Source organism: Pseudomonas fluorescens (genome assembly GCF_019212185.1).
Classification (GTDB): domain Bacteria; phylum Pseudomonadota; class Gammaproteobacteria; order Pseudomonadales; family Pseudomonadaceae; genus Aquipseudomonas.
Map to the genome: position 1 here is coordinate 3,601,611 of NZ_CP078138.1, position 57,671 is coordinate 3,659,281.

The 57,671-nt window shown below is 62.7% G+C and carries 48 protein-coding genes (2 of these 48 cut by a window edge); 18 read left to right on the plus strand and 30 right to left on the minus strand.

The window, feature by feature from the left end; genetic code table 11:
- The 3 genes from tolQ to KW062_RS16160 all read right to left on the minus strand — a co-directional run.
- Positions 1-210 carry the 5' end (the start) of a protein TolQ gene (tolQ, locus tag KW062_RS16150; protein ID WP_105755467.1) on the minus strand. It extends 501 nt beyond the left edge of the window, so 210 of the gene's 711 nt are visible here — the first part of the coding sequence; its start codon is at positions 208-210; its stop codon lies beyond the left edge, outside the window.
- Positions 211-307: 97 nt separating this feature from the next.
- Positions 308-2,224 (minus strand): phytase, encoded by a 1,917-nt coding sequence (locus tag KW062_RS16155; protein WP_256350790.1) that lies wholly within the window; start codon positions 2,222-2,224, stop codon positions 308-310.
- 54 nt (positions 2,225-2,278) lie between these two features.
- Positions 2,279-4,813, minus strand: a complete 2,535-nt coding sequence (locus KW062_RS16160; protein WP_105755465.1) for a TonB-dependent receptor — start codon at positions 4,811-4,813, stop codon at positions 2,279-2,281.
- A 346-nt stretch (positions 4,814-5,159) separates the two neighbouring features.
- Between KW062_RS16160 and KW062_RS16165 the strand changes: the two genes are divergently transcribed.
- Positions 5,160-6,074: a GGDEF domain-containing protein gene (locus KW062_RS16165; protein ID WP_105755464.1), complete on the plus strand. Its 915-nt coding sequence runs from the start codon at positions 5,160-5,162 to the stop codon at positions 6,072-6,074.
- 9 nt (positions 6,075-6,083) lie between these two features.
- Positions 6,084-7,121: an AraC family transcriptional regulator gene (locus KW062_RS16170; RefSeq protein ID WP_027618283.1), complete on the plus strand. Its 1,038-nt coding sequence runs from the start codon at positions 6,084-6,086 to the stop codon at positions 7,119-7,121.
- On the opposite strand, the gene KW062_RS16175 is transcribed toward KW062_RS16170, so the two are convergent.
- Both KW062_RS16175 and KW062_RS16180 read right to left on the minus strand, forming a co-directional pair.
- The gene (locus KW062_RS16175) at positions 7,108-8,160 is read right to left on the minus strand and encodes an NAD-dependent epimerase/dehydratase family protein (protein WP_051550503.1); all 1,053 of its coding nucleotides are present in this window, start codon (positions 8,158-8,160) and stop codon (positions 7,108-7,110) included. The two genes, KW062_RS16170 and KW062_RS16175, sit on opposite strands and share 14 nt — an antisense overlap.
- A 197-nt stretch (positions 8,161-8,357) precedes the next feature.
- Positions 8,358-9,803, minus strand: a complete 1,446-nt coding sequence (locus tag KW062_RS16180) for a SulP family inorganic anion transporter (protein ID WP_105755463.1) — start codon at positions 9,801-9,803, stop codon at positions 8,358-8,360.
- A gap of 317 nt (positions 9,804-10,120) precedes the next feature.
- Between KW062_RS16180 and KW062_RS16185 the strand changes: the two genes are divergently transcribed.
- Entirely contained in the window at positions 10,121-11,020 is a 900-nt protein-coding gene (locus KW062_RS16185) for a bile acid:sodium symporter family protein (RefSeq protein ID WP_027618281.1), read from the plus strand.
- Positions 11,021-11,028: 8 nt separating this feature from the next.
- Here the strand turns inward: KW062_RS16185 and KW062_RS16190 are convergent, their stop codons facing one another.
- Positions 11,029-12,597, minus strand: a complete 1,569-nt coding sequence (locus KW062_RS16190; protein WP_105755462.1) for a GGDEF domain-containing protein — start codon at positions 12,595-12,597, stop codon at positions 11,029-11,031.
- Positions 12,598-12,828: 231 nt separating this feature from the next.
- On the opposite strand from KW062_RS16190, the gene KW062_RS16195 reads away from it, so the two are divergent.
- The 4 genes from KW062_RS16195 (at position 12,829) to KW062_RS16210 (ending at position 17,460) form a co-directional block, all read left to right on the plus strand.
- Entirely contained in the window at positions 12,829-13,350 is a 522-nt protein-coding gene (locus KW062_RS16195; RefSeq protein WP_105755461.1) for a sigma-70 family RNA polymerase sigma factor, read from the plus strand.
- Positions 13,326-14,315 (plus strand): FecR domain-containing protein, encoded by a 990-nt coding sequence (locus KW062_RS16200; protein WP_256350792.1) that lies wholly within the window; start codon positions 13,326-13,328, stop codon positions 14,313-14,315. Before KW062_RS16195 ends, KW062_RS16200 begins: the two co-directional genes overlap by 25 nt.
- Positions 14,316-14,415: 100 nt before the next feature.
- Entirely contained in the window at positions 14,416-16,827 is a 2,412-nt protein-coding gene (locus KW062_RS16205) for a TonB-dependent siderophore receptor (RefSeq protein ID WP_105755459.1), read from the plus strand.
- 186 nt (positions 16,828-17,013) lie between these two features.
- Positions 17,014-17,460 (plus strand): NUDIX hydrolase, encoded by a 447-nt coding sequence (locus tag KW062_RS16210; protein WP_105755458.1) that lies wholly within the window; start codon positions 17,014-17,016, stop codon positions 17,458-17,460.
- 8 nt (positions 17,461-17,468) lie between these two features.
- On the opposite strand, the gene KW062_RS16215 is transcribed toward KW062_RS16210, so the two are convergent.
- The 5 genes from KW062_RS16215 to KW062_RS16235 form a co-directional block, all read right to left on the minus strand.
- Positions 17,469-19,076: a GMC family oxidoreductase gene (locus KW062_RS16215; RefSeq protein ID WP_105755457.1), complete on the minus strand. Its 1,608-nt coding sequence runs from the start codon at positions 19,074-19,076 to the stop codon at positions 17,469-17,471.
- Between the two features lie 155 nt (positions 19,077-19,231).
- On the minus strand, positions 19,232-20,449 hold the full coding sequence (locus KW062_RS16220; protein ID WP_105755456.1) for a mandelate racemase/muconate lactonizing enzyme family protein: 1,218 nt from the start codon (positions 20,447-20,449) through the stop codon (positions 19,232-19,234).
- Between the two features lies 1 nt (position 20,450).
- Positions 20,451-21,767 (minus strand): MFS transporter, encoded by a 1,317-nt coding sequence (locus KW062_RS16225; RefSeq protein ID WP_105755455.1) that lies wholly within the window; start codon positions 21,765-21,767, stop codon positions 20,451-20,453.
- Positions 21,768-21,850: 83 nt separating this feature from the next.
- A complete protein-coding gene (aldA, locus tag KW062_RS16230; RefSeq protein WP_105755454.1) occupies positions 21,851-23,275 on the minus strand; it encodes an aldehyde dehydrogenase in 1,425 nt (474 codons plus the stop codon).
- Between the two features lie 161 nt (positions 23,276-23,436).
- Positions 23,437-24,366, minus strand: a complete 930-nt coding sequence (locus KW062_RS16235; RefSeq protein WP_105755453.1) for a LysR substrate-binding domain-containing protein — start codon at positions 24,364-24,366, stop codon at positions 23,437-23,439.
- Positions 24,367-24,550: 184 nt separating this feature from the next.
- On the opposite strand from KW062_RS16235, the gene KW062_RS16240 reads away from it, so the two are divergent.
- Entirely contained in the window at positions 24,551-25,729 is a 1,179-nt protein-coding gene (locus KW062_RS16240) for a hypothetical protein (RefSeq protein WP_105755452.1), read from the plus strand.
- Between the two features lie 221 nt (positions 25,730-25,950).
- The gene (locus KW062_RS16245) at positions 25,951-26,826 is read left to right on the plus strand and encodes a LysR substrate-binding domain-containing protein (protein ID WP_105755451.1); all 876 of its coding nucleotides are present in this window, start codon (positions 25,951-25,953) and stop codon (positions 26,824-26,826) included.
- A 103-nt stretch (positions 26,827-26,929) separates the two neighbouring features.
- On the opposite strand, the gene KW062_RS16250 is transcribed toward KW062_RS16245, so the two are convergent.
- The 5 genes from KW062_RS16250 to KW062_RS16270 form a co-directional block, all read right to left on the minus strand.
- A complete protein-coding gene (locus KW062_RS16250; RefSeq protein ID WP_105755450.1) occupies positions 26,930-28,294 on the minus strand; it encodes an MFS transporter in 1,365 nt (454 codons plus the stop codon).
- A 97-nt stretch (positions 28,295-28,391) separates the two neighbouring features.
- Positions 28,392-29,840: an NAD-dependent succinate-semialdehyde dehydrogenase gene (locus KW062_RS16255; protein ID WP_105755449.1), complete on the minus strand. Its 1,449-nt coding sequence runs from the start codon at positions 29,838-29,840 to the stop codon at positions 28,392-28,394.
- Entirely contained in the window at positions 29,837-30,871 is a 1,035-nt protein-coding gene (locus tag KW062_RS16260; RefSeq protein WP_105755448.1) for an aldo/keto reductase, read from the minus strand. Before KW062_RS16260 ends, KW062_RS16255 begins: the two co-directional genes overlap by 4 nt.
- Before the next feature lie 10 nt (positions 30,872-30,881).
- Positions 30,882-31,394, minus strand: a complete 513-nt coding sequence (gene fae / locus KW062_RS16265; protein ID WP_105755447.1) for a formaldehyde-activating enzyme — start codon at positions 31,392-31,394, stop codon at positions 30,882-30,884.
- 274 nt (positions 31,395-31,668) lie between these two features.
- Positions 31,669-33,897 (minus strand): LTA synthase family protein, encoded by a 2,229-nt coding sequence (locus KW062_RS16270; RefSeq protein ID WP_105755446.1) that lies wholly within the window; start codon positions 33,895-33,897, stop codon positions 31,669-31,671.
- Positions 33,898-34,223: 326 nt separating this feature from the next.
- Between KW062_RS16270 and KW062_RS16275 the strand changes: the two genes are divergently transcribed.
- The 5 genes from KW062_RS16275 (at position 34,224) to KW062_RS16295 (ending at position 38,069) form a co-directional block, all read left to right on the plus strand.
- Entirely contained in the window at positions 34,224-34,652 is a 429-nt protein-coding gene (locus tag KW062_RS16275) for a hypothetical protein (protein ID WP_027618274.1), read from the plus strand.
- A gap of 150 nt (positions 34,653-34,802) precedes the next feature.
- Complete coding sequence (locus KW062_RS16280; protein WP_105755445.1) at positions 34,803-36,080, plus strand: OmpP1/FadL family transporter; 1,278 nt, start codon at positions 34,803-34,805, stop codon at positions 36,078-36,080.
- 55 nt (positions 36,081-36,135) lie between these two features.
- Complete coding sequence (locus tag KW062_RS16285) at positions 36,136-36,810, plus strand: DUF3313 domain-containing protein (RefSeq protein ID WP_105755444.1); 675 nt, start codon at positions 36,136-36,138, stop codon at positions 36,808-36,810.
- A 261-nt stretch (positions 36,811-37,071) separates the two neighbouring features.
- Positions 37,072-37,608 carry a cysteine hydrolase family protein gene (locus tag KW062_RS16290; RefSeq protein ID WP_105755443.1) on the plus strand — a complete coding sequence of 179 codons (537 nt, stop codon included), beginning with the start codon at positions 37,072-37,074 and terminating at the stop codon, positions 37,606-37,608.
- Positions 37,605-38,069: a GNAT family N-acetyltransferase gene (locus KW062_RS16295; protein ID WP_105755442.1), complete on the plus strand. Its 465-nt coding sequence runs from the start codon at positions 37,605-37,607 to the stop codon at positions 38,067-38,069. Before KW062_RS16290 ends, KW062_RS16295 begins: the two co-directional genes overlap by 4 nt.
- Here KW062_RS16295 and KW062_RS16300 read toward each other — a convergent pair.
- Entirely contained in the window at positions 38,035-38,649 is a 615-nt protein-coding gene (locus KW062_RS16300) for a DJ-1/PfpI family protein (RefSeq protein WP_027618269.1), read from the minus strand. The two genes, KW062_RS16295 and KW062_RS16300, sit on opposite strands and share 35 nt — an antisense overlap.
- Before the next feature lie 88 nt (positions 38,650-38,737).
- On the opposite strand from KW062_RS16300, the gene KW062_RS16305 reads away from it, so the two are divergent.
- Positions 38,738-40,072: an aminotransferase-like domain-containing protein gene (locus KW062_RS16305; protein WP_105755441.1), complete on the plus strand. Its 1,335-nt coding sequence runs from the start codon at positions 38,738-38,740 to the stop codon at positions 40,070-40,072.
- Here KW062_RS16305 and ptrR read toward each other — a convergent pair.
- Positions 40,066-40,947, minus strand: coding sequence for a putrescine utilization regulator PtrR (ptrR, locus tag KW062_RS16310; RefSeq protein WP_105755440.1), 882 nt, complete (start codon positions 40,945-40,947; stop codon positions 40,066-40,068). The two genes, KW062_RS16305 and ptrR, sit on opposite strands and share 7 nt — an antisense overlap.
- A 100-nt stretch (positions 40,948-41,047) precedes the next feature.
- Here ptrR and KW062_RS16315 point away from each other — a divergent pair, with 100 nt between their 5' ends.
- Positions 41,048-42,439 carry an aldehyde dehydrogenase family protein gene (locus KW062_RS16315; protein ID WP_105755439.1) on the plus strand — a complete coding sequence of 464 codons (1,392 nt, stop codon included), beginning with the start codon at positions 41,048-41,050 and terminating at the stop codon, positions 42,437-42,439.
- A 91-nt stretch (positions 42,440-42,530) separates the two neighbouring features.
- Here the strand turns inward: KW062_RS16315 and KW062_RS16320 are convergent, their stop codons facing one another.
- From KW062_RS16320 to KW062_RS16375, 12 genes are all read right to left on the minus strand, one after another.
- Positions 42,531-43,259: an amino acid ABC transporter ATP-binding protein gene (locus KW062_RS16320; RefSeq protein WP_027618265.1), complete on the minus strand. Its 729-nt coding sequence runs from the start codon at positions 43,257-43,259 to the stop codon at positions 42,531-42,533.
- Entirely contained in the window at positions 43,256-43,942 is a 687-nt protein-coding gene (locus tag KW062_RS16325) for an amino acid ABC transporter permease (protein WP_027618264.1), read from the minus strand. The genes KW062_RS16320 and KW062_RS16325 overlap by 4 nt, the downstream gene beginning before the upstream one ends.
- A 2-nt stretch (positions 43,943-43,944) precedes the next feature.
- Positions 43,945-44,673: an amino acid ABC transporter permease gene (locus tag KW062_RS16330; protein WP_105755438.1), complete on the minus strand. Its 729-nt coding sequence runs from the start codon at positions 44,671-44,673 to the stop codon at positions 43,945-43,947.
- A gap of 207 nt (positions 44,674-44,880) precedes the next feature.
- A complete protein-coding gene (locus tag KW062_RS16335; protein ID WP_105755437.1) occupies positions 44,881-45,780 on the minus strand; it encodes a transporter substrate-binding domain-containing protein in 900 nt (299 codons plus the stop codon).
- Between the two features lie 53 nt (positions 45,781-45,833).
- Positions 45,834-47,036, minus strand: coding sequence for a pyridoxal phosphate-dependent aminotransferase (locus KW062_RS16340; RefSeq protein WP_105755436.1), 1,203 nt, complete (start codon positions 47,034-47,036; stop codon positions 45,834-45,836).
- Between the two features lie 299 nt (positions 47,037-47,335).
- Positions 47,336-48,748 (minus strand): aldehyde dehydrogenase family protein, encoded by a 1,413-nt coding sequence (locus KW062_RS16345; protein ID WP_105755435.1) that lies wholly within the window; start codon positions 48,746-48,748, stop codon positions 47,336-47,338.
- Between the two features lie 4 nt (positions 48,749-48,752).
- Positions 48,753-49,802, minus strand: a complete 1,050-nt coding sequence (locus KW062_RS16350; RefSeq protein ID WP_105755434.1) for a homoserine dehydrogenase — start codon at positions 49,800-49,802, stop codon at positions 48,753-48,755.
- A gap of 300 nt (positions 49,803-50,102) precedes the next feature.
- Positions 50,103-50,540, minus strand: coding sequence for an Lrp/AsnC family transcriptional regulator (locus tag KW062_RS16355; protein ID WP_027618258.1), 438 nt, complete (start codon positions 50,538-50,540; stop codon positions 50,103-50,105).
- Positions 50,537-51,931: a threonine synthase gene (gene thrC / locus KW062_RS16360; RefSeq protein ID WP_105755433.1), complete on the minus strand. Its 1,395-nt coding sequence runs from the start codon at positions 51,929-51,931 to the stop codon at positions 50,537-50,539. Before thrC ends, KW062_RS16355 begins: the two co-directional genes overlap by 4 nt.
- Positions 51,932-51,947: 16 nt before the next feature.
- Positions 51,948-52,838, minus strand: coding sequence for a LysR substrate-binding domain-containing protein (locus KW062_RS16365; protein WP_027618256.1), 891 nt, complete (start codon positions 52,836-52,838; stop codon positions 51,948-51,950).
- A gap of 107 nt (positions 52,839-52,945) precedes the next feature.
- Positions 52,946-54,358 (minus strand): amino acid permease, encoded by a 1,413-nt coding sequence (locus tag KW062_RS16370; protein WP_027618255.1) that lies wholly within the window; start codon positions 54,356-54,358, stop codon positions 52,946-52,948.
- Positions 54,359-54,500: 142 nt separating this feature from the next.
- Positions 54,501-55,778, minus strand: a complete 1,278-nt coding sequence (locus KW062_RS16375; protein ID WP_105755432.1) for a cystathionine gamma-synthase family protein — start codon at positions 55,776-55,778, stop codon at positions 54,501-54,503.
- Positions 55,779-56,213: 435 nt separating this feature from the next.
- On the opposite strand from KW062_RS16375, the gene KW062_RS16380 reads away from it, so the two are divergent.
- A complete protein-coding gene (locus KW062_RS16380) occupies positions 56,214-56,729 on the plus strand; it encodes a sigma-70 family RNA polymerase sigma factor (protein WP_027618253.1) in 516 nt (171 codons plus the stop codon).
- Positions 56,716-57,671, plus strand: partial view of a FecR domain-containing protein gene (locus KW062_RS16385; RefSeq protein ID WP_105755430.1) — the 5' portion only. Its footprint extends 13 nt past the window's final position; 956 of the gene's 969 nt are visible here — the first part of the coding sequence; the start codon lies at positions 56,716-56,718; the stop codon falls past the right edge of the window. The genes KW062_RS16380 and KW062_RS16385 overlap by 14 nt, the downstream gene beginning before the upstream one ends.

The following is a 57,671-nucleotide window of genomic DNA, read 5'->3' on the forward strand; positions in this document are numbered from 1 at the left end:
GTACAGCGGTGCGAGGTCCGCAGCGCCGCGAAAGCGCTGGAGGAAGCCGTCGAGGCGACGCTCGCGGCGCTTCAACACGCCGCTGCGCACCAGGATCAGGTACCAACTGAGCAACGAGGCCAGCAGCAAGGTGAGCATGACGGCTTTGACCAGCAGACTGGCGTCGCTGATCAAGCCCCAGACGGTCATGTGTTCGAGTGTGGCCTGCATGGTGAAACTCCTTGTTGGGCGTCCCTCGCGCCGCTGCTGTGCAACGGCCGAAGGGCTATTCGATGAAATACAAATGACAGGATGATGACGGCCGCGATCAGGGCAGCTTCAGCGCCCGGGTGACCTCGGCCCAGGGCACGAACTTGAAGTTCTGGGTTTGCTCGGGCATGCGCTTGCGACCGTCCTGGACCACCAGCATGCCGTGGCTCCAGGCACCGCCGAGGTTGACCGAGGTGACTTCCAGGCCGTCGGTCTCCGAGGCACCATCGATCCCGGCGGCGGCATTCAGGCCGACCCGGAACGCACCGCGAGCGGCGAACGGCGGTTCGGCATCCAGCACCAGATAGCTGTCGTTGCCCTGGCTGGAGATCACCAGGTAGTCCTGGCCGCTGCTCTGGTACAACGCCAGGCCCTCGACATCGGCATGCAACTGCAGCCCGACCTTGATCACGCTGCTCAACTGCGCCGGCTGATCGGCGCGGGCGTCCACTGCCCACACGCCGACATCCTCCTCGCCGATAAACAGGCGTTGGCGCTGATCGTCGGCGACGCAACCTTCCGGCTGGCTGTCGACCTTGAACTGGCGCACCAACTCGCCCTGCACCGCACCGTTTGGCGCACTCAGGCGGTACTGCAGGAAGCTGCCGTCCTTGCCGTTGGCAATTGCGTAGATCTCGCCGCTGGCCGGCTGGAACAGACAGATGCCGTAGATTTCCTTGAGCGGGGTCGGAATCTCTCCGGCCTCGCGCAGCTCGCCACTGCTGCGGTCGATGCTGAACAGGCTGAGGCTGTTGTGATCGCGATTGCTCGCCACCGCGAGGTCTACCGTCTGCGCGCCGAGCTTGAAGTTGGGCCGCACATCGACGTTATTCAGACGACCCACTGGCAGCTCCTGGAGCAGCTTGCCTTGCAGGTCGTAAGCCAGCAGGCCTTGTTTCTTGTTGGTCCCAAGCACCCGGCTGAGGTCCGGTTGCTGCGGATGAATCCAGATCGCCGGATCGTCCGCGGCATCGCCCTGACGCCCTACCGGTTCGCTCTGTACCAGGGCCGCGACATTCGGCAGCACCGGGGCCAGGGGCACCGGCTGGGGTTGCCAGTTCAGTTCGCCCTGATACAGGCGCCCGTCCTCATCGTCGCGCACCAGCAACTGCAAGCCGTTGGCAGTGGCACGGACGGCGAGGTTTTCCGGTTCCTTCAAACCGCTGAGGGCGATGGCAGGCTGCGCTTTCCAGGCGTCGTCCTGTTGCTGATACAGGTGCAGTTGCGCGGCCTTGGGGTCGAGGCCCAGCACCCCACCGGGCACCAGCGCCATGGCACCGGCTTGCTCGGCCAGGTCACCAAAGGGTTGGCTCAGCGCAACTGGCAGGCGCAGCACATCGGCTTCAGCCTGGGCTGGATAAGCCCACCACCCGACATTTTCTTCATTGACCAGCAGTTGCCCGGCGCCGTCGTCGACCTGACAGAACTGCGCCGACGGCGGCAACGGCAGGCCGCGCACCCGTTGCGCCTGCGGGTTCAACTGCGCGCCATTGCCCAGCAGCCACTGCTCGCCCTTGCCCTCCTCGCCCACCAGGAACAGGAACACGTTACTCGCCTCGTCGCGGTACAGGCACACGCCGTTGACCGGGAAATCCCGCTGCGGCAGGTACAGCGGCTTGCCCCAACTGCGCGCCTGCGGATCGAGGCTGACCAGCACCGCCTGCTGGCGCTGGCTGTCGAGGCTGGCCACCAACACTTGCTGGCCGGCGGCGCGACTGTCCAGGGTACTGAAGTTGCCGGGCAATTTGGCCAGCGTCTGGCCCTGGCCGTCGAGCAACAGCAAGCCGTCGCCGGCGCTGATCGCAAGGCGCTCCGCACCGGCCAGGCCCGGCACAAAGCTCGCGGCCTCGAGCTTGAGGTTCGGCGCCCAGGGTTTCAGGCTCAGGCTCGGGGCGGCGGCCAGCGCCTGACCCACAGTGAGGCCGATCAATGCGGCGAGCAGGCCGCGCTTGGGTATTAACGAAAGAGTCTTCAACGGGGCAAATCCTTTGTCGTGCAGGCATCGGGGCAACGCGCGGCGGCCCATGGCTTAGAAGTGGGTAAAGGTCAGGCCGAGCTTGAAGGTCGGGCCGTATTCTTCGTACTGGGCGTTGTAGGGGCGGTGGCCGGTGTAGACGAAGTACGACTCGTCAGTGAGGTTCTGCGCCTCGAAATTCAGCTGCAGGTTCTTGGTCAGGGCGTAGTTGGCGCTGAAGTCGACAAAGGTCTGCGAGTCGACGTGCAGGTCGTGGGCGGCGTCGTTGATCGCCGCCAGCTCATACAAATAGTCGGACTTGTAGTTGGCCGACAAACGCAGGCTGAGCTTGTCGTTCTCCCAGCCGAGCATCAGGTTGCCGACGGTGTCGGACTGGCTCGGCAAGTCGATGCTGCGTTTGAGGTTGCGTCCGCTGGCAGCGTCAAAGCCTTCGATCTCGGCGTCAGAGCGGCTGAAGGTGGCGTTGGCCCCCAGCAGCAGGCCATTCCACGGTGCCGGCAGCCAGTCGAATTTCTGCGAGTAAGCCAATTCCAGGCCGTATAACTTGGCGCTGTCGCCATTGGTGAAGGTGTGGGCCTCGGAGAAATTGACCCAGGCCCCGGTGCCGGCGAGGTCGGTGTTGTAGACGAAGTTCTGGATGTCCTTGTAGAACACGAACGCCGACACCGTGCCCGCACGCCCCATGTAGTGCTCGATGCCAAGGTCGAGGTTGCTCGACTCCAACGGCTTCAGATTGGGGTTGCCGAAGGTCGCCTCGTCATCCTCGATGACAAAGCCCGGCGCCAGTTGGCCGAAGGTCGGGCGCACCACCGACTTGGTCCACGCCGCGCGCACCTGGGTGTTCTTGTCCAGTTGATAGCGCGCATGCAGCCCCGGCAACCAGTGGTGATAATCACGTTGGGTGTCAGTGGCGCTGAACTCGCCATCGTCGACCCCGGTGCCCTTGGCCTCGAACTCGGTGCCCTCGTAGCGCATGCCGACGATAAAGCGCCAGTCGTCGAGGTCGAGGGTGTTCATCAGGTAGCCGGCGTTGATGTCCTCGCTCATTTTGAAGTCGTTGACCCGCGATTCGGTCTCGTCGTAAAAGTCCGCACGGTCGAGGCTGCCAATCAACTGCTCGATGCCACTGCCGCTGATGCCCGGGCCGAAATTACCGAGGCGGTAGTCGACCTTGCCCTTGCGCAATTGGTTGAGATTGAGCTGTTCATCGCTGAACCCGAGGTCGGCGAAATCCTCGTAGACCCAGGCGTCAAGGTCGTTGTCCTTGTCCCGCCGGCTGAGCTTGCCGCCGAACTTGAACTGCGAGGCGTAGCCGTTGAAGTCGTATTCACGGGCCAGGTCCAGGCGCAGGTTCTTCTCGGTGTCGGTGGTCTTCTGTTTTTCCCAGTCGACCTTGTCCAGGCTGAAGTTGCTCGGGTCGTAGAAGCCTTGGCCAATGATCGGCCGGGGCTTGTCGCGGTCGTAGAAACCACTGTCGGTGAAGTCGTCGGCGGCGTCGAAGGCGGCATTGGCGATGTGCCCCGGACTGTCTTCGCTGGAGCGGCTGTAGCCGGTCTGGCCGCTGAGGGTCCACAGCCCGAGGGTGCGTTCGCCGCCGAACACATACGACTGGATCTCCTGGGTTTCCTCGCGCTGCTTGAGCTTGCGCTTGGTTTCGGCATCGCCCAGTTCACCGGCCGCCAGCGGGTCGGCGAACTCGATGCTGGTGGAGTTGCGCGTCTCGCTGTCCTTGTAGCGGCTGTACAGGGTGCGCAGGTAGTAGCTGCTCAGGTCGTCGGGCTTGTAATCGAAGTTCAGGCCGCCGCCGCTGCGTTCGCGGCGGATGTCGTAGTCGCGTTGCTCGAACTCCTGCAGCCGTGGCCCCCCTTCGAAATCCCAGGCGCCACCGGTCTCGACGTTATCCGAACCGAAGTCGCGCTTCTGCCAGCTCAGTGCCGCAGCCACGCCAAAGTTATCGATGCCGTCGCCCAGGCTGAAACGATCGCTGACCGCCCCGGAGAATTTCGGGCTGGTCTGGCGGGTGTTCTTGTCGTAGCTGGCCTCGCTGCTGCCGGTGTAGAACAAGCCTTGATGGTCGAAGGCGGAGAGGCTTTTGACGTCGACCGTGCCACCGAGGGAGTTGGCGTCCATGTCCGGGGTCAGGGTCTTGATCACCGACAGCGATTGCACCAGCTCCGAGGGCAATACATCGAGGGCCACCGCGCGGCGCTCGCTTTCCGGCGACGGCACCAGGGTGCCGTTGATGGTCACGCTGTTGAGGTCCGGCCCCAGGCCGCGCACGCTGACAAAACGGCCCTCGCCCTGATCGCGCTCGATGCTGATCCCCGGCAAGCGCTGGGCCGCTTCGGCGACGTTCTCATCGGGCAACTGCGCCATGCCGTCGGCGTGCACCACGCTCTCGATGCTGTCGGAGGCGCGTTGCTCCTTGAGTGCCTGGCTGATGCTCGCGGCCTGCCCCACCACATCGACGTGTTCGGTCTGGCCGGCGGCCTGCAGGCGCTCGCTGGCAATCGCCAGGGCCAGGGCGGTCAGGGTAAAGCTGACGAGCCCGGCGGTGCCGCGATGGCGGTGGCTGCTGCGCTGGTACATGGTGGTCCCCCCAAGAGTCCGATGACGCCAGGCAAGAGGCCCGGCAACTGGGAGGGCAAGCTAGGGGTGGCGAATGACGGTTCTGTGACAGGCTTGGCTGGCGAGTGCTGTAAACCGGGGTTTTGCCGGGGATCGAGGGGCTGATTGAGCTGATTTGACCTGTGTTCGTGAACACCGGTGACCGGCGAGAGTACGTCTGCATGTGCCACGCGCGCTGACCGACCGCGCCGACGACGAAATTCGCCATGGCACGGTGAGCCGATTTGACCTCCCTGCCCTGTCATCCAACCGTCACATCGATCTGCTGTGCTGGCGCGCATCGTTTGTTCGCCCAAGGATCACGGCCATGTTTTCAGTGCTCAAACCCCATCGTTGGAAACTCATGCTGTTGCTGCTGGCGGCCAACCTGGGCCTGCTGCTGCACCTGGCCTGCGGCGAATTGAAAAGTGTCGAGGAATGGGTCTGGCTGGACATCGTCGGCGAAGGCGGCTCGGCGTTGCTGGCCCTGGTCTGGCTGGGGCTGGTGCTGAAAAGCCGACCGGCCGGACGGGTCACCAACTACCTGGCGCTGGGCCTGAGTTGCATCTTTTTCTCCTGGTGGATCGACAGCCTCGACGAGTTTATCCGCCTGCCCGACAGCATCACCTGGGACCACTGGCTGGAGTCCGGACCGATGCCAGTGGGCATGGTCCTGCTGACCCTGGGCATCTATCACTGGCACCGCGAACAACTGGCGATCAGCGCGCAGATGGAGAAACGCGAGCGGCTGTTTCGCGAGCACCGGCTGTTCGACAAGCTGACCCCGCTGGGGGGCGCCGACTACCTCAAGCGCCAGTTGACCAGCAGCCTGGAAGAAAGCCTCGCCCAGCAGCAACCGCTGTCACTGATGGTGCTGGACCTGGACCACTTCGCCGCGATCAATCAGGCCTATGGGCATGCCGAAGGCGATGCGGTGTTGCAGGCCCTGAGTCACTTGCTGCTGCTCAACCTGAGGCGCCAGGACCTGCTCTGCCGCCTCGCCGGTGACCGTTTCGTGGTGCTGCTGCCCAACACCGGCGAGAGCCAGGCGCGCCTGCTGGCGCTGGAGTTGCAGCAAGCGGTCCAGGGCTTGGCGCACAAGACCCGGCAACACGGCGAGCGCCTGCACCTGGCGGCGAGCACGGCAGTGGTGATGGCCATGGATGAGTCGCCGGAACAGCTGCTCAAGCGCCTTAACCTGGCCCTGGCCCGGGCCAAGCAACCGCTGGCCAAGTCTGCCTGAGGCCGCCCCATGACAGTAAAAACACGTTGGTACGAAACCGACAGCCGCTTCATCCCCGGGCACTACCAGCCGGCAACCCTGATCGACCTCGCACTGTCGCGGGACATCGACAGCCATCGCCTGCTGCGCGGCACCGGGCTGTTCCACGAAGACATCCTCGCCGGGCAGACACGCCTGAGTCCCCAGCAATTTCTCTCGTTGATCGGCAACAGCCGGCGCCTGCTCGGTGCCGACGACAGCAGCTTCCTGTTTGGCCAGCGCCTGCTGCCCGGGCATTACGGCCCCGCCAGCCATGCCTTGCGCCATGCGCAGAACCTGCATCAGGCACTCGACACGATGGTCCAGCAACAGGCCCTGCTCAGCCCGCTGGCAGCCCCGCAGTTGTTGCTCGACGAGCACCACGCCTACCTCTACTGGCAGGACACCTGCGGCGCCGCCGAGCAATGGCGTTTCCTGCTGGAAGCGAGCATGACCTCGCTGGTCGCCATGAGTCAGTGGCTGAGCGGCCAGCGCCTGCCCTGGGAATGCAGCCTGAGCTTTGCCGAGCCGCGCTATGTCGAGCAGTACTGGGTGCATCTGGGGGAGCAGACGCAATTCCAGCGGCCGCTGGACATGATGCGCATCCCCCGCGAATACCTGGCGCAACCCTGGCCCGGTGCATCGGCCACCGCCGGCCAGGTCGCGCGCCAGCAAGCCCAGCAGCAGATCGAGCAACTGGGCTTTGCCGCCAGTTTTCTCGGTTGCCTCTACCGCTACCTGCAAACCCACGTCCGCCAGGCCCCCAGCCTCGAACAAGCGGCCCAGGCCTTTGCCATGAGCCCAGCGACCCTCAAGCGCAAACTGCACAAGCACGACACGGGCTTTCAGCAGCAGGTGGACCTGGTGCGCAAACATGTGGCGCTCTATCTGTATCAGGTCAAGGGCCTGAACAACGACGAAGTGGCGGCCTACCTGAGCTTCAACGATGCGGCGAATTTTCGGCGTTCGTTCAAGCGCTGGACCGGCAGCACACCGAATCTGATTCGCCAGCTATTCAGTGGCGGTTGATACCTCTGCCTTCGTGGTGCCCTGGGTGATGCTGCGGGCATGTCGCTTGGCCGGAAGGCTGCCGCTCCCCCAAATACCCAAACACCCCCCGCAACGCCTCCTCCGGCGCCCTCGGTGCAAAACCCAATTCATCGCGGGCCTTGTCAATCCGATACTCCTGCGCGACCCCATGAAACATCCGCACCTGACTGCGTACCATCTGCGCCGGCCGCCCACTCACCCGCGCCCACCCCTCCTGCGCCAAGGCCACCGCCCACAACAACCACCGGGGTGCTGGCGGCGGCAAACGATAACCAGGGACCACCGCGTTCGCCGCGTCGATAATCTGCGCCAGCGACGAACTGCGCTCATTGGCCAGAATATAACGCTGCCCGGATCGGCCTTTCTGCGCCGCGAGAATCATGCCCTCAGCCACATCGCGCACATCCACAAAATTGAAATGAAAGCCCGGATCCAGCGGCACCTGGCGCCGCCGAATCGACTCGATAAAACCCATGCTGTCGGTCAGGCGCGCGGCGTTCGGTCCAATCATCGCCGAAGGCAACACCACCACCATCGACAAATCCAAAGCCCGAGCCATCTCCCAGGCGGCGCGTTCGGCGAGAATCTTCGAGCGGTAATAGGCATTCTCCTGCTCGTCGTTCCAGTGCTGCTCATCGAGCGGCTGACCGTTGTGCCCTACCGCCGCCACGGAACTGACATACACCACCCGCCGAACCCCGGCGCGCGCCGCTGCCCGCAGCACTCGACGGGTGCCCTGGACATTCGGCTGGATGATCTCGGCCTGCGGATTTTTCGCCCAATGCCGAAACACCGCCGCCACCTGATACAACACATCGACCCCAAGCAGCGCGTCGAACAAGGTGCCTTCATCGAGCAACTCAACGTACACCCGCTCGCAGTCCAGCCCGTCCAACGCCGGCGCATGGGCCACATCACGAACGCCGGCGCGCACCCGATACCCCTGGGCCAACAACGCCCTGACCAGGGTACTACCCAAGTGCCCATTGGCCCCCGTCACCAGACATAATCGACTCATGACACCTCGCAGAAAACGCTATCCGTGTTAGTGCGCCGAGGTTAAACCCGGCCCCACGGGGGAGAGTCAAGGTCGCGTCGAGATGCCGATCGAAAGCGTTTTTGACGACTGTGCTTGAACAACGAGCGCAAAAATGAAAAAACCGACGCCCTGTTACCGGTGTCGGTTTTTTTTCAAGCATGGATCAGCCATCACCCTCAGTCGTGATGCACCCGCGCGCGCTTGAGCAGTTTCTTGCAGCGCTCCGAAAGGTGCAGTACCCGCAGGTGTTTGCCGGCCTTGCTGTAGCGTTCACGCAGGGTATCGAGGGCGGCGATGGCCGAGTAATCGACGAAGCTCAGGTGACGACAGTCGAGGGTCACCTGGGCCGGGTCGCCAGCGGTGTCGAACTGGTTGAGAAAGGCCGTGGTCGAGGCAAAGAACAGCGTGCCGTGGGCGCGGTAGAGTTTGCTGCCGTCGGCCTCCATATGCCCGTCGGCGTACAGTTGCCGGGCCTGCTGCCAGGCGAAGTTGAGCGCGGCAATGATCACCCCACAGAGCACCGCGACGGCGAGGTCGGTGAACACCGTGACCAGGGTCACCGCAATAATCACCAACACATCGTTCAGCGGCACCTTGTTCAGCACCCGCAGTGAGGCCCAGGCGAATGTCTGCTGCGACACCACGAACATTACCCCGACCAGCGCCGCCAGCGGGATACGCTCGATCAGCGGCGAGAGGAACAGCACAAACAGCAGGACCATTACTCCAGCGACCACGCCACTGAGCCGACCACGGCCACCGGAGCTGAGGTTGATCACGGTCTGGCCGATCATCGCGCAACCGCCCATCCCACCAAAGGCCCCGGAGACCATATTGGCTGCGCCCAGCGCCACGCACTCACGGTCGGGGAAGCCACGGCTCTCGGTGATTTCGTCGGTCAGGTTGAGGGTCAGCAGGGTTTCCAGCAAGCCCACCATCGCCATCACCAAGGCATAAGGCGCGATGATCTGCAGGGTTTCCAGGGTCCACGGCAGGTCGGGCCAGGCCAGGGTCGGCAAGCCGCCGGCGATGTGCGCCATGTCCCCCAGGGTGCGGGTCGGCAGGCCCAGCAGGTACACGCCCAGGCCAACGCCGAGGATCGCCACCAGCGCCGGCGGCACGGCGCGGGTCAGGCGCGGCAACACGTAGACAATCGCCATGGTCAGCGCCACCAGGCCGATCATCATGTACAACGGCTTGCCGCTGAGCCACGCCTCGCCATCCTTGAAATGCTCCAGTTGTGCCAGGGCAATGACGATCGCCAGACCATTGACGAAGCCGAGCATCACCGGATGCGGCACCATGCGCACCAGTTTGCCCAGGCGCAGCAAGCCGAAGATCATCATGATCAGCCCGCCCAGCAGCACCGTGGCCAGCAAATACTGCACACCGTGCTGCACCACCAGCGCCACGATCACCACCGCCATCGAACCGGCGGCGCCGGACACCATGCCCGGTCGACCGCCGAACAGAGCAGTCAGGGTACAGATGATGAAGGCGCCGTAGAGTCCCATCAGCGGATTGAGGTGGGCCACCAGGGCGAAGGCGATGCACTCGGGCATCAGGGCAAAAGACGTGGTGAGTCCGGCCAGGACATCGGCGCGCAGACGATTGAGTTTCATGGCTTACCTGAAATGAAGGACCGGCGAATGCGGTCACGGGCGATGCGACAAAAATAGGCGGCGAATGTTACGCAATTGCCGTGCGCCGGGCCAGTCGCACGGGTGAATCACCGCCTTTGGAACGAGCCTGCTCGCGATGAGGCCTGCACATCCAACATCTTCGCTGACGGTGACACCGCTATCGCGAGCGGGCTCGCTCCAAGGTTTGTGTCGGGCTCAATGGGCAACTCGGCGATATTTTGTAACAACTGTCGGCGGCGCCTGGCATCCTGCGTGCTACACCTTTGTGAGCCTCTCTCCCCTCGAGTCGACTGCTCATGACCGCCACGCCCCTGCTCACCGCATTCCTGCCCATTGCCCTGGGCATCATCATGCTCGGTTTGGGCCTGTCGTTGACCCTGGCCGACTTTGCGCGGGTGGTGAAGTATCCCAAGCCGGTGCTGATCGGGCTGGTCTGCCAGTTGCTGGTGCTGCCGTTCTTCTGTTTCCTGATCGCCAAGGGCTTCCAGCTCGAACCGGTGCTGGCGGTCGGCCTGATGTTGCTGGCCGCCTCCCCCGGCGGCACCACGGCCAACCTGTACAGCCACCTGGCCCACGGCGACGTGGCGTTGAATGTGACGCTGACGGCGGTCAACTCGATGATCGCGATCCTCAGCATGCCGTTGCTGGTGAACCTGTCGTTGCTGTACTTCATGTCCGCCGACCAGGCCATTCCCCTGCAATTTGCCAAGGTGCTGCAGGTGTTCGCCATTGTTCTGATACCGGTGGCCCTGGGCATGCTGGTGCGTCACCTGGCGCCAGCCTTCGCCGCACGCATGGAAAAACCGATGAAGATCGTCTCGGCGCTGTTCCTGGTGGCCACCGTGACTGTGGCTTTCATCAAGGACTGGCAGACCGTGGTCGAGTACGCCCCCGTCGTCGGCCTGGCTGCGCTGCTGTTCAATCTGCTGAGCCTGGCCGTCGGTTATGGCGTCCCGAGGCTGTTGCGCCTGCCCCGGCGCCAGGCGGTGGCGATCGGTATGGAGATTGGCATCCACAACGGCACCCTGGCGATCGCCCTGGCCCTAAGCCCGAGCCTGCTGAACAACTCGACCATGGCCATTCCGGCGGCCATCTACAGCCTGATCATGTTTTTCACCGCCGCCGGCTTCGGCTGGTGGGTCAACCGCGTGCATGGGCAACAACTGCGCCGTGAGGAACGGGAACTGGCGAGCTAAACCCGCCTCTACGTCTGCTGCACCACGCTGCGATTGCGGCCCTGCTGCTTGGCCTGGTACATCAACTCGTCCGCCTGCTTCAGCGCCTCGGCTATTGTGCCGCCATTGCCAGGCCATACCGCGACGCCGAGGGAAATGGTCAGATGCCCCACCGTCTCGATCGGCGTCTGCGCCACTGACAGCCGCAGGCGCTCCGCGACCTCCCTTGCCACGCTCAAAGGCGCCCCGGGCAACAACAATAGAAACTCTTCACCACCGACTCGACAGGCCAGGTCGACCTCTCGCGAACAGCCCTTCATCAACTGCGCCACCACGCTCAAGGCCACATCGCCGACGTCGTGGCCATAGGTGTCATTGACCTGCTTGAAGTGGTCGATATCCAGTGCAATCACTGAAAAAGACTGCCGGGTGGACTCCAGCGTCTCCAGTGCCTGATCCATCGCTCGCCGATTCAGCAACCCGGTCAAGGGATCGGTCTGCGCCTGGCGACTCAGGCCACCAAGCTTTTCCTGGACCAGGCCAAAACCCTTGAGCAGCGCCTGCTTGATCAATTGCGCCTCTACGTACCAGGCGCGCACCGCGTTGATTCGCTCAGCGGTGTGCGGCGCATCCATTTGCCCGGCGCTCTCGGCCAGTTGCTTGAGGGGACGAGTAATAAATGTCGCAACCCACCAGATGCCAAGAAAGCCGATCAGGCTCAGGGGGGCGACCCCCAGCAGCATCTGGCTCATCAACTGATCGAGGGCCGCCAGCGTCTGTGCTTTCGGTCGCTGGGAAATCACGCCCCAGTTGGCCATCGGCACGCTGGCGTAACCGGCGAGCATCTCCACGCCCTGGGAATTGAGCGCGTCCATGGCCCCGCTCTGACCCTGAATCACCGCGTCGACCACCGGATTCATGCCGATCACTTCACCAACCCGATGCATATCGGGGTGGTAGATCAATCGCCGCGAGCTATCCACCACATAGGCCTGGGTCGACTCGCGATAGAAGTGGTTGCTGATCAGGGTGTGCAGCACCCCGGCCTTGCGCAGATCGATGGCGCCGCCGACAAAGCCCAGGTAACGCCCATAGGGGTCGAGCACCGGCTGGGAAATGAACACCACCAACTCTCCCGCAGACGAATGATAAGCACGGCTGACCAGCGGCCGGCGCTCATGCAGGGCGCGACGGACGCCCTCGATGTTGAGGGTGGTGTGTTCCAGTTGCAGGCTGTCCGGCGCGGCGCGCAGCACCATGGCGCTGGTGTTGACCACGGCGATGTTGGTGAAACCGGCGTCCTGTTCGCGCAGGCGACGCACCTCGGCATCCAGCACCGCCGGCTTGTCGAAGTCCCGGCCGAGGATCACCGCGCTGTACGCCAGTTGCTGCTGCGAGGCCTGCAGGTACTCGCCAATACTCGAGGCGACCTTGGCCGCGTAAGCCCGATTGGCCTCCAGCGCGTTCTCCACCAGCACGGTTCGCTGCACCCGGTAGGCGGCGTAGAAACTGTTGATGAGGGTAATCAGCGCCGTCGCCACGGCAAACAGCAGGATCAACCGGCGCAGGTTTATCTTCCCTGAAAGTCTGTCTGGCATACCGCTTACACCACCCCTTCTGAGCCAGGGGCAAGAGCCTGCAATTGACTCGCGAGGTTGAGCAACGGGGTTAGAAGCATAAGCAGACGCCTGTTCATGAGTGAGCGGATTCGACGCTGGTGATTGTAGCCAACCGCGCGCCAGCCGATGACCAACATTCTCACGCTTGCCGGGATTGATATGCCATGGATACAATTGCTAATAATTCTCACTAACAAAAAACCCGACGTGATGAGCGAACTCCAAGCGGCCATGCACCAGCAGCACCTACGCAGTGTCGAAGCCCTCTACGTCGGCCATCAAGGCTGGCTGTACGCCTGGCTGCAACGCAAGCTGGGCAACCGGGTGGACGCCGCGGACCTGATGCACGACACCTTCACCCGGGTGCTGGCGGCCAAGGCGCTTCCCGACCTGGCCGAACCCCGGGCGTACCTGACCTGCGTGGCCAAGGGCATCATGATCAATTGGTATCAGCGCCAGGCGCTGGAACGCGCCTACCTGGCGGCGCTCGCGCAAGTGCCCGAGGCCCTGGTGCCCTCGCCGGAGCAGCGTTACCTGATCCTCGAAACCCTGCATGAAGTCGATGCCCTGCTCAACACCTTGCCGCCGCTGGTCAAGCGCGCGTTCCTGCTGTCGCAGATCAGCGGGATGAAATATGACGATATCGCGCTGCAACTGGAGCTGTCCCTGACCACGGTCAAGCGCTACATCAAGCAGGCCTTTGTGCAATGCCTGCAGTTGATGCCGGAATGAGTGGCCCAGCGCAGATCGATCCGCTGATCCTCGACGAAGCCGCCGAGTGGCTGATGCGCCTGGGCGAAGGCAACCTCAGCAGCGAGGAACTGCGCCAGTGGCAGCAATGGCGCACCAGCAGCCTCGAGTGTGAGCGCGCCTGGCGCCGTGCCGAACGTCTGCTTGGCAGTCTCGGCGGCTTGCCCGTGGACCTGGCGCTGTCGAGCCTCGATCGCCCGGCCAGCCCGCAACGCCGCGCCATGCTCGCCCGTCTCGCAGCGCTGCTGGCGCTGGCGCCGGCCAGTTGGCTGGGCTGGCAATTGAACGAACGCCAGGGCTGGAGCGCCGATTTCCATTCGCCGATTGGCCAGCGCCGGCAACTGACCCTGCTCGATGGCAGCCAGGTCACCCTCAACACCGACACTTCGATCGATGTCGCCTTCGATGGCCAGCAGCGCCTGGTACGGCTGCTCAGGGGGGAAATCCTGCTGCGCAACGCCGCCGATATCCAGGTGCCCGCCCGGCCCTTGCGGGTCAGCACCGCCCAGGGACGATTGCAGGCGTTGGGCACGGTCTTTAGCGTGCGCGAGGATGCTGGCATGACCCGTCTGGCGGTCCTTGAAGGGCGCGTGCAGATCGAATTGTCCGGGCGTGTGCAAGTGACGCCAAGTGTGGTCATGGCTGGTCAGCAATGCGCGTTTTCCGCCAGCGCAATCGGCGCCCTGGGCACCACCGACAGCAGCCGCATCGCCTGGACCGAGGGCATGCTGGTGGCTGACCGTATGCCCATGGGCGAATTCGCCGCCGAGTTGGCGCGCTATCGACCGGGCATCGTCCGCTGCGATCCGGCCGTTGCTCAAGTGCGGGTGTCCGGGGCGTTTCCGCTGGACGACAGCCAGCGTGCGCTGAACATGCTCGGCCAGACCTACCCTGTACAAGTCACCTCAAGGCTGGGTGGTTACTGGGTGACGATCGCGCCTGTTTGACGCGAGCAAAAAATATTTTCGCATTTGCCTGACACTTTTTTTGCGCTCGGCTGGCAAGGGAATAACACCCCTTCTCCCTTGCCCACAGGATCACTTCTCGATGCCCGTTGTCCCCGCAACTACTCCGCCCTTTCGTCGCACCGCTTACGCACTGTTTGGCCTGTTGATCAGCGGCGCCTGCGCCCAGGCCTGGGCGGCACAGCCGCAGGCGCTGAGCAGCAGCCAACAACGCAGCTACCAGATCCCGGCCGGTAACCTCGGGCAGACACTCTCGCGCTTCGCCGCCGAAAGCCATATCGCCCTGTCCTTCGACCCGAGCCTCACCGACGGCCAGCAAAGCCCGGGACTGAGCGGCAGCTACTCGCCGCTTGAAGCCCTGACCCGCCTGCTCAGCGGCACCGGGCTGGACCTGCAGCAGCGCGCCGACGCCAGCTACACCCTGGTGCGCTCGGCCAACGCCGATGCCCTGCAACTGGCGCCGACCGCCATCACCGGCCAGGGCCTGGGCGTGACCACCGAGGGCACGCGTTCCTACACCACCGATGAAGTGAGCATCGGCAAGGGCAACATCAAGCTCAAGGACATCCCGCAGTCGGTGTCGGTGGTCACGCGCCAGCGCATGGATGACCAGAACATGAACAGCCTGCAGGACGCCATGCGCCAGGTCACCGGGGTGACGATCAAGACCTACAACTCCGGGTCCAGCCTGAATGACGTCTACATGCGCGGTTTCCTGGTCGACCAGGTGCAGGTCGACGGCGTCTCGCAACCCACCGGCCAGGGCGACATGGCCACCAGCTTCGACCTGGCGATGTACGACCGCATCGAGGTGCTGCGCGGCCCATCAGGCCTGTACCAGGGAGCCGGCGAACCGGGCGGCACGATCAACGTGGTGCGCAAGCGCGCTTTGAGCAAATTTGCCCTCGGCGGCGAACTGGCCGCCGGTTCCTACGATCACTACCGCTCCTCGGTGGACGTCACCGGCCCATTGAACGACCAGGGCAACGTGCGTGGGCGCTTCATCACCGCCTACGAGAACAACAAATCCTTCGTCGACTATGCGCAGAACGAACGGCCGATGGCTTACGGGCGCCTGGAGTTCGACCTCGATCCGGCCACCACCCTATCGGTCGGCGGCGCCTATCAGCAAAACCACTCGACCCCGGCCTTCGGCTTGCCGGCCTACGCCAACGGCAACCTGCTCGACGTGCCGCGCTCGACCTTCGTCGATGCCAAGTGGAACGAACTCAACGAAAAAGTCTGGGAAACCTTCGCCGAAGTCGACCACGCCCTGGACAACGGCGGCCAGTTCAAGACCACCCTCACCTACCGCGACGCCGAGACCCCGCAGCGCAACTTCACCTGGGCTGACGGTGCGGTCGAAGAGAACGGCGACAGCTGGGCGGTGGCGTACAACTACTACACCCACATCAAGACCATTGGCGTCGACAGCTTCGTCACCACCCCCTTCGAAGCCATGGACCGCAGCCACGAACTCACCGTCGGTGCCGAATACCAGCACCTGGACAAGGACTTCACCTACGGCGGCGGCGACTACTTCCCGATCAACGTGTTCGATCCGGGCAGCATCGATATCCCCAAGCAGAATTACGAACAGAACAACGGCAACTGGTCCAAGTCCGATCAATACGGGATCTACACCCGCGCCAAGTTCAACGTCACCGACTGGCTGGACGTGATCGGCGGCAGCCGGGTGACCTGGTACGAGAGCGACGCGAAAAAGGCCAACCCGTTCTTCAACGACTTCGGCGAGGCCCACACCAGCATCAACCGCAAGGTCGTGCCGTACGGCGCGCTGATCGCCAAACTGACGCCTGAGCTGTCGGCCTATGCCAGCTACACCGGGGTGTTCAAACCGCAGAGCGAGATTGGTTCGGACAATGAGCCGATCGGTCCGCGCAAGGGCAAGCAGTATGAAATCGGCCTCAAGCGCGAGTTCTTCGACGGGCGCCTGAATGCCAGCGTCGCGTTGTTCCGCATCTACGATGAAAACCGTGCCGAGTACAACAACAGCACCGCCTCCTACATGGCGCAAGGCAAGGCCCGCAGCGAAGGCTGGGAAACCGAGTTGAGCGGCAACCTGAGCGACAACTGGAGCATCGTCACCGGCTACGCCTACACCGCCACCAAGATGCTCAAGGCCGATGACGGCACCGAAGGGCAGACCTTCAGCACCATCACCCCACGGCACAACTTCAACCTGTGGACCCGGTACGACTTCACCGATGGCCCGCTCAAGGACTTCAACGTCGGCGGTGGTGTACGGGTGGTCAGCGATACCTACTACCAGCGCGAAGTGCGCTTCGAACAAGGCGGCTTCGCCGTCGCCACGGCCCAGGTCGGCTACCGCTTCAACGAAAACCTGTCCTCGACCCTGACCGCCAACAACCTGTTCGACCGCAAGTACTACGACCGGGTGGATGCGTCCTGGGGCACCAACTTCTACGGCGACCCGCGCAACCTGACCCTGACCTTGCGCGCGCAATACTGACCCACACCGCATCAACTTCATCGCCAGCAGGCTGGCTCCTACAGGGATTTGCATGCATCACAGCATGTGTGATCGCCACCAATCCATTGTAGGAGCGAGCCTGCTCGCGATGGGGCCAGCAGCAACACCGCATCAAGCGGACCCGCTCCTGTATGATGCGCGCCCTCTCGCAAAAGGACTGCACCCATGACCCCTCCCCGCATCCGCGCGCTCGCGCTGTGTGTGTTCCATTACCAGGGCAGGATCCTGGTCAACCGCTTTGACGACCCGGTCACCGGGCGCTGCATGTACCGGCCGCTGGGTGGCGGGATCGAGTTTGGCGAGACCAGCGCCCAGGCCATCGTCCGCGAGATCCACGAGGAACTGGACCTGCCCATCGACCACCTGCGCCTGCTGGGCACCCTCGAGAGCCTGTTCGTCTACAACGACAAACCCGGCCACGAAATTGTCATGGTCTACGATGGCCAATTCACCGACCCAACCCGCTACGAACAGCCGCACCTCGACGGCCACGAAAGCAACGGCGCACCGTTCCGCGCCACCTGGCAGGGCAGCGCGAGTTTTACCGACGAATCGCCGCTGGTGCCCCTGGGTCTGCAAGCACTGCTCAAGGACACCGGGTTGCTGGACTGAGCCCGGCCTCAGGCGTCCTGCAGGATCAGGTCCGCACCCTTCTCGGCCACCATCAACACCGCTGCGTGGGTGTTGCCGGAGGTCACGTTGGGGAAAATCGACGCATCGACGATCCGCAAGCCGCTGAGGCCGTGGACCTTCAAGCGCTTGTCCACCACCGACACCTGATCATCCGCCCCCATCGCGCAGGAGCCGCACAGGTGATAGATCGAGCCGCAGTTGTCGCGGAAGTACTGGAGCATCTGTTCATCGCTTTCGATCGCCGGACCAGGCAACACTTCTTCAACGGTGATGCCCTTGAGCGCCGGCGCCCCCATGATCTTGCGCATCAGCCGGCTACCTTGGATCACTTCGTCGATGTCTTTCTGCGTGCTCAGGTAATTGGGGTCGATCAGCGCGGCATCCCGCGGATTTTTCGAGGCAATTTCAATCCGTCCGCGACTGGTTGGCCGGCACGGATTGAAGCACAGCAGGAAGCCTGAATAAGGCTCGGGCTTGAGGCTGGCCTTGTTGTTTTTGGGGATCTGGTACGACAACGGGTTGAAGTACAGTTGCAGGTTGGGATTGGCCTGCCGCCCATTGCCACGGAAAAAACCGCCGGCCTGATTGACGCTCATCGCCAGTGCGCCCTTACGGGTGAACAGGTACTTGAGGCCCAGCTTGAACTGGCCAAACAACGAGCTCAATTGATCGTTCAAGGTCGGGATATTGGCCTTGTAGTAGTAGCTGGCGCACAAGTGGTCCTGCAGATTCTGCCCCACCGCCGGCAGGTGCTTGACCAGCGGAATCTGGTGCTTGGCAAGTAATGCCTGATCGGCAACACCGGACAATTGCAGGATCTTCGGCGTGTCTACCGCGCCGGCACACAGGATGACTTCCTTGCTCGCGGTAAAGGTTCGCGTCACGCCGTGCTGGGTCACGCTGATGCCCGTCGCCCGCTCACCCTCGAACAGCACCCGATCCACCAGGGCGTAATGCTCGACCGTCAGGTTTGGCCGACTCAGGGCCGGGTGCAGGTGGGCGAAACTGCTGGAGCAGCGCTGGCCGTTTCGGGTGTTGACGTCGTAGATCCCCGAGCCTTCGAAGGACGGACCGTTGAAGTCGTCGCTGCGCGGGTAACCGAGTTCATCGCAGCCCTTGAGGAACACATCGCAGATCGGATGGGTCTGGCCCTTCATCGGCGTGATGGTGATCGGTCCGCTGGCGCCATGGTATTGGGACTCGCCCTGCGGATGGTTTTCCAGTTTGCGGAAGTACGGCAGCACGTCCTTGAAACCCCAGCCGTCGTTGCCGTTGGCCGCCCAGTCGTCAAAATCATGGGCCTGCCCACGGACGTAGATCATCGCGTTGATCGAGCCAGAGCCGCCCTGAACCTTGCCCCGTGGCGCGTAGATTTCACGGTTGCCGAGCTGTTTTTGCGGCTGGCTGTAGTACATCCAGTTGAAGGTCGGGTTGTAGTACATCTTGGCAAAGCCGACCGGGATCTTGAACCACAGGGAACTGTCCTTGCCGCCCGCTTCCAGCAGCAACACCGAGTGTTTGCCCGAGGCCGAGAGACGGTTGGCCAGGACGCAACCTGCGGCGCCTGCGCCAGCGATGATGTAGTCGTAATTCATTTCACGGTTACCGCGTAAGTCGTTGTACAAAAATCACCCACCCCTTGTAGGAGCGAGCCTGCTCGCGAAGGCGCCCGATCAGCCGACATCAATGCTGAATGTCAGGCCCTCATCGCGAGCAGGCTCGCTCCTACAGGGGAAATGCACCGTTACCGTCAGCCCCGCGCCGGTGCCGTGTCTTTGACGTCCGCCGGAGTCGGCGCCATTTGCAGGTGCAGGCGCTCGCCGGTGTACGGCGAATGCTTGCGCACCACGTCCATGTTCAGCTCCACACCCAGGCCCGGCTCAGTGGACGGGATGATGTAGCCGTCCTCCCACTGCAACGGCTTGGTCAACACTTCGGCATGGAAGCCGCCCCAGGTCATGATGCTTTCCTGGATCAGGAAGTTCGGTGTGCAAGTCGCCAGTTGGAAGCTTGCCGCCGCGCCAATCGGCCCGTTGTACAGATGGGGGGCGATTTGCGCGTAGTAGGCCTCGGCCATGCTCGCGATTTTCTTCGCTTCCAGCAGGCCGCCGCAGCGCGCGACGTTCATCTGCAGGATCGACGCACCGCCGGCCTGCAGCAGCTTGAAGAATTCATACTTGGTGGTCAGGCGCTCGCCCGTGGCAATCGGGATGCTGGTCTTGGCCGCGACTTGCGCCATGGCGTCTTCCTGGCCCGGTGGCACCGGTTCTTCGAACCACAGCGGGTCGTATTTCTCCAGGCGTTTGGCCAGGCGGATCGCCGAGGACGGCACCATCTGCCCGTGAGTGCCGAACAGCAGGTCGCACTTGTCGCCCACCGCTTCGCGGATCTTGCGGCAAAAGGTCTCGCAGCGTTCCAGCACTTGCAGCGAGATCTGATGCCCGGAGTACGCGGTGTACGGCCCGGCCGGGTCGAATTTGACGGCGGTGAAGCCCTTGTTCATGTTCTCGATGGCGCACTCGGCGGCTAGGTCAGGGTCGTCGTAGTCGTACTCGCCCTTGCTGTTGACCGGGTACAGGTAGGTGTAGGAGCGCAGGCGCTCATTGACCTTGCCGCCGAGCAATTCGTAGACCGGCTTGTTCGCGGCCTTGCCGATGATGTCCCAGCAAGCCATTTCCAGGCCGCTGACCACACCCATCATGGTCAGGTCCGGACGCTGGGTGAAACCGCTCGAATAGGCCTGGCGGAAGAAACGCTCGATGTGGTGCGGGTCCTGGTTCAGCAGGTAGCGTTCGAACACGTCTTCGATGACCGGAAGCATGGCCTTGGGGCCAAAGGTCGCGGCGTAGATTTCACCCACGCCTTCGATGCCGCAGTCGGTCTTGAGCTTGACGAACAACCAGTACATACCGCCGACATGGGGTGGCGGAACGGCAACGATATGGGTTTCAAGGGCGACGATTTTCATCTCAGGCACCAGTCTTCAAGGATTGACGATTGATTCGCTCGCGCAGGGTCAGGGCCGCCAGGGTCCCGAGCAGGCCGACGAAGGCGATGTAGCCGAAATACAGCTTGTAGCCAAAGGCACCCGGGTAATGCTCGGTGAGGTAACCATTGATCAAGGGAATGAAGGCGTCCGGCAGGTAGCCGACCACCGAGACAATGCCGATGGCCAGGCCGGTGATGCGCAGCGGAATGTTGCAGGTGTCGAGGATTGCCCAGTACAGGCCACGAATGGCGTAGGTCATCAGGCCGATGAAGATCACCGTACCGATCAACAAACCCAGGCTGTTGAGCGCCGGAAAGACGATCAGACCGACCATCGACAGGGTCGCCAGCAACAGCGCAACGGTCAGCACCGAGATATTCGAGAAGCGGTCACCCAACCAGCCGCCGCCGATGCCGCCGATGGGGCGCATCCACAGCTTGATGGTGGTGATGGTGCCGGCCATGACCGCGGTCATGCCGCTGCCCTGCAGGTAATCGGAGAAGCTGTAGGTGGCCCAGAAGATGTGATACCCGCAGAACACGATGGCCGTAACCAGCCACAGCTCGGGGATTTTCACCAGGATCGCGAGGTCGCCGAGCAGGTTGTACTTGCCCTTCTCGACCGGCGCGGTGTCCTCCATCGACTTCGGGTCCTTGATCAGCACCAGCACGCAACCGATGACGATACAGGTGAAGGCGTACAGGTAGACCACGTGCTTGAAGCCTTCGGCGGCGGACTCGCCACGGGTTTCGGTGGCGAACGCGAACAGGGCCAGGGCAACGGTCGCCAGCAAGGCTTCAACCAGGCCGCGACCACCGTCGAGAATCCCGAAGAAACGACCCTGCTCGGTGTGATGGGCAATCATCTTGACCCGCTTGAGCACCGAGGCCCAGAACGTCAGGCCAGTGGTCAGGCCCCAGCAACCGAAAATGATCATCAGCGAGGTCATGGACGGCGCGGTGGAGTACCACAGGCCCAGGGCGCCGGTGGCGACCAGCGAGAAGAAAATCAGGAAGCGTGGCGCGATGCGGTCCGCCAGCCAGCCGCTGGGCAAATAGCTGAGCAGGAAAATCGTGCCGAGCATCGAGTACAGATAACCCAGCTCGCTGTGGTTGATCTGGAACACCTCGAGCATGGTGGTCTGGTAGACCTGGCGCAGGTACAGAATCGGGTAGATCGCCCCGGCGGCGAGCACCAGCAGCATTAATTGTAGGTAACGACTGCCCTTGTCACCGTGGCTTTTCGTATCCGCATTGGAACCTTGAACAGCGGCAGCAGAGGATGCTTGCTTGGACATGGATATGACCTCGGGGACCCGATGATTCGGGCTCCCCTGATAATTGTTTTTATAAGTGCAGCGTGAGGCGTGTTTCCGGTGAATCAGTACTTCATCACCACCAGACGGGTCTGGGTAAATTCGAGCATGCCGTGCTTGCCGTCATCGCCGCCCAGGCCCGAGCGTTTCCAGCCGGCGTGGAACCCTTGGTAAGGGTCGGCCGGAGTGCGATTGACGTACAGTTCGCCGGCCTCGATGGCGCTGGCGACTTTCATCGTGGTGCGGTAATTCTCGGTGTAGAGCACCGAAGACAGGCCGAACTGGTGGTCGTTGGCCATGGCCAGCGCTTCGTCGATGTCGCGGTACTTGAGCACCGGCAAAACCGGGCCGAAGATTTCTTCCTGGATGATTTCCATGTCCTGGCGGCAGCCGCTGAGCAGGGTCGGCGGGTAGAAATGACCCTTGCCTTGCGGAATAAAACCGCCTGTTTCCAGTACAGCACCGTCGGCAACAGCGCGCTCGACCATGGCATGGATGTTCTGCTGCGAACTGGCGTTGACCAACGGCCCCATCAGGCTGGCATCAGTGGTGCGGTCGCCGAATTTCACCGCAGCGATTTTTGCTTTCAGCAGGCCGAGAAATTTGTCGTAGACGCTTTCCTGCACATAGACCCGCTCCACCGCCGTGCACAACTGGCCGCAGTGGGTGGTCTTGGAGGAGACGATGGCGTTGGCGGCAGCTTCCAGGTCCGCATCGGCTTCAATGATCGCCGGGGTCTTGCCGCCCAGTTCCAGGGACGGCTTGGCGATATTGGCCTTGCAGTAATCGAGCACGATGCGCCCGGCGTTGACGCTGCCAGTCAGGGTGATCAAACCCACGGCGTTGTGGGTGCAGACCGTCGCGGCGGTGCCGTGGTCCATGGTCAGGATATTCACCACGCCCGCCGGCATGCCCGACTGCTGCACAGCCTTGGCGATTTCGAATGCCGACGTCGGGGTGTTGTTGCTCGGACGCACCACCACGGTGTTGCCGGCAATCAGCGCCGGGGCGATTTTGCGCAGCAGGGTGTAAACCGGGTAGTTGAACGGGATCAGGCAGGCGACCACACCAATCGGTTCGCGGTGCAGAAACAGGCTTTCATTCGGCGAATCGCTGGGAATGATCTCGCCTTCGATGCGGCGCGCCCATTCAGCGTGATAACGGGTGATTTGCGCGGCGTAGCGCGCCTCGTTGCTGGCGTCCTCGACGCTTTTGCCGGACTCTGCCGCCAGCGCCTGGCCAATCGCCTCGGCACGGGATTCCAGGGCCTCGGCAAAAGCACGCAGGTGTTCACCGCGCTCGATGCTGGTGAGCTTGCCCCAGGTCTTCTGTGCAACGGCGGCTGCGTCCACCGCAGCAGTCGCCTCATCGGCGGTGGCGGCACTGACGTGCCCGACCAAGGCTTCGGTCGCCGGGTTAAAGACTGCAATCAGCGCATCGCTGGCAGGATCGACAAATTGACCATTAACAAAATTTCGCTCGAGTCGCATGTGAATCGCCCATCGTTGTTTTTATCCAGTCCGGGCAGTCTTGGCGCAGGACCGGCTTTGAACAAACGATTTATTGAGCGGAGTAACATTCGAAAAATGCAGGTTACTCAAAAACAACACTCTCCCTTGTAGGAGGAGGCTCGCTCCTACAGTGGGAGGGCTCAGACGGCCGCAGTAGACGGCTGCAACTGCCGCTGCGCCAACCAGATTTCCTCCTGCAACCACTGGCTGAACACCTGCAGTTGCGGCATGTCGGTCTGCTCGGGGCGGGTCACCAGCCAGTAGGACTGGTGGCCGTCGACATGCACGTTGAGCACCTGGGTCAACTGCCCGCTGGCAAGCTCCGTGGCGACCATGTGCCAGTCGGCAATAGTGATGCCCAGACCGTCGATGGCTGCGCGGATCGCCAGGTCCAGCAGGTCGAATTCGTAGCCGCCCTGGGTATCCACGCCGCTGATCCGCGCCGCGTCCAGCCAGTGCTTCCAGGTCAGGTAGCGCTGGTCTTCGCGGGCCAGCACATGCAACAGGGTCAGGCGATTGAGGTCGATCCCCTCGCTCCATTCGCGGGCATACAGCGACGGCGCGCACACCGCGATATGCCGTTCCTGGATCAACAGCGAGCTGTCCAGCCCATCCCATTCACCATCGCCAAAGCGAATCGCGCAATCCAGGGTGCTGCTCTGCGCCAGGCTGTCCTGCAGGCGCGTGCTGATGCTCAACTCCAGGTCCGGGTGTTGCTCGCGCAGGCGCCCGAGGCGCGGCATCAGCCAGCGACTGGTAAAGGTCGGCGGCGCATTGATGTGCAGGCGATTGGAATGGGTTTTCTGCTGGATGCTGCGCACCGTCAGCTCGATCTTGTCGAATGACTGGTGCAGCGCCCGCAACAGCACCCGGCCGGCGCTGGTCAGGTCGAGGTGATGATGCCGGCGCTCCAGCAGCGGCTCGCCCAACTGCTCCTCGAGCTGGCGCACCTGACGACTGACCGCACTCTGGGTCACGTTCAACAGCTCGGCGGCGCGGGTGAAGCTGCCGGTGCTGCCAGCCACTTCAAAAGCCTTGAGGGCGTTGAGACCGGGCATTTTGCGTTTCATGTAAGGCACTCGGAGACGATCTTGAATGCGCCAAGCATCCCACGCTCCGACTGAATCGTCCTACAAGATTATTCAGTAACATGCGTCTGACGCAGGTTTTGTCGGATTTTTAATCGTTTGTTGATTCTCGCGCCGCGGGCAAGACTGGCCGGCATCTCACATAAAAATAACCGAGAGCTGCCCCATGCCCTTCCCTGCTTCCCTGCGTTTGAGCCCCCTTTATTTGGCCGTGCTCTGCACCATCGCTGCACCCGCCATGGCCGTACAGGTGACCGACAATCTTGATCTGGGAGGCGCCGTTCGTGCCCGTTGGGACTACGACCCGGATCGCGACATTCAGAACTTCGGTCTCGACACCGTCTTCCTCAGCGCCAAGTACAACTCCGACACCTGGATCGGCGAGGCCCAGTACCGTTTCTACGGCCGCTCCTACCCCTACAAGTACACCAAGAACTACGGCGATATTCAGTTCGCCAAGTACGCGTGGGCTGGCTACAAGTTCAACCCGGACCAGCAAGTGCAAGTCGGCTTGAACACGGTGCCGTTCGGCTTGCAGCCGTACTTCGGCAGCACCTTCTACGAAACCCTGGGCAACGTCATCGGCCTGGAAGATGTGCAACAGGTCGGCGCCAAATACATCCAGCAATCCGGTGACTGGAACCTGCAGGCCGGCTATTACCTGCGCCCGGCGTGGCAAGGCAAAGGCACCAGCAATGGCGTGACTTACTCCAGCGTAGTGTCCGAAGCTGATAGCTACGTCGTCGACGGTAGCGACAATCAGGAGCGCAATACCCTGGCGCTGCGGGTGGCGAAAGCACTGGAGCTGGGCCCATGGAAATCCGAAGTCGGCCTTTCTGGCCTGACCTCGAGCCTGGAAAACCGTGACACCAACAACGATGGCCGACGCAATGCCGTCGCCGTGCATTACCTGGGCAAGAACGGGCCTTGGGGCGTGCAATTGCAGGCAGCGCGGCAGCAGATGTCGCCGCGCAATCCGGGCACCGACGATTTGGTGACCCTGGGCGGCTACGACGGCACCTACAACGTCGCCAGTCGCGGCAACCTTTATGTGGCCGACCTGAGCTACGACGTCGATGGCAAGTACCTGTTCGATCAGGTCAGCGGGATCAAGCTGTACGCCAACTACAGTGCCTTCGACAAATCCGCCAGCGACTTCAAGACCTCGCAACGGATGATCCTTGGCAGCTCGTTTTCGGTGAGCAAACTGTGGGTGGCCACCGAGTGGCTGATCGGCAAGAACGATCCGTACATTGGTGGCAGCAACTACACCCAGAGCCTGGGGGCTGGTGGGTCGGATCAATGGGAGAACCAGTTGTACATGAACATTGGGTACTACTTCTGATGCTGATTCTTCAGCGCTCTTGAGGATGCCATCGCGGGCAAGCCGTCTCCCACAGTGGATTGGTGTACATCGGCCCTGTGTGGGAGTGGGCTTGCCCGCGATTGGGTGCCCAAACAACACTTGCATCAACGGCCTACAAATAGTCAGATAAGGACTTCGGATTTTTCGTACAGCTACCAGCCAAAGAACAACATAAAAGGCTGGTACGGAGCCCTTCTTTCATGCGTCAACTGCCCTCACTCAACATGCTGCGCGTCTTTGAAGAAGTCGCGCGGCATCGCAGTTTCAGCCAGGCAGCCGTGGGCCTCAACGTCACCCAGGGCGCCGTCAGCCGGCAGATCAAGCAGCTTGAAGATTATCTTGGCGTCGCCCTGTTTATTCGCACGCCCCAGGGCCTGTCGCTGACCGAAACCGGCCTCGCCCTTTCCCCGCACCTGAGCAGCGCCTTCGACCACATCGAACGCGCCCTGCAAGCCGTGCGCGTGCCTAACCTGCGCCAGCGCCTGCGTATTCTCGCGCCGCCGACCTGGGCCACCCGCTGGCTCTCGGCGCACTTGCGGGTATTTTGTCAGCGCTATCCGGATATCAGTCTGAGCGTGACCAGCCAGGGCAGCCACGACAGCCTGACGGAGGTCGACTGCCACATCCGCTTTGGCCTCGAAGCCGCCAGCCATTGCCACAGCCAACTGCTGGTGATGGAGCGACATATCGCTGTGGCCAGCCCGGAGCTGTTCAGCGATGGTCAGGCTCCGGATCTGCGGCAGTTTCCGCTGCTGCACATTCTTCATGATGGCAAGCGTTTGAAGGTCTGGGAGAACTGGCTGGAGGCTATGGGCCGGGACGACGTCGATGCCGCTCAAGGCCTGGAATTCAGCACCCTGGATCAGGTGATCCACACGGCACTGGCGGGGGGTGGTCTGGCGGTGATCGACCGGCAGATGATCGAGAAGGAACTTGCCAACGGCAGCCTGCTGCCGATCACCGCCGTGGAGGTGATCGGCCCTTATGGCTATTGGCTGGATGTACCCAACGACAAGCAGGGCTTGTCGAAGGTGCGGTTGTTTACCGAGTGGCTGGGGTTGGTGAGCAATCCCTAACACCCATCCCCTTGTAGGAGCTGGCTCGTCGGGCCGCCGCATCGCAGCGAAGGGGCCATCTGTACCACCGCATCAATTTCATCGCCAGCGGGCTGGCTCACTGTCAGACCGAAGCGGCAGCCTTTGCCGACACCGACACTCCCCCCTCCACCGGGCTCTGCGCCTTGCACGCCTGGCTCAATGTCAGCGACTTGGTTTCCGGCGCCCAGGCCCAGGAGATCAGCGCGCCGAAAGCCAGGATCGCGGCAAGGATGCCCATGGTCGGACTCAGGCCGATGCCCGCGACGCTGACCGGCAACAGGAAGGTACTGACCGCCGAGCCCAAGCGGCTGACCGCCGTGGCCAGGCCGATGCCGCTGGCACGCACTTCGGTCGGGAAGCTTTCGGCCGGGAATACCCCCACCAGGTTGCTCACCGCCGACAGCACCAGAGTAAACAGGCCAAATACCAGGACCATCAGCCAGGCCGCGCTGCTCGGCAATACCGCGAGCATGAACAAGGCAACCGCGAGGATGATGAACGAGTTGATCAGGAACCCTCGACGGGAAAACTTCACCGTGCACCAGATACCGATCAACGCGCCAAGGATCAGCAGCATGTTGAGCATCAACTCAGTACCGAAGCCCTCGGCCAGGCCCATCTTCTGCAGGATCGACGGCAGGAAGGTGTAGATCGCGAAGTACGGCATGACGATGCAGACGAAGAACAGGCAGTTGAACGCGGTGCGTTTGCGGTACTCAGGGCTGAACAGCACGGCATAGCCGGACCGAGTTTCGCTGGCTGGGGTTTCGTCGAGCTCAACGTGCGCACCGAGGTGCTTCTTGACGATCGCCCGAGCCTCGGCGATCCGCCCCTGGTTGACCAACCAACGTGGCGATTCCGGGGTGCCGATGCGGGCGATCAGGATCAATGCCGCCGGGATTGCCGACGAGGCCAACATCCAGCGCCAGGCGTCGTCACCGAGACTGAGCATGGCGGTGCCGACGAAAGTGGCGGCGACATAGCCAAAGGTCCAGATCACGCTGAACGATCCGAGCAACACGCCACGGTGTTTCTTCGGCGCAAACTCGGCAAGCATCGCGTGGCCGACACTGAAGTCACCGCCCAGGCCGATGCCGATCAATACCCGGCAGAGGAACAGCGCCATCGCCGATTCAACGTAAAACTGCATCACTGAAGCGAGGGTGATCAGCACGAAGCTGACCAGGAAAATTTTCTGCCGGCCGACCTTGTCGGAGATCCAGCCGAAGAACAGGCTGCCAATAAACAGCCCGATCAGCGCCGAGGCGCCAATCAGGCCCTGCCAGAATGCGTCCAGCTGCATTTGCGGGCTGAGCAGAGTAAACGCGATGCCGATCAGGCCGAGGATATAGCCGTCGGTGAAATGCGCGCCGAAGGTCAGGCCGGCGATTTTCAGGTGGAAGCGGCCGATGGGCAGGTCGTCGATTTTTACCGGTTGTGCGGACATGTGAATCTCCAGTTGTTGTTATTGATGGAGAAATGAAACCGAGAATGTCCCCTGTAGGAGCGAGCTTGCTCGCTCCTACAAAAGGACGGGGGAAACCTTAGAGACCACCCATCAACAGGTATTTGATCTCCAGGTAATCCTCCAGACCGTACTTCGAGCCTTCGCGTCCCAGGCCCGATTCCTTTATCCCGCCAAAGGGCGCGACTTCGGTGGAGATGATCCCTTCGTTGATCCCGACCATGCCGGCTTCCAGGCCCTCGGCCATGCGCCAGACGCGGCCGATGTCGCGGCTGTAGAAGTAAGCCGACAAACCGTAAGGCGTGTCGTTGGCCCGTTGCAGCACTTCGGTTTCGTCCTTGAAGCGGAAGCACGCAGCCACCGGGCCGAAGGTTTCGTCCTGGGCGATCAGCATGTCGCTGCTCGCTTCGGCAAGGATGGTCGGTTCGTAGAACGTGCCACCCAAGGCATGCCGACGTCCGCCGCACAGCAGCTTGGCGCCCTTCTCCAAAGCGTCGCTGACGTGCAGTTCAACCTTGGCCAGTGCTGCCGCATTGATCAGCGGACCTTGCTCGGTTTCGCCTTCCAGGGCATTGCCCACACGCATCGCCGCCACCGCTTCGGCAAGTTTTCCGGTGAAGGCTTCGTAGACGCCGTCCTGGACAAAGAAGCGGTTGACGCAGACACAGGTCTGCCCGGTGTTGCGGAATTTCGAGGCCATGGCGCCTTTGACCGCCGCGTCGATGTCGGCGTCGTCGAAGACAATGAACGGCGCGTTGCCGCCCAGTTCCAGCGAAACTTTTTTCAGAGTGTCGGCAGCCTGGCGCATCAGCAACTTGCCGGTGCGGGTCGAGCCGGTGAACGACAGCTTACGCACAATGCCGGACGCTTGCAGGGCGCCGCCAATGGCCACGGCGTCGCCGGAAACCACGTTGAACACGCCGGCCGGAATGCCCGCCTGTTCAGCCAGTACCGCGAGGGCGAATGCCGACAGCGGTGTTTCTTCCGACGGTTTGAGAATCATCGTGCAGCCAGCCGCCAGTGCCGGGCCGACCTTGCGGGTGACCATCGCCAGCGGGAAGTTCCACGGGGTGATCGCCGCGACCACGCCAATGGCCTCCTTGACCACAATGATTCGCGCATCGGCCTTATGGCTCGGAATCACGTCGCCATAGGCACGCTTGGCCTCTTCGGCAAACCACTCGAGGAAACTCGCGGCGTACACCACTTCGCCCATGGCTTCGGCCAACGGTTTGCCCTGTTCGCGACTGAGCAAGGTGGCCAGATCCTTCTGGTTACTCAGCATCAATTCGCCCCAGCGTTTGATGCGCTGGCTGCGTTCCTTGGCGGTCAACTTGCGCCACGCCGGCAACGCGCGGTTGGCAGCGTCGATGGCCAGGTTGGTTTCGGCGGCACCGGCCTTGTGCACATCGGCGATCAGCTCGCCGGTGGCCGGGTTCAGCACCGGGTAAGTAGCGCCGTCGCTGGCCCCTTCGCCGGTAAACCAGCGCCCATCGATGAAATTGCCGTTTCGGATCAACGCGCTCATGCCACGGCCTCGGTCAGGGTGAAGCGCTCCAGGCCAGGACGGGCCGAACGCAGGATACGTTTGCCGGCGGTGTAATCGTTGATCACGTCACACGGGGTGTAATTACGTTCCAGCTCGTGCAGCTCTTCGGCATCGAGTTTGGTCTCCAGGGCCGCCAGGGCACTGTCGAATTGTTCGGTGGTGTCGGCCCCCACCAGCATGCAATCGACACCCGGATGGTTGGCCACCCACGCCTGGGCGATCTGCGCATTGGACACCCCACGGGCGCGGGCCACGCGTTGCACCGAATGAGCGATCTGGAACGAGGCTTCGTCGCTGTACATCTGCTGGGTGAAGAAGTCGGTCTGGTTGCGGGTCGACTGCACGTCACCGGTCAGCAAACCACGGGCCAGCGGGCTGAACACCGAGACACCGAGGCCCTGGTCGCGGCAGAACGGAATCATCTCGCGCTCTTCCTCGCGGTAGGCGCAGTTCAGTTGCAGCTGCATGTTGATTGGCTTGACCCAACCGTTGCGCTCGCAGGCCATGAGGATTTTCGCCAGTTGCCCGGTGAGCATGGTCGAGACGCCGATGTAGCGTGCCTTGCCGGAGCGCACGATGTCGTTCATCGCGCTCATGGTCTCTTCGACCGGGGTGTTGACGTCGAAGTAGTGCAGCATGAAGACGTCGACGTAATCCATGTCCAGACGCTTCAACGAAGCGTCGATGCTGTCCATGATGTGCTTGCGCGAATGACCGCTGGCGTTGATCCCGCTGCGGGTGCCGTAGCCGACCTTGGTGGTGATCACCAGGTCTTCGCGACGGGCCAGGCGCTTGACGATGCGCCCCACCACTTCTTCACCGACGCCAGCGGAATAGAAGTCCGCCAGGTCGATGAAGTTCACCCCATTGTCCAGCGCGTGCTTGACGATCGGCTCGCTTTTCTTTTCATCGAAGATCCACGGTTTCCAGTCCGGGGTGCCCATGTTCATGGTGCCCAGGCACAGGCGCGAGACTTCAAGACCGGAGTTGCCCAAACGAATGTATTGCATGGTTCAGACCTCAGGCTTTTGGCGTGTAGAAAGGGTTGCTGATGTGGTTGACCACATCGGCCAACTGGGCGGTTTCCGGCTTGCCGGTCAGCGCGGCGCGGATCGCCGTACGGCAGGCGTTGTAGTTGTTCAGGTAGACCGCATCGAGGTCGTCGCAGGCCGGGTTGACCCAGTTGGCGGTGACGATGGCCCACTCGTCTTCGGCTTCCGGCGGCAACGTGCCGTCCAGCAATGCCTCCAGCACCGCCTTGGCGATACCGGCCTGGGACGCGCCCCAGGTAGCGTTGCCGTGCAGGTCGCTGTTGATCGCGGCCTTGTTCACATAGAGGGTCATTGGCTTGACCGGGATGTTCGGCTGGGCGATTACCATAAACGGGCAATGGCCTTGGCTTGGCGAGGCCAGGCTGTTGGCGAACGCCTGCCCGGCCGGGCCGTTGCGCGGGCCAATCAGGATGTTGATGTGGGCGGCATTGACGCCAGGGCCTTCGAAGCCTTCACCGATGTACAGGTCGAGTTGTTTCATGGGGTCGTTACTCTTGAGGTCACAGAGGGATTGTTCGGGATGATCAGACGCGCACGCAGGCAGTCAGCCGGGCGTGGCGAAAGTCGCTATTCGAAGAGCCCGGCTGGACGCCGGCAAGGGATGGGCTGTGAGGATGAGTCATGGCTGCAAACGCTCTTTTTTGTTGTTGATGAGCTGTGTTTGCGATTTTTTAACACCGGGGGCTGGAGGGGCTGTAACCATTAAAAGTCATGGGGGTATGACCTTGCGTCATACCCCCTGAAACAGCGGCGAATCAACTCGAATGCACGATGCCCTCGTCCGGCAAGTCGTCCAGCACTTCCGGCTGGCTGGGGTCCTCGGTGATCACCGTGAAGTCACTGACTTCGATGGCGCCCAGGCCATAACCGAGCAAGTGGAAGGAGAACGCCTTGCGCGATTCGGGGTTGTCGAAGCTGAAGTCCATCTGCAGCGGCTGGTCGCTGGTCACGACCATTTCTTCCGGCAGGCCCAGCGGCACGTCCTGCTCCATTTCCTTGGCCTTGAGCAGGATGTAGGCGGTTTCCTGCGGGTCGACCGCGCGCACCGTCAGGCGCACCCGGGTATGGGAGCCCTTGGGCATTTCCAGGTACTGAGCGCCGATCAGGTTGTCGGCCCAGTCATCCTTGACTTGCGCCTGCAACGGGATGATCGCCGAGCTGCCGAATTGATAATGCTGATTCAACGGGGTGCGCAGCAGGGTTCGGTCCAGGGCCGTGGCCCGGGCGGTGATCTGCCGTGCGCGCAGGCCGCCGTACTGGCCGATGAAACTGGCGCGTTCGGCAATGAAACCCTCGCTGTTGTAGTAGCGGCAACGCTGCTGGAAGTCGCATTCGGTGAGGGTGCCCTGGCCGTCGTGGTAGCGCAGCTTGCCGTTGGTGTACGACATGATTTCGCGGCCGGTGGTGTAGTCGCGAAACAGCGAGCGGCCACTGAGGGCGGACGGCACCGGCAAGGCGAAGTAGTCGAGGATCGAGGCGCTCAGGTCGACATGGCCGTAGACCCCGTGCTTGACCTTGGGCAACTCTGCCTGCTCCGGCGCCAGGGTCAGGTTGAAGCCCCAGGACGAGGCCAGGCGCACGCCGTCAATGCCATGGGATTCGTCGGAGGTGATGACCACCAGGGTGTCCTTGAGCACGCCTTGGCGCTCCAGGCCATCGAGAAAGGCGCCAAGGGCATCGTCGAGGTAACTGACCGCGGCCTGCTTCGCGGTGTCGTAGCGCTGCAGGTAGTCTTCCGGCGCCGAGTACGGCTGGTGCGTGCCAACGGTCAGCAGCGTCAACATCCACGGCTGCTGCTGTTTCTTCAGGCCACTGACATAGTCCAGCGCGCCCTCGAAGAACGCCTTGTCGTCCTTGCCCCAGGGGAATTCCAGGTAGTTGCTGTTGCTGAACCACTCCAGGCCATGGGTGGCGTCGAAGCCGATGTGCGGCATGATCTTGTCTTTGGCCATGAAGCGCAGGCCGGCGCCCTGCAGGTAATGGGTGGCGAAACCGTTCTTGTGCAACTGCGCCGGCAGGCAGGCCTGGTTGCGTTCGGTCTGGGTCAGCATCTCGACACCCTTGGGCGTGCCATTGTCGAGCTTGTCGTAGTCACCGCAGAGCATCGCGTACAGGCCACGAATGGTCTGGTGGCTGTGCAGCACGTAGTCCGGGGTGTTCATGCCGCGCTCGGCCCAACGGCTGAGGTTAGGCATGAGGTTTTCCTGATAACGGCTGTTCAGCGCCTCGCGATTGACCCCGACATAAGCCCCGGGAATCCCCTCCAGGGTGATGATCAGCACATTGCGCGCGCGCCCTGGGGCGGCCAGGAGTTTTTCGCCGTCGAGGTCGAGCTGGGTCAGGCCGGCCATTTGTGGCGGCACCTCTACCTGGTCGCCTTCCAGCCATTCTTCGCCACGCATCTGCAGATCGCCGACGGCAGCGGCCAGCAGTTGGTGCGGCAAGTTGAACTGGCGCCATTGATCGGCTTCGCTCGGGTGCAGGTACTGCGCGCCCCAGTGGGCGGTCAACAGCAGCACGGGGGCGGCCCAGGCACTGCGCGGCAGACGCGGCTGCGGCTGGGCGCGGCCCAGCCATTGGGTCGCCAGCCACAGGAGCAGCGCCAGCACCAGCGATGCCGCCAGCCATGGCTGGGCAAAACTGCCACTGGTGGATTTTTCGAGGAATTGCGGATCGACCAGGTAATTGAGGTCGGCGGCATTCGGCAGGCGGCCAACGGCGCTGACCAGTTCAGCGGTGGCAATGTTGAACAGGCCCCAGACCAGTAACAGCGGCACACTCAGCCATAGCGGCCGGCGATGCAGCAAGACCACCAGCAAACTGCCAATCCCCAGGTCCGAGAGATAGCCCATCGGGTCCGACCAACCCAGGGCCGCGCGCAAGCACAGCGGAACCACCAACACCAGGCCGATCAGGGCAGCGAGGCGCGCACGTGGTCGCTGCAACCAGTGACGAATAATCTTCACAAAAAGGCTTCCAGACATTAAATCTTCATATAGATGTGCTCGATGTTACCAAGGGATACACACAAAGACCCTCTTAAACTCCAGGCCTGTCGCGATCGAAGCGGTCGATCCTCATGGCACGAGCGCCGATAAGCCGGCTAATTGTCCGTAAAGCTTGGGTTAGAGCGCTGTAAGAAAACTCTGTAAAGCCCTTCCCCAAGCACTCGGCAAGTTGTTTCAGGCTGTTTAATGACGCCCACACCCCATCCTTCGCACGCAGTCGCCCGCCCGAGCTGAAAAAATCCCAAGCTCTGCTAACGTCAGCAATGCAGTCGATCACTCTCAACCCTCAGAGGGACTCCAGCATGTCGACCCCAGCGCTGCCGTTGATCACCCGCGTCAAAGCTTCGCTCTGTGCCACGGCACTGGGTGCCACGCTGCTGGCGTTGAGCGCCTGTAGCAGCATCGATGCGCAAACCACCGCCTACGTCGGCGTGCCCCATCCGGCACCGACCCTGGCAGCGAATGTCCAGGTCCTGCGCAGTGAACCGCTGCGCCCGCACATTCGTCTGGGCGAGGTGCTGATCGACGCCAGCGTCGACCCGGCCCCACCGATTACCGATGTCGAACAGAAACTGCGCGAAGAAGCGGCGAAGATTGGCGGAGACGCAGCGGTGGTGGTGTATGACCGCATCCAGCCGGTCGGCATCTACGTCAACGGCCCGCTGTGGGCACGGGATGCGCAGCAGATCGACGGGCGCAAGCTCAAGGCGATCGTGATCCAGTACCGCTGATTCCACCGGCAAAGCCGTTGACGGCTGACAAGGTTCGGTCACGAAAAATCATTACATTACTGGATAATTCGATATAGCTACCTACGCTAAACCTCCAGTAGCGCTATTTCGAATCAGCAGCGTCGTGAAACCCAAGGGGAAGGAGTCTTCATGCTTTTCGGCCGTCCGCGCGTCTCGTTGGTGAGCTTGACCCTGTTGTCGCTGGCGGTTGCCCAGCAGGCCCATGCCGGCGGCATCATGCTCTACGAAATCGGCACCGATAACGCCGGCCTCGCCAATGCCGGCGCCGCCGCTCGCGCCCAGGGCCCTTCGACCATCGCCAGCAACCCCGCCGGCATGAGTTACCTGTCGGGCACGCAGATCACCGGCGGCCTGCAGGTGCTGTATGGCGACATCAGTTTCAGCCGCGACGGCAACACCAACGTCTCGGGCAGCAACAGCGGCAACGCCCTCGATCCGATCCCTGGCGCGAGCTTTTTTATCAGCCATCAACTCGACGACAACTGGAGTGTCGGCTTCGGCTCCTACGGTGACTTCGGCCTGGCGGTCAACTACGACAACGACTGGTCGGGGCGCTACTTCGCGCAAAACTCCAGCATCGCCGGGCTGTCCCTGGTGCCCAGCGTCGCCTACCGCTTCGACGATCAGTGGTCGGTGGGCGTCGGCGTCAAGGCCATGTACGGCATGCTCCAGGCCCAGACCGCGATCGACCGATCGCCGCTGGGTCTGCTCGATCGCGGTGACGGTCAGTACAAATACAAGGACAGCGATTGGGGCTATGGCGCCAACGTCGGGGTGATCTACGCCCCGCAACCCGGTACGCGCATCGGCCTGGCCTATACCAGCCAGGTCGACCTCGACTTCAAGGACAACCTCGACGTCAAGGGCAATGGCGCGGTGCTCGATCGCCTCGATGGCACCGACACCCAGCTGTCGATGCAGGTGCCGCAGACCGTCACCCTCAGTCTGTTCCAGCAACTCGACCAGCAGTGGGCATTGCTCGCTTCGGTGAATTGGCAGGACTGGTCGGAATTCGGCGAAGTCGGCATCGACGTCGACACCGCCGTTGCCGGTGCACGTTCGACCACCGTGGATGCCAAGTACAAGGACACCTACCAACTGGCACTGGGCGCACAATACCAGGCCACTGAACAGTGGCTGTGGAATGTCGGCGTGGCCTATGACAGCAGCGCCGTTTCCGACAGCCATCGTTCGGTGGTGGTGCCCATGGCCGAGTCCTGGCGCCTGGCCACCGGTGCCACCTACGCATTGGACAAGGACACCGACATCAACCTCAGCTGGGCCATGGTCTGGCTCGGCGACATGCCGGTGGATCAGAGTAAATCCCTGTCCGGCGATCGAATTTCAGGACAGTTCGACAACACCTGGATTCAAGCCGTGACCGGCAACATGACCTGGCGTTTCTGACGCTTCCACCCCTTACACCTGAACAAAGGCAATTAAAAACATGGAGTCAAATGCTATGAGCTTGTCACGCAAACTGATCTTCGGCGCCGCACTGACCAGCCTGCTGCTGGGTGGTTGCACCTCGAAAATTACCGAGAAGGACCAGTACTCCGGATTCCTGTCCAACTACAACAACATGGAGGAAGTGACGACCCCTAGCGGTGACAAAGCCCTGCGCTGGGTCAGCCCGTCGTGGAACCCCAATGCCTATGACACCGTGGCTTTCAACAAGCTGGACTTCTACCCGGCCCCCAAGCCCGATGAGCGCGTCAACCGCCAGACCCTGACGGAACTGCAGAACTACATGTTCAACGGGGCCAAGGCCACGCTGGGCACCAAGTACCGCATCGTCCCTAACGCCCAGTCGGCACCCGCCGGCGCCAAGGTCCTCAACCTGCGTGCGGCAATTACCGGCGTCAGCGCCGCCAACGAAGGCATGAAGTGGTACGAAGTGGTCCCCATTGCCGCCGTAGTGGGCGCGACCAGCGCTGCAACCGGTCACCGCGACCAGGACACCACGCTGTTCATCGAGGCTGAACTGGTGGATGCGCGGACCAACCAGACCGTGGTTCGGGTCGTGCGCAAACTGTTCGGCAAAACCCTGGAGAACTCCAGCCAGAAAATCACCGCCAACGACTTCAAGGCGGCGATCGCCAAGCTCAACAGCGACTTGCAGACGTTTATCCGCTAAGCCTCACGCAGTTGCCAGCCCCCTCTTGCGGGGTGCTGGCATTTCGACACTGCCGCGCTTGCCTTCGCACCAGCCAGACGCTACTGTCAAACCCATGAATCAAGCCCGCGTGACCTCGACCACCTTTACCACGACCGCCCCCGGCGGGTCGTGAGAGGTGCTGTGAGCCAGCCGGCACAGTCACTTCAAAGGCCCCGCCAACAATGGACGGGGCCTTTTTATTGCCCTGCTGTCGCTGGCTTCACTGCAAGGAAATGCACCATGCACGCACTCTTGATCCTCGACATGCAAGTCGGCCTGTTCCACGGCTCGGACGCGCCCTGGCGCGGCGAAGGCCTGCTGGCCAATATCAATCTAATGCTGGACAAGGCCCACCAGGCCGGAGCGCCGGTGTTTCTCGCAAGGCATGTCGGCCCGCCCGGCTCACCGATCGAGCCCGGCAGCCCGTTGACCTGTTTGATTCCGGAATTGGCGTTGCAGGGCGATGAAATCATCTTTGAAAAAAACCGCCCCAGCGCCTTTGCCCGCACTGACTTCGCCCAGCGCCTGCGTGAGCTCGGCGTATCGACGCTGCTGATCGCCGGCATGAAGACCCAATACTGCGTCGACAGCACCTGCCGCGCCGCCCGCGACCTGGGCTTCGACGCGCTGCTGGTGGAAGACGCCCATGGTTGCAGCGACACCGCGACACTCAGCGCCGAGGCGATCATCGCCCATCACAATGCAACCCTGGCCGGGCCGTTCTGCCGACTGGTGCAAAGCGCCGACTGGCAATTCCCTCGAGGAGAACAGCCATGAGCCTGCTGATTCGCCTGGCCGGCGCCGCCGATGCCAGCGCCATCAGCCAGGTGGTGTTGGCCGCATTGCGTGAGTCCAACGCCGCTGATTACTCGCCGGAGATCATCGAGCAGGTCGCCGCGAACTTCTCGCCGGCGGCGATCCTCGGCTTGCTCGAGCAGCGTCAGGTTTTTGTGGCGACCAACGATCAGCAGGTGATCGCCACCGCCAGCCTCGACCGCGATGTGGTACGCAGTGTGTTCGTCGACCCTCGGCATCAGGGCAGCGGCGTTGGGCGGCAATTGATGGCGGCGATTCATCAAGCCGCCACCCTCGCCGGCATCGACACCCTGCGCGTGCCCTCTTCGCTGACCGCCGAGGGCTTTTACCGCAGGCTTGGTTACGAGGTGCGGGGCGAGCAGCTTCACGGCGCCGAACGCACGATCATCATGCAAAAGCACCTGCCTGCACGTACGGCGTGATATTGGCCATGGCGCGCTCGACGTAGTGCTCCTTCTCGCCCACCGGTGCGACGTAGTGCACGGCGTTGCGCGCCGCTTCCTCGCCCTGCAGACGGGCAATGATCCACGCCGCCAGGTAAGTCGAGGCCAGGCAGCCGCCGGCGGTGGCGACATTGCCTCGGGCGAAAAACGCCTGGTTCAGCACCTCGACACCCGCCGCCTGGACCCAGGGTTTGGTGGTCAGGTCGGTGCAGGCCGGCACGTTGTGCAGCAGGCCGAGTCTGGCCAGCACCAGGGCCCCGGAACACTGGGCCGCCAGCAACTGGCGTTCGGGGTCGAGTTGCAACTGCGCCATCAACGCCGAGTCGGCCACGGCTTCGCGGGTCAGCGCGCCGCTGCCGATGATCACCGCATCGGCGGCACTGGCTTGCTGCAAGGTCGATTGGGACTCGATCAACAGCCCGTTCATCGAGCGCACCCGCAGCGTCGGACTGGCGATCGATACCCGCCAGCCGGGAGTCTTGATCCGGTTCAGCACGCCGAGGGCAATCAGGGAATCGAGTTCGTTGAAACCTTCAAAGGTGACGATAGCGATGTGCATGGCCAGCTCTTCCTTTATGGGCAGTTGTGAAGACTCAGGCTAAGGCGAATAATCAGGACAATCAAAAAATTGTACTGGATACAAGCCCATGCCCCGCTCTCGCTACAAGTCGCTGGTGGACGCCTTCGCTGCGGACATTCGCAGCGGCCGTTTGTCCCCCGGCACCCGCCTGCCGACCCACCGCGAACTGGCCGGCCGACATGGCCTGGCGCTGGCCACCGCCACCCGGGTCTACGCCGAACTGGAAAGCATGGGCCTGGTCAGCGGCGAAACCGGGCGCGGCACCTTCGTCCGCGAGACCGCCCTGCCCGCCGGCCTCGGTGTCGACCAGCACGCCGTGGCTTCTGGCCTGCTGGACCTGAATTTCAATTACCCGGCGCTGCCCGGCCAGGCCGAATTGCTGCGCGGTGCCTTGCGCCAACTGGCGACCTCCGGCGATCTGGAAGCCTTGCTGCGCTACCAGCCCCATGGCGGACGGCCCCATGAGCGCACCGCCGTCGCCCGGCATCTGGCGTGCCGAGGGCTGAGGGTCGACGAGTCGCAGGTGCTGCTGGTCAGCGGCGCCCAGCACGGGCTGGCGGTGACCCTGATGGGCCTGCTGCGATCGGGGGACCTGATCGCCACCGACGCCCTCACCTACCCCGGGTTCAAGGTGCTGGCCGAGGCCCAGCGCCTGGAGCTGGCACCGATTCCCGCCGCCAACGGTGAGCCCGACCTGCTGGCCCTGGCGCGCCTGTGCCGGCAACGCAAGGTGCGTGCGGTCTACTGCATGCCGACCCTGCACAACCCGTTGGGCTGGGTCGCCAGCCTGGAGTGGCGCGAACGCCTGGTGCGGATTGCCCGCGAACATGACTTGCTGATCATTGAGGACGCGGCCTACGCCTTTCTCGCCGACCAGCCGCCAGCGCCCTTGGCCGCGTTGGCGCCTGAGCGTTGCGTCTACGTGTCGGGGTTGTCGAAGAGTGTCGCCACCGGGCTGCGGGTCGGCTTTGTCGCCGCGCCCCCCGCGTGGATACCCGCCCTGGAACGCAGCATCCGCGCCACCGTGTGGAACACCCCCGGTGTCATGACCTCGATTGCCTGCCAATGGCTGGACGACGGCACGGTCATGCGCCTGGAGCAGCAAAAACGCGAGGATGCCGCGCAGCGCCAGGCCATGGCCCGGCGGATCCTCCACGGTCTGGCGTGCATCGGCCACCCGCAGTCGTATTTCCTCTGGCTGACGTTGGGCGAGGAAGTGCGCGCCGATCAGGTGGCGATGGCGCTGATGGCGGAGAACGTCTCGGTGTCGACCGCCGAACCTTTCGCTACCTCAACCGCCATGCCCCACGCGATCCGCCTGGCCCTCGGCTCGCTAGCGCTGGACAGCCTGGAACTCGCGTTGCAAACGGTGCGGCGGGTGGTCGAAGCGCACAGTTATTGAGGCTCCGACTGCACCACGCCACGCTCTTCGAGCAAGCGCACAAACATCGTCAGGCTTTGCGACACCGTGCCCCGGCGCCACACCAGCCAGGTGCGCAAATAGCGGAACGCCTCGCTCAGCGGCCAGATACTCACGGTGCTGCAACCGGGCATGCTCTCGAGCATGCTGCGCGGCATCAGCGCCAGCCCGGCGCCGGCACTGACGCAGGCGAGCATGCCGTGATAGGACTCCATTTCATGGATCCGCCCCGGCACTGCGGCGTCCTTGCTGAACCAGCTTTCGAAGTGATGACGGTACGAGCAGTTGGCGCGAAAGGCATAGATGCTCTCGCCATTGACGTCCCGGGCGCGCTGGATCGGCGCGTGGTTGAGCGGCGCGATCAGGACCATTTCTTCCTCGAACGCCGGTACCCCTTCCAGCGCCGGGTGCAACACCGGACCGTCGACAAAGGCCGCCACCAGCCGCCCGGAGAGCACGCCGTCGATCATGGTTCCGGAGGGCCCGGTGGACAGGTCCAGCTCGACCTTGGCGTACTGCTGGTTATAGGCCGCCAGCAGTCCGGGGATGCGCACCGCCGCGGTGCTTTCCAGCGAGCCGAGGGAAAACGCACCCTGGGGTTCTTCGCCGGCCACCGTGGCCCGGGCTTCCTGCACCAGGTCGAGAATACGTCGGGCATAGTCGAGAAAACTCCAGCCCGCCGGCGACAGGCGCAAGCGGCTTTTCTCGCGGATGAACAGATCGACGCCCAAGTCCTGCTCCAGTTGCTTGATGCGCGTGGTCAGGTTCGACGGAACCCGGTGGATCTGCTGGGCGGCGGCGCTGATGCTGCCGTGTTCGGCCACGGCCTTGAAGATTTCCAACTGAACCAGATCCACTTCATTCTCCAAACGTGAACGATAGACTCAGGATTATTCAGTTTTCAGCAAACATACGCCAGCGTAATCTGCGTCCATCCCCACCCCGCAGGACGGTGCCATGACTGACGTATCCAGCCTCACCCACGCTATTTCGATCAATCCGGCCAACGGCCAACAGGTCGGCCAGTACCCCTACCAGTCCGCCGAACAGTTGCAGGCTGCACTGGCCCGCGCCGCCAGCGGTTTCGCCCTGTGGCGGCGCAAGCCGTTGGCCCAACGTGCCGACGCCCTGCTTGCCCTGGGCCGTGCCTTGCGCGACAACGCGACGGCCATGGCCGAAATGATCACCCTGGAAATGGGCAAGCCGATCACCCAGGCCCGTGGCGAAATCGAGAAATGCGCCCAGCTCTGCGAGTGGTACGCCGCCCAGGGGCCGGTCATGTTGAATGCCGAAGCGACCCTGGTCGAAGGCGGCAAGGCGCGTATCGAGTACCGGCCGCTGGGGCCGATCCTCGCGGTGATGCCGTGGAACTTCCCAATCTGGCAGGTCTTGCGCGGGGCGGTTCCGGCCTTGCTCGCCGGCAATACCTACGTGCTCAAGCATGCGCCGAACGTGATGGGCAGCGCTTATCTGCTGCGCGATCTGTTCCAGCAAGCCGACTTTGCTCCCGGCGTGTTTGAAGTGATCAACGTCACCCCGCAAGGTGTGTCGACAGCGATTGCCGACCCACGGATCGCCGCCGTGACCCTGACCGGCAGCGTGCGCGCCGGCATCGCCATCGGCGCTCAGGCCGGTGCGGCGCTGAAGAAGTGCGTGCTGGAACTGGGCGGCAGCGACCCGTTTATCGTGCTCAATGACGCCGACCTCGACGAAGCGGTCAAGGCCGCAGTGATCGGCCGTTACCAGAACACCGGGCAAGTGTGCGCGGCGGCCAAGCGTCTGATCGTCGAGCAAGGGGTGGTCGAGGCATTCACCCGCAAGTTCGTCGAGCACACGCAAAAGCTGGTGATGGGCGACCCAACGCTGGCCGCGACCTACCTCGGGCCGATGGCCCGTGCCGATCTGCGCGACGAGCTGGATGGCCAGGTGCGGGACACCCTGGAGCAAGGCGCGACGCTGTTGCTCGGCGGTGGCAAGGTCGAGGGACCTGGCAACTACTACCAGCCGACAGTGCTGGGCGATGTCACCGACCAGATGACTTCGTTCAAACAGGAACTGTTCGGCCCGGTGGCCTCGATCATCACCGCCCGCGACCCTGCCCACGCCCTGGCATTGGCCAACGACAGCGAATTCGGCCTGACCGCAACGGTGTACACCGCCAATGCCGAACTGGCGCAGCAATTTGCCGACGAACTGGAAACCGGCGGCGTGTTCATCAACGGCTACAGCGCCTCCGACCCGCGCGTGAGCTTCGGCGGGGTGAAGAAAAGCGGCTTCGGTCGCGAGCTCTCACACTTCGGTGTCCGCGAATTCTGCAATGCACAGACGGTGTGGTTGGATCGGCGGTGATTGGCTGATCGACGCAATCCCTGTGGGAGTCGGCTTGCCGGCGATGGTGGTGGATCAGTCACAAGGTATCGGACTGACCCACCACACCCCATCAATGCTGCAAGATCTTCGACAGAAAACTCCGCGCTCGGTCCGAGCGCGGGGCGCCGAAGAATTCTTCGGACTTGACGTCCTCGATGATCTCGCCGCCGTCCATGAACACGATGCGGTCCGCGACTTTGCGGGCGAAGCCCATTTCGTGGGTCACGCACATCATGGTCATGCCTTCCCGGGCCAGTTGCACCATGACGTCGAGCACCTCGTTGACCATCTCCGGGTCCAGCGCCGAAGTCGGTTCGTCGAACAGCATGGCAATCGGGTCCATGGCCAGGGCTCGCGCAATGGCCACCCGTTGCTGCTGGCCGCCGGACAACTGGATCGGGTACTTGTGCGCATGGGCCTTGAGCCCTACCCGCTCCAACAGCGCCATGCCCTTCTTCGTCGCGGTGTCGCGATCCCGACCAAGCACCTTGATCTGTGCCAGGTTGAGGTTGTCGATGATGCTCAGGTGCGGGAACAGCTCGAAGTGCTGGAACACCATCCCCACCCGCGCCCGTAGCTTGGGCAGGTCGACGCCCTTGCCGGTGACCGGCTGATTCTCGATGAAAATCTCGCCTTCCTGCACCGGCTCCAGGCCGTTGACGCATTTGATCAAGGTGCTCTTGCCCGAGCCGGACGGCCCGCAGACCACCATCACTTCACCCTTCGACAGCTCGGTGGTGCAGTTCTTCAGGACCTGAAAATTGCCATACCATTTGCTCAGGTTTTTCATCTGGATCATGCGGTTCTCCCTACATTTCTTTTCAGGCGCTTGGTCAGGTTGGACAGCAGGTAGCAGATCACCAGGTAGACCAGGGCCACGAACAGGTACAGCTCCACCAGGCGCCCGTCACGCTGGGCGAACTTGCTGGCGGCGCCGGTAAAGTCGGCAATCGACAGCACGTACACCAGTGAGGTGTCCTGGAACAGAATGATGGTTTGGGTCAGCAGCAACGGGGTCATGCGGCGCATGGCCTGGGGCAGGATCACGTAGAACATCGATTGCGCCGGACGCAAACCGAGGGCTGCCGCCGCTTGCCGCTGGCCACCGCTGATGCTCTGGATACCGCCGCGAATGATCTCGCTGTAATACGCCGCCTCGAACATGCAGAAGGTGACGAAGGCGGTGACCACCGGGCCGATTTGCACCGGCCGTTCCGTGCCGAACGCCATTTGCAACAGCAACGGCATCAGGAAGTAGAACCAGAAAATCACCAGCACCAACGGAATGCTGCGCATCACCGTCACATAGCCCAGGGCAAAACCGCGTAGCACCCGGTTGGCCGACAGGCGCATCAACGCCAGCACGGTGCCGGCGACGATGCCCACCGACATCGCCACCAGGGTGAGGGTCAGGGTGAATTTCAGGCCGTTCCACAGGGCCGGCATGGCCCGCACAATGACGCTTGGGTCTAGATCAAACATGACTACCTCGTCGCGCCGCGCAGGGTCAGGGAACGTTCAATGCGACCCATGACGAAGGTCACCAGCAACGAGATGACCACGTAGATCACGGTTGCGGCGGTGAACGCCTCAAAGGTATTGAACGAGTATTCGCTGACGTTGCGTGCCTGCGCGGTCAATTCCATCAGGCCGATGGTCAGGGCCACCGACGAGTTCTTCAGGGTGTTCAACGCCTCGGAGGTCAGCGGTGGAAAGACCACGCGCAACGCCTGGGGCAACAACACCTGCATGTACATTTGTGTCGGCCGCAGCCCGAGGGCCAATGCCGCGCCCCGCTGCCCCGCCGCCACCGACTCGATGCCGGCCTTGAACAGCTCGGACAATTTGGCCGAGGTAAACAGGGTCAGGGCCACCACCGCGCTGAAAAATGACGGGTAAGGCAAATCCTGTTTGAGGTAATCCCCCATCGATACCGGCAACAGTTCGGGCACGACGAAGAAGCAGATGAACATCTGCACCAGCAATGGGATGTTGCGGAACACCTCGGTGTACAGGTTGCCCAGCCACACCAGCGGCCGCAGCGTGCTGGTACGCAGGGTGCCAACCAGACCGCCGATGACAAACGCGAGGATGAACGCCGCGAGCGTGGTCGCGAGGGTCCAGCTGGTGCCAGTCACCAGCCAATGCAGATATGAGGACGATTCTCCGGGAGCAAAATCCCAGAACACGTTCCAGTTCCAGTTGTAATCCATGAAGCACCAACCTTTGCGAGAAAGCGGAACGCTTGCGTGCTGATCCAGAACTGCCGCAGTCCCCTGTCGGAGCGAGCCTGCTCGCGAAGAACCTGAGGGCGCCGCGCTCATTCAGAATGGGCGCGTTCTTCGCGAGCGGGCTCGCTCCTACAGGGGGATGTAGTACGGTCCCGAAATCGGGGAGATCAGCTGTTTGACCCGCCGTGATCAGACCCCGGTGTCGTTCGGATTGGCGATCGCCTGTTTCAGCGCGTCGCTCATCGGCAGGTTGATCACCGCGTTTTTCGGCGGGATCGGTTGCTCGAACCATTTCGGGTACTGGCTGTTGATCACGCCGCTGCTGTAGAGGTTGCGCAGCACGTCGTCGGCAAAGGTCTTGAACTGCGGGTCGTTTTTGCGGATGCCGATGGCATAGGGTTCTGCCGACATTGGCTCGGGCAGCAAGGTGTAGTTATCCGGGTTGCGGCTCTGGGCGATGGTCGCCATCAGTTGCACATCGTCGTTGATGTAGGCCACTGCGCGACCGGTTTCCAACATCAGGAAGGCTTCGCCGCCATCTTTCGCGTTGAGGATTTTCAGGTCCAGTTGCTTGTCGCGGTTGAGGTTCTTGGTGATCCACTCACCACTGCCGCCGGTGATCACCACCACCGCCTTGCCCTTGAGATCGTCGACACTCTTGATCCCGGCGTTTTTCTTCACCGCGTACTTGGCGCTGGCCACGTAGCTGGTGAGCAGGAAACCGATCTGCTTCTGGCGCTCGACGGTGTTGGTGGTGACGCCGCACTCGAGGTCGATGGTGCCGTTAATCAGCAGAGGTGTACGGGTGGCCGCGACCACCGAGACGTATTCGGTCTTGAGGTTGGGCTCGCCGACCTTGACCTTGATCTGGTCGACGATCTTCTGGCACAGATCAATGCTGTAGCCAATCGGTTGCTGCGCGTCATTGAGGTAAGAGAACGGCAACGAGGCGTCGCGATAACCGAGGGTGACGGTCCCTGATTCCTTGATCTTCTTCAGGGTTCCGGTCAATTCGTCCGCCTGTGCGGCGCTGGTGCCCAGGCACGCAGCAATGACGAGGGCGAGCAGCTGTTTCTTTTTATCGAGCATGGGGATCTCCGACTATTGTTATGGCAGCTTGGGCACAGCAAAAGGCAAAGGCTTCAGCGCAGGGCTGACAGCGCTTCGCGGATATTGACGACAGCTTTTTCTATTTTTTCTCGCGAGGTGGCGAACGACAGCCGGAAGTAACCCGGCAAACCGAATGCCAGGCCCGGCACCACCGCCACACCGGCGTGGTTGAGCAAGTAGGACGACAACTCGACGTCATCACTGATCACTCGCCCTTCGGGAGTGACCCGACCGAACAACTGGCTGCACTCGGGGAAGGCATAGAACGCCCCCGCCGGTGCGCTCAGGCGCAAACCTTCGCACTGACTCAGCCCCTCCACCAACACGCGCCCGCGCTCGGCGTACTCGGCGGCGCTGCGGCTGACGAAATCCTGCGGTCCTTCGAGGGCGGCGCGCGACGCTTCCTGGGAAATCGCACTGGCACCCGAAGTGCTCTGGGACTGGATCTTGCTGATCGCCGCGATCAACGCCTTGGGCCCGGCGGCGTAACCGATGCGCCAGCCGGTCATGGCGTAGGCCTTGGCCACGCCATTGATCAGCAGCGTGCGCTCGCGCAGTTGCGGGCAGGCATTGCCGAACGAGACGAAGGGCTGGTCGGCGAGCAGCACGTGCTCGTAGATCTCATCGGACATCACCAGCACTCGTGGGAAATCCTCGAGCACCTTGCCCAGCACCTGCAATTCGGCCTCGGTGTAGATCGCCCCGCTCGGGTTGGACGGTGAGTTGAGGATCAGCCAGCGGCTGTTCTCGGTCAGAGCGGCTTGCAGCGCCTCGGCGGTGAGTTTGAAGCCGGCCTCGATGCCACAAGGAATGACCTGCGGGCTGCCGCCGTTGAGGGTGACGATATCGGAATAGGAGACCCAGTACGGCGCGGGGATGATCACCTCGTCGCCGGCTTCGAGGGTGGCCATGAAGGTGTTGAAGATGACTTGCTTGGCGCCGTTGCCGACGGTGATTTCGTCGACGCTGTAGGCCAGGCCGTTTTCGCGCTGGAACTTGCCGACGATCGCCTGGCGCAGGGCCAGGGTGCCTTGCGGCGCGGTGTAGCGGGTATGGCCGTCACGCATGGCCTGGGCGGCCGCGTCGACGATGTGCGCCGGAGTATCGAAGTCCGGTTCGCCGAGGCTCATGTCGACAATGTCGCGACCCTCGTTGGCCAGTTCCTTGGCACGCATGGAGATGATCATGCTGGGAGAAGAGGAAATCTGTTTGACGCGCTGACTTTCAAAACTCATGAAATACCCGCCTTCCTTGGAGGTGCACTAACGATCTTCGGAGGATCGTCTAGCGCCTCTCAGTTGTTGTACGACGTAGTATGACATGCGATTTTCTGATTTCGCAATCACCAAAACCGACTGATTTCCGGCCCATGAAAAAAGCCCGAAAATCCCTTCATAACCGTGGTTATTGGGGGATTCGGGCTTAATGTGTGCGTCTATGGTGCACAGAGGTGGTACGACAACTAAAAAAAGGCACCGGCGGGTGACCAAACCTGACCGGTGCCAAAACGACCTGTTCGAACGAATATCAAGCCTTAGCCAAGGGTGTTCAGGCACACCACCTTGGGCTGGGTCATCTCCTCATAAGCGAAGCGCACGCCTTCGCGGCCGAGGCTGCCGTACTTCGAACCACCAAACGGCATCGCATCGAAACGGTAGTCGGACGAGTCATTGATCATCACCCCGCCCGCCTCGATCTGCCGCGCCGCGCGCAAGGCGGTGTCGAGGTTGCCGGTGAAGATCCCGGCGTGCAGGCTGTATTCCGGCTCGTTGGCCAGGGCGATCGCCTGCTCGAAGCTGTCGAACGGCTGCAGCACCACGACCGGAGCGAACACCTCATGGCGCCACAAACGGCTGGCATGATTGACGTTCTCCAGCACGGTCGCCGAGTAGCACGAACCCTGACGCTGGTGACCGCACAGCAGCGTGGCACCTTCACGGATCGCTTCGTCGACCACATTCTCGGCATTCTGCGCGGCCTGCACGCTGATCATCGGACCGATATCAGTGCCGGCCAGCGCCGGATTGCCGGCCACCAGCGCGGCGGCCTGGCGCACAAAACCCTCGCGGAACGCCTCGTACACCGAGGCCTGGACCAGCAGCCGCTGGGTGCCGATGCAGTTCTGCCCCGCCGCCCAGAAGGCCCCGGAGACGCAACTGTCGATGGCCGCCGGCAAGTCGCAGTCACCCATGACGATCACCGGGGCGTTGCCGCCGAGGTCCATTGCCAGCTTCTTCAAGCCGGCGGTGCGGGCGATCTGTTCGCCGGTGACGAAGCCGCCGGTGAAGGAAATCATTCGCACCTCACGGGCCGCCACCAGCGCCTTGCCCAGTTCCGCGCCACCGGTGGCAACGGTCACCACCGACTCCGGCAACCCGGCCTGCACCAGGTAGGACACCAGGCGCAGGGCCGACAACGGCGCCAGTTCCGAAGGCTTGAGGATCACCGCATTACCGCCGGCAATCGCCGGGCCGAGCTTGTGCGCCACCAGGTTCAGCGGATCGTTGTACGGCGTGATCGCCACGATCAAGCCCAACGGCTCACGGGTGAACCAGCCCTGGCGCGATTCCGAGCCTTCGTAGGCATCGAACGGCACGACCTCGCCGGCGTTGCGCTTGGCCTCTTCAGCCGACAATTTCAGGGTGTTGACGCAGCGTTTGACCTCCTTCTGCGCCTGCACCAGGGTCTTGCCGGCTTCGTCGACAATCAGTTGGGCGAACACCCGGGCGTCGCGCTCGATGTCCAGCGCGGCCTGCTCGAGGATTCGCGCCCGGCGATGACGCGGCAGGCCGGCACACAGCCGCGCACCCTGGCGGCCCTGCTCGAGCAGTTGCGGGACCTGGGTCGCACAGACCTGGTCGACACGGCCAATGACGCTGCCGTCAAACGGGTTGAATACGTCGATTTGTGGCTCGACGACCGCCAGGGCCAGACGCGATACGTTCACAGGCTTACTCCAGGGCAGAGGCAACGGTGTTGTGCAGGCTGATGATGTCGGACAACAGCGCATAGGCCGTTTCAGTGCGCCCGGCGCCTGGGCCCGAGACGGTCACCGCGCCGAGCAGGCCGGTGTTGAACGACACGGCATTGATCGCCCCGCTGATCCCTGCCAGTGGATGGGCATTGGGCAACAAGCGTGGTTCGACGCTGGCGTTGATCGAGCCGTCGGCGTTGCGCGAGGCGGCACCGATCAGCTTCCAGCGGGCACCGTCGGCGCGGGCATGGTCGATGTCGGCCAGGGTCAGGGCGCTGATGCCACGGCAGCTGACATCGTTGATGCTGAGCTTGGCGTCGAGCAGTTCGTTGGCGAGGATCACCACTTTCAGGCGTACGTCATAGCCATCGACGTCGGCGCTTGGATCGGCTTCGGCGTACCCCAACTCTTGTGCTTCGCGCACTGCCTCGGCAAACGCCAGGCCGCTTTCCATGCGGGTCAGGACGAAGTTCGAGGTGCCATTGAGAATGCCCTCGAAACCACTCATCTCGCTGCCGGCCAGGGTCTGCTTGGCCAGGCGGATCACCGGGGTGCCACTCATCACTGCGCCTTCGTATTCGAAGGCCACGTTGTTGCGGCGCGCCAGGGTCTTGAGTTCATCGGCATGCAGGGCAATCGGGCCCTTGTTGGTGGTGACCACATGCTTGCCCGCTTCCAGCGCCCAACGGCAGAAGGTGGTGGCCGGCTCGCCGTCGACCGGGTTGGTGAAGGTCGCTTCGGCAATAATGTCGGCGCCGGATTCCTTGATCACCGCTTCATTCAGTGCTTCGGCATGACCGCCCGGCAACTGCGCGAATGCCCCTTTGGCCGCTGGCAGGCTGGCCAGTTGCGCGGCGTCGAGACCGTCGCGGCCGATGATCGAGCCGAGGAACAGATCGGTCACGCCGACGATTTTCAAGGTCAAACCGAGCTCGGTTTTCCACTGTTGATTACGCTCGGCAATCAACTGCGCCAAGGCACGGTTGACACCACCAAAGCCGACCAGCGCGAGTTTATATTCAGTCATTGTTATAGGCCCTTGATCCAGGTGAGTGGGTTGTTGGGCACTAGGTTAGGTGTGGGGGGCGGGCAGTGAAATAGGCCAATTTGCTTCATTTATTGAGCGTTTTGACCAGTGCCTGCGGCCACAGATTGCCTCCTGTTGGAGCCGCCCGGGCGGCGTTCCGCTGCTCGCGATGGTCGTTAACGATAACGCGCCCAACCTGACACCCCGCAGCGGTCTCAGGTTGGGCGCGAGCAGGCTGGCTCCTACAAGGTTCTGCGCCAAATGCACACCTGCGTTCGGCGCTACATGGCTATGGGCTGTCTACACCACCGACGACAACACAAACGAGGTCACGGTGTTTTCCACCCCCGGCAGGGCCGAGATCTGGTTCCACACCCGGTGCACGCGTTCCGGGGTCGCGGCGCCGACGCGCAGCATCAGGTCGAATTCGCCGCTCATGACATCGCACTGGATGACTTCCGGCATCGCCCGCAACGCCTGCAGGACTTCAGCGCCGCGCATGCGGTCGTAGCGGTAGACGAAGATCACCGCATTGATCTGCGAACTGCCGTCGAGGCCCTCGCCGGTGCGTACCGTGTAGCCCTGGATCGCGCCGTCGCGCTCCAGGCGTTCGATGCGTTGGCGCACGGCGTTGCGCGACAGGTTGACCTTGGCCGCCAGCTCGGCATGGGCGGCGCGGGCGTTTAGTCGCAGTTCGGCGATGATTCGCTCGTCCAGCGGATCGAGAATGCGCTTCATGTCGCCTCCTTTTGCAGTGCCTGCAAACGTTGCCGAATCGCCGCCAAATCATCGGCTTCGATGCCAGACAGCCGCGACCCGCATGGCTGCAGCTCATCATCCCCGACCGGTGCAACAGCAATCCCCAATTCGGCCAACAACCGCGCCGACTTGCCGGGCGCAATCTCGCCCAGGGTCACCATCGGCGCCACCAGGCTGCGCCGATACAAGCGTGCCGCAAGCACCCCGGTGGCGGTGTGCGGGTCGATCACATAGCCGGTGTCACGGTGCAGCGAAGTGATTTCCTCAACCGTCTCGGCATCGCTCACCGAGTAGGAATCGATGATCATCCGCGCCTGCAACCAGCACTCGTTGGCCATGCTCATCTCGCCCGTGACCTCGAAGCGCTCCATCAGCGCCCGCACCGCATCGCCGTCATGCCCATACAGCTCCCAGAGGAACCGTTCGAGGTTGGAGAAGATCGACAGGTCCATGGCCGGCGACAAGGTGCTGTTGGCCTGCCCGCGAGAGTAGTGATTCTTCAGGAACAGCTGATGCAGGGCGTCATTGCGATTGGTCGCGACGATCATCTGAGTGATCGGCAAGCCCATCTTCTCGGCGATATAGCCGGCATACACCTGGGCGAAACTCGCTGCCGGCACGCTGAAACCAATGGGGCGCTGCCCTCCCCCCAACTGCAACACCGCGTGGAAATAGAACACCAGGTGCGCCAGCACGCTGACCCAGTTGCTCGAGTTGAAACTGACCGCCTCATACTCGGCGCACGGCCAGTCTCGGAACACTTCGGTGACCAGGGTCTGGCACTGGTCGAAGCTGCCATTGAGCGCCAGGCGATGCACCCGCTGCTGATCCACCGCCTGCAACTGCTGCCACTGCTGCGGCGCGATGCCCGTCTGCGGATAGACCAGCACCAGCTCGGCGTCCTCACAATCCTTGAACGCCTCGATCGCCGCCAGCCCGGTATCGCCATTGGTAGCGCCGAGCACCAGGGCGCGACGCTGGCGTTTGCGCAAAAAGTACTGCACCAGTTGCGCTTGCAACTGAGCGGCAAAATCCTTGGAAGACCGGGTCGGGCCATGGAACAGTTCCAGCACCCACTCATTACGGTCGACCTGATGCAACGGCGCCACCGAACGGTGGCTGAAAGAGCTGCAGGCGGCCTTGAGCAGCTCGCGCAAATCGCCCTCGGGAATCGCTTCGCCGACAAACCGGCTGATCACCCGCCAGGCCAGTTCGTCATAGGCCAGGGTCGACCAGTTGGCGATCTCCTGCGGGCTGAAACGCGGCAGCTCGACCGGCACAAACAAACCGCCGTCGGCGGCGATGGCGGACAACACCACCTGTTCGAAATCGGCGCTGATTGCAGAACTGCGGGTACTCACATAACGCATGTTGGGCTCCGGCCATTTATTTGAAGCGGTGGGCCTGTTCGACCAACCAGGTGGCAAACATCACGGCGTCGGGGTGCTGGTCGGCGCCAGCCCCGCGCACCAGGTAAAACGATTCGCTGGCCTCGATGCGCTGCTGGAACGGCTCGACCAGCCGCCCTTCGCGCAGCAACTCGACCACCATCGACGAACGCGCCAGGGCAATCCCCTGCCCCAGCTCGGCCATGCGCAAGGTGGAAATCAGGGTGTCGAACTGCATGCCGCTTGAGGGGTCGACACCCTGGGCACCGACCATATTTGCCCAGTAGCCCCAGCCCTCTTCATAACCCAACACGTGCAGCAGCCGATGCTGGGCCACATCGCTGGGCTCCTTGATCGGCGAGCGGGCCATCAGCGCCGGCGAGCAGACCGGCACCAGGCTGTCCCAGGTCAGGCGCTGCGCGACCAGCCCGGGCCACTGTCCATGACCCCAGCGAATTTCCATGTCGTCTTCGCCGTCCAGCTCCTTGACCCAGATATTGCTGATGTAGCGGATATCCACCTGCGGATGGGCCTGCTGGAAGCTCACCAGCTTCGGCGCCAGCCAGTGCACGAAGAACGACAAACTGCCGCGCACCTTGATCGGCCGCCGCTGGTGCTGGCCGAAAATCTCGTTGGTGCCCACCGCCAGCCGGGTGATCGCGTCCTGTACCACCGGCAGGTAGGACTGGCCTTCCTCGGTCAGCGCCAGGCCCCGGGCCAGGCGCTTGAACAGCGCCACGCCGAGGTGGCTTTCCAGCTGGCGGATCTGCTGGCTGACCGCGCCCTGGGTCAGGAACAGCTCGTCGGCGGCGTGGGTGAAGTTGAGGTTGCGGGCCGAGACCTCGAAGGCGCGTAGCCAGTTGAGTGGGGGGAGCGGTTTTTGCTTCATGGGTTGGGGCTCGGGGGGCGGTAGTTGTAGGAGCGAGAGAGGTGTGGTGCTCTCAAGTTTTTTTCGCGAGCAGGCTCGCTCCCACAGGGGAACCGGGACCGCCTCGTTTACACCACCGGGGCCAGGGACAAGCGGCGCTCGCGGCTTTTGCGGGTAATGTAATACACGAAGTAGCACCAGGCGATGAAAGGCAAGCCGAAGTACAGGGCGACGCGCTGCTCGGGGTCGAAGGCGATGCCGACGCAAGCCAGGCTGCAGCACACCAACGCGCCCAGCGGCACCCATGGATAACCACGGACGCGGAACTTCAGGTCGTTGATGTCACCGCCGTTGGCCACGTAGTGCCGGCGGAAGGCGATCTGGCTGGCGGCGATGCTCATCCACACCACGACCACCGCGAGGCCGGAAATCGACACCAGCGCCAGGTAGATGGTGTCGGCGGCGAACACGCTGCTGAGCAAGGACGCGGCACCACCGGCCATGCTGACAATGATCGCGTTCAGCGGTGTACCCATGCGGGTCAGGGCCGAGAACTGCTTGGGCAAGTGCCCCTGATCGCTGAGGGTCCAGAGCATCCGCGAGGCCGCATAGAGACCGGAGTTGGCCGCCGACAACAGCGCGGTGATGATCACGAAGTTCATGATGTCCGCTGAGTACGGGATGCCGATATAGGTGAACACCGTGACGAACGGACTCTCCACCAGACCGGCCTGCTCGCGAGGCAACAGGGTCGCCAGGACGAAGATAGTGCCGACAAAGAAGATCGCCAGGCGCAGCACCGTGGTGCGGATCGCCCGGGGCACGTTGCGTTGCGGGTCCTTGGTTTCACCGGCGGCAATGCCGATCAGTTCGGTGCCGGAGAAGGCAAAGGCCACCGCCAGCAGGGTCATGGCGATCGGCATGAAGCCGGTGGGGAACAGCCCTTCGCGGGTGAAGTTGCCGAGGCCGATGCTGTGCGCCTGTTCGATGTTCAACAAGCCGAGAATCGCCCCGCCGCCGATCATCAGGAACACGATCACCGTCACCACCTTAATCAGCGACAACCAGAACTCGGTCTCGGCAAACAGTCGAACCGAGATCACGTTGGTGAGGAACACCACGCCGGCAAACATCGCGCTCCAGATCCACACCGGGGTGTCGGGGAACCAGCGGGTCATGAGGATCCCGGCGGCGGTGAATTCCGAGCCGATGGCCACGGTCCAGGTCAGCCAGTACAACCAGGCCACGGTGTAGCCGGTGCCAGGGCCGAGAAAGCGGGTGGCGTAGGTGCTGAAGGAACCGGTCTCGGGCATCTGCACCGCCAGTTCGCCGAGGCACATCATCACCATGTACACCATCAGCGCGCCGATGATGTAGGCGATCACCGCGCCCATCGGCCCGGCCTGGTTGACGGTGTAGCCGGAGGTGAGGAACAGCCCGGTGCCGATCACGCCGCCGAGGGCGAGCATGACAATATGCCGGGTCTGCATTTCCTGTTTGAATCCGGAACGCGGATTGAGTTGTTGTTCTTGTCTGGACATGGTTGTTCTCATGAAAGTAGTTAGGGCACGCGTCTGCGCGAGTTACCTGGCAGAGGAAAAACAGGTCGCCGCTACGTTTTATTGTTATCGCTCTTCATGAAGTCCCACGGCGGGAGGTGCCGTGGGATGGGGGACGCCGGGGTCAGCCTGCGGTCTCGGGGCAAGGCTGCTGGACGGCGGACCGGGTGACGGCCGAGGCTTGCGGTTCGCGCGAGCGGCGGACAAAAGCAAAGGCTTGTTGCAGGTCTTCGAGCAGGTCGTCGGTGTCTTCGATGCCAACCGAGACCCGCACCAACCCTTCGGAAATCCCCAGGGCCTGACGCTCCTCCAGGGTGTTCTCGACGTGACTGGTGGTGCGCGCCGGGCCGTAGATGGTTTCCACCGCACCGAGATTGCCCGCACAGTGGGCATAACGCAGACGCGGCAGCAGCAGCTTGACCGTGTCCATGCCCCCCACCAGCACAAAGCTGACGATGGCGCCGAAACCGCGCATCTGCGCGCAGGCAATCGTATGGTTCGGATGGCTCGCCAGCCCCGGATAATTCACCGATTCCACCAGCGGCTCGGTGCACAGGAAATCCGCCAGGGCGCGCGCGCTGTGCTGCTGCTGACGCATGCGCAGCACCAGGGTTTTCATCCCGCGAATAATCATGAACGCCGAGAACGGATCGAGGGCCGCGCCGTTGATTTCCCGGTAGTGCCGCACCTCGGCCATCAAGGCTTCGCTGCCGCAGACCAGACCACCCAACACGTCGCCGTGACCGCTGAGGAATTTGGTCGCGCTGTGAATCACCACGTCCACGCCGAGCGCCAGCGGGTTCTGGTTCAGTGGTGTGGCGAAGGTATTGTCCGCCACCACCAGCGCGCCGACGCGCTTGGCCGCCGTCACCAGACGCTGGATGTCGAGAATCTTCAGGGTCGGGTTGGTCGGAGTTTCCAGGTACAGCACCTTGCAACCCTTGGCGATCTCGGCCTCGATCTGCTCGTGATCGAAGGTCTCGCACAAGGTCACCGCCACGCCCATGCGCGGCAGGAACTCCTCGAAAATTTTATTGGTGCCGCCGTAGCTGTCGCGGGTCGAAACCACCCGGTCGCCATGCATCAGAAAGGTGTAAAGCACGCTGCTGATCGCTGCCATGCCGGTGCTGAACGCCACCGCCGACGCAGCCTGTTCCAGCTCGCAAATCTTCGCTTCCAGCACTTCGACTGTCGGATTGCTCATACGGCTGTAGATAAAGCCGGGCTCCTTGCCCAGCGCCACGTCGTACCAGTGATCGATGTCGTCGTAGCCGTAGGCCGCACTGGCAACGATCGGCGTCTGCGTCGCGTTATACGGATGGCGCACCTGCTCGCCACCCCACACCACCCGAGTCCCCGCACCGGCATTCGGCAGCCCTGCGCTGTCAGTTTTTTTATTCATGAAGACTTCTCGCATTGAAGACGGCAAGCGTTGAGTCACTCACCGGGTATGGGGGGCAATATAGGGAAATGCGCGCGGGGGGTGAAACGATGGATCTGTGGTCTGAGGGGTGGGTTTTTTAATGGCTTGGAGCATCACCTCAAACCTTGTAGGAGCGAGCCTGCTCGCGAAAAACCCACGACCGCCGCGTACATCCAGACAGCGCGCGTTTTCGTTGACGACCATCGCCAGCAGGCTGGCTCCTACAGGGTTTTGTGTCGACCATAGATCCTGTGGCGCTTACAAAACCCCTGTGGGAGCTGGCCTGCCAGCGATGAGGCCCTGACATCCGCCATCTACGTGACCTGACACCGCGCATCGCAGGCCATTTGCCTGCAACCCCATCCCCCGAGTAGAATGAGATTAATTATCAATCATGTACTTTCCGGGATGCCGATGGTCAGCAACGATTCCCCCGCTACTGCAGACCTCGGGTTGCTCTACCGCACCCACCATTCGTGGCTGCACGGTTGGCTGAGCCGGCGCACCGGATGCCGCGAGCACGCGGCGGATCTGGCGCAGGACACCTTTGTCCGCCTGCTCAAATCCCGCCAGACAAGCCCTCTGCGTGAGCCCCGTGCCTACCTGAGCAGCATTGCCCGCGGACTGATGATCGACCAGTACCGCCGACGCGAACTCGAACGGGCCTACCTCGAAAGCGTCGCGCTGCTGCCGCGCCAGGACGTCCCTTGCGAAGAAAGCCGAATACTGATCCTCGATGCCCTGGAGCGTATCGACCGCATGCTCGACGCCCTCAAGCCACGGGTTCGCCAGGCCTTCCTGCTGGCCCAGCTTGAGGGCCTGAGCTGCGCGCAAATCGCTACACAACTCGGTGTTTCCGTCTCGACGGTGGAACGCGACCTGGCCAAGGCCCTGCAACACTGTTATCGCCTGCGCTATGTCGATGCGTGAGCCACAAACGCTAGACCCCGCGCTGGTCGACCAGGCCATCGACTGGCTGGTGCGCCTGCGATTCAACCAGGCCGATGAGCAAACCCAGGGCGACTTCCAGCACTGGCTGCAACAACGCCCGGAACATCAACTGGCGTGGCAGCGCGTGGCATCCCTCGGCGATGACTTCGCCGGCATCCCCGCGCAATTGGCCCGGCAAACCCTCGATAGCAGCCACCGGGGCATGGGTCGCCGCGAAGGTCTGAAACTGCTGGCGCTGTTCGCCACGGTTGGCGGTGCGGCCTGGTTCGGCCGCGATTACACCCCCCTGCCCGCCATGCTGGCCGAGCAGCGCAGCGACACCGGCGAACAAAGGCGCTTCCAGCTCGATGACGGCAGCCAGATCCAGCTCAACAGCGACAGCGCCATCGACAGCGATTTCACCCCACAACGCCGCCTGATCATTCTGCGCCGTGGTGAACTCATCGTGGACGTCGGCGCTGATCAACACGCGGCGCACCCCCGCCCTTTGTGGGTGCAAACCCGCGACGGGCTGATTCGCGCCCAGGGCAGCCGCTTGCTGGCCCGCGAGCGTGACGATGGCACCCTGCTCGCGGTTCAGGGCGGCGCCGCGACGGTATTTCCCGGGTCGGGTCAGCCCCCCGTCCAGGCCACCCATCAACTGCTATTCACCGCAAACGGCCCCCGTGACTTGAAGGATAACGGCCTCGACCCTTGGGGCTGGAGCGACGGCGTGATCAGCGCACGCAATATGCGCCTGGCGGATTTCGTTGCCGAACTGTCGCGCTACCGCCCCGGCGTCCTGCGCTGCGCCGACGAGGTGGCCGAGCGCCGCGTATCCGGCACCTTCCAACTGGCCGACAACGACCAGGTACTGACCCTGGTCGCGCAATCCCTGCGCTTGCAGATCGATTACCGGACCCGCTACTGGGTGACATTGAC

Excerpts from the sequence above, each read along its gene's own strand:
- KW062_RS16380 (WP_027618253.1), top strand. The coding sequence starts at position 56,214 with ATGGTCAGCAACGATTCCCCCGCTACTGCAGACCTCGGGTTGCTCTAC.
- KW062_RS16275 (WP_027618274.1), top strand. The coding sequence starts at position 34,224 with ATGTCGACCCCAGCGCTGCCGTTGATCACCCGCGTCAAAGCTTCGCTC.
- KW062_RS16200 (WP_256350792.1), top strand. The coding sequence starts at position 13,326 with ATGCCTGCAGTTGATGCCGGAATGAGTGGCCCAGCGCAGATCGATCCG.
- KW062_RS16295 (WP_105755442.1), top strand. The coding sequence starts at position 37,605 with ATGAGCCTGCTGATTCGCCTGGCCGGCGCCGCCGATGCCAGCGCCATC.
- KW062_RS16235 (WP_105755453.1), bottom strand. The coding sequence starts at position 24,366 with ATGAAACGCAAAATGCCCGGTCTCAACGCCCTCAAGGCTTTTGAAGTG.
- KW062_RS16375 (WP_105755432.1), bottom strand. The coding sequence starts at position 55,778 with ATGAATAAAAAAACTGACAGCGCAGGGCTGCCGAATGCCGGTGCGGGG.
- KW062_RS16190 (WP_105755462.1), bottom strand. The coding sequence starts at position 12,597 with ATGCCAGACAGACTTTCAGGGAAGATAAACCTGCGCCGGTTGATCCTG.
- KW062_RS16365 (WP_027618256.1), bottom strand. The coding sequence starts at position 52,838 with ATGAAGCAAAAACCGCTCCCCCCACTCAACTGGCTACGCGCCTTCGAG.
- KW062_RS16245 (WP_105755451.1), top strand. The coding sequence starts at position 25,951 with ATGCGTCAACTGCCCTCACTCAACATGCTGCGCGTCTTTGAAGAAGTC.
- KW062_RS16280 (WP_105755445.1), top strand. The coding sequence starts at position 34,803 with ATGCTTTTCGGCCGTCCGCGCGTCTCGTTGGTGAGCTTGACCCTGTTG.
- KW062_RS16220 (WP_105755456.1), bottom strand. The coding sequence starts at position 20,449 with ATGAAAATCGTCGCCCTTGAAACCCATATCGTTGCCGTTCCGCCACCC.
- KW062_RS16205 (WP_105755459.1), top strand. The coding sequence starts at position 14,416 with ATGCCCGTTGTCCCCGCAACTACTCCGCCCTTTCGTCGCACCGCTTAC.
- KW062_RS16165 (WP_105755464.1), top strand. The coding sequence starts at position 5,160 with ATGTTTTCAGTGCTCAAACCCCATCGTTGGAAACTCATGCTGTTGCTG.
- KW062_RS16350 (WP_105755434.1), bottom strand. The coding sequence starts at position 49,802 with ATGACTGAATATAAACTCGCGCTGGTCGGCTTTGGTGGTGTCAACCGT.
- KW062_RS16340 (WP_105755436.1), bottom strand. The coding sequence starts at position 47,036 with ATGAGTTTTGAAAGTCAGCGCGTCAAACAGATTTCCTCTTCTCCCAGC.
- KW062_RS16270 (WP_105755446.1), bottom strand. The coding sequence starts at position 33,897 with ATGTCTGGAAGCCTTTTTGTGAAGATTATTCGTCACTGGTTGCAGCGA.
- KW062_RS16215 (WP_105755457.1), bottom strand. The coding sequence starts at position 19,076 with ATGAATTACGACTACATCATCGCTGGCGCAGGCGCCGCAGGTTGCGTC.
- KW062_RS16370 (WP_027618255.1), bottom strand. The coding sequence starts at position 54,358 with ATGTCCAGACAAGAACAACAACTCAATCCGCGTTCCGGATTCAAACAG.
- KW062_RS16250 (WP_105755450.1), bottom strand. The coding sequence starts at position 28,294 with ATGTCCGCACAACCGGTAAAAATCGACGACCTGCCCATCGGCCGCTTC.
- KW062_RS16285 (WP_105755444.1), top strand. The coding sequence starts at position 36,136 with ATGAGCTTGTCACGCAAACTGATCTTCGGCGCCGCACTGACCAGCCTG.
- KW062_RS16330 (WP_105755438.1), bottom strand. The coding sequence starts at position 44,673 with ATGGATTACAACTGGAACTGGAACGTGTTCTGGGATTTTGCTCCCGGA.
- KW062_RS16260 (WP_105755448.1), bottom strand. The coding sequence starts at position 30,871 with ATGCAATACATTCGTTTGGGCAACTCCGGTCTTGAAGTCTCGCGCCTG.
- KW062_RS16210 (WP_105755458.1), top strand. The coding sequence starts at position 17,014 with ATGACCCCTCCCCGCATCCGCGCGCTCGCGCTGTGTGTGTTCCATTAC.
- fae (WP_105755447.1), bottom strand. The coding sequence starts at position 31,394 with ATGAAACAACTCGACCTGTACATCGGTGAAGGCTTCGAAGGCCCTGGC.
- KW062_RS16305 (WP_105755441.1), top strand. The coding sequence starts at position 38,738 with ATGCCCCGCTCTCGCTACAAGTCGCTGGTGGACGCCTTCGCTGCGGAC.
- KW062_RS16325 (WP_027618264.1), bottom strand. The coding sequence starts at position 43,942 with ATGTTTGATCTAGACCCAAGCGTCATTGTGCGGGCCATGCCGGCCCTG.
- KW062_RS16175 (WP_051550503.1), bottom strand. The coding sequence starts at position 8,160 with ATGAGTCGATTATGTCTGGTGACGGGGGCCAATGGGCACTTGGGTAGT.
- KW062_RS16170 (WP_027618283.1), top strand. The coding sequence starts at position 6,084 with ATGACAGTAAAAACACGTTGGTACGAAACCGACAGCCGCTTCATCCCC.
- KW062_RS16240 (WP_105755452.1), top strand. The coding sequence starts at position 24,551 with ATGCCCTTCCCTGCTTCCCTGCGTTTGAGCCCCCTTTATTTGGCCGTG.
- aldA (WP_105755454.1), bottom strand. The coding sequence starts at position 23,275 with ATGCGACTCGAGCGAAATTTTGTTAATGGTCAATTTGTCGATCCTGCC.
- KW062_RS16160 (WP_105755465.1), bottom strand. The coding sequence starts at position 4,813 with ATGTACCAGCGCAGCAGCCACCGCCATCGCGGCACCGCCGGGCTCGTC.
- KW062_RS16195 (WP_105755461.1), top strand. The coding sequence starts at position 12,829 with ATGAGCGAACTCCAAGCGGCCATGCACCAGCAGCACCTACGCAGTGTC.
- thrC (WP_105755433.1), bottom strand. The coding sequence starts at position 51,931 with ATGCGTTATGTGAGTACCCGCAGTTCTGCAATCAGCGCCGATTTCGAA.
- KW062_RS16255 (WP_105755449.1), bottom strand. The coding sequence starts at position 29,840 with ATGAGCGCGTTGATCCGAAACGGCAATTTCATCGATGGGCGCTGGTTT.
- KW062_RS16320 (WP_027618265.1), bottom strand. The coding sequence starts at position 43,259 with ATGATCCAGATGAAAAACCTGAGCAAATGGTATGGCAATTTTCAGGTC.
- KW062_RS16335 (WP_105755437.1), bottom strand. The coding sequence starts at position 45,780 with ATGCTCGATAAAAAGAAACAGCTGCTCGCCCTCGTCATTGCTGCGTGC.
- KW062_RS16225 (WP_105755455.1), bottom strand. The coding sequence starts at position 21,767 with ATGTCCAAGCAAGCATCCTCTGCTGCCGCTGTTCAAGGTTCCAATGCG.
- KW062_RS16180 (WP_105755463.1), bottom strand. The coding sequence starts at position 9,803 with ATGAAACTCAATCGTCTGCGCGCCGATGTCCTGGCCGGACTCACCACG.
- KW062_RS16300 (WP_027618269.1), bottom strand. The coding sequence starts at position 38,649 with ATGCACATCGCTATCGTCACCTTTGAAGGTTTCAACGAACTCGATTCC.
- KW062_RS16185 (WP_027618281.1), top strand. The coding sequence starts at position 10,121 with ATGACCGCCACGCCCCTGCTCACCGCATTCCTGCCCATTGCCCTGGGC.
- KW062_RS16315 (WP_105755439.1), top strand. The coding sequence starts at position 41,048 with ATGACTGACGTATCCAGCCTCACCCACGCTATTTCGATCAATCCGGCC.
- KW062_RS16355 (WP_027618258.1), bottom strand. The coding sequence starts at position 50,540 with ATGAAGCGCATTCTCGATCCGCTGGACGAGCGAATCATCGCCGAACTG.
- KW062_RS16290 (WP_105755443.1), top strand. The coding sequence starts at position 37,072 with ATGCACGCACTCTTGATCCTCGACATGCAAGTCGGCCTGTTCCACGGC.